Source organism: Enterobacter sp. SM3, from assembly GCF_009811935.2.
Classification (GTDB): domain Bacteria; phylum Pseudomonadota; class Gammaproteobacteria; order Enterobacterales; family Enterobacteriaceae; genus Enterobacter; species Enterobacter asburiae_D.
In genome coordinates this window covers 3,440,466-3,498,136 of sequence record NZ_CP099971.1, presented here as the reverse complement: position 1 = coordinate 3,498,136, position 57,671 = coordinate 3,440,466, and the positions used below count along the sequence as shown (strand labels likewise).

The following is a 57,671-nucleotide window of genomic DNA, read 5'->3' as shown; positions in this document are numbered from 1 at the left end:
GCCGCATGAATCATCGCGTCGATGATGCGGGAATCTTTTGCCACGCGGTAGATGTTGATTTTGATCGCCAGCACGCTCGGGTCGAACGAGGCCTGACGCAGCAGCTCCAGCACGTGCTCGAAGGTGTGGTACGGATAGTAGAGCAGCACATCGCGTTCGCGGATGGCGTCGAATCCGTTGCGGAATTTATCGAACCACAGATGGCGCAGGCGCGGCAGCGGCTTGTTCACCAGATTGGCTTTGCCGACGTTCGGGAAGCCAATAAAGTCTTTAAAGTTGTGGTAACGACCGCCCGGTACGATGGAGTCATAGCGCGAAATGGTCAGTTTCTCGCGCAGCATTTCCACCATGGCGTCCGGCATATCGCGCTGGTAAACAAAGCGCACCGGCTCGGCCGTCAGGCGCTGTTTCAGGCTGGAGGACATCAGCTCCATCAGGCTGGCTTCCATCTCGTGCACCAGGTCATATTCGGCGTCACGGGTCATCTTCATCGAGTAGGCGTTTAACGCATCGTAATCGAAGAAGCCTTTGAAGATGTCGTCCAGACAGTAGCGCAGGATGTTGTCCAGCAGGATCATCGGCTTGCGCCTGCGCGGGGTTTCCGGCGGCAGGTTCACAAAGCGCGGCACCTTGTCGGACGGGATCTCCAGCAGCGCGTAACGGATGGAATCACCGCGAATAATTTCTACCGCCAGGTAGGTGTAGTCATCCTTCAGGAACTGTACCAGATCGGTTTCGCGGTTGATCAGAATCGGGGTAATGTGCTGGCGCAGATAGTGTTTGAAGTAGTGGCGCAGCCAGTTTTGTTGGTTAACGGAAAGCTGGCGCTCGTTAATCAGGAAGATTTGATTGCGCGCCATCTCCAGCAGCAGTTCGTTATACAGGCCGTCAAATTCCTGATCGGCTTTCAGCACGCGGGACTGGATTTTGCCCAGCAGATGCCGCGAGTGCGAGTTTAAGCCCTGTTCTTCGCTGATGATGATGCGTCTTTTCAGCTCGGCAAAGCGAACCTTGTAGAACTCATCCAGGTTGTTGGAATAAATGCCCAAAAAACGCATGCGCTCGATCAGCGGGTTACTTTTGTCTGCCGCTTCCTGGAGTACACGTTCGTTAAATGCTAACCAGCTTAGCTCTTTCTCGATATATAACTTTTCCTGACCCATTACAGCTCACACTCCAGTTCAATCACAGGACGTGGTAAATCCGTCTCGTCCTTATTATGGCGAGCATTTCCACGATATGTCCAACAGTGCCAGAAAAGTATGACAGTTATTTTTTTTATTGGGGATTTTAGAAGGTTGGAGAAGGGGATATCGGGTAATGCAATGTACAGGTCGGGTAAGCGCAGCAGCGCCACCCGACATAGCAAACTACTCTTCCGCCGCATGACCCTGCGGGGGTAACTTCACGCCGTCCAGCCAGGCTGCGCCATCGCGCATCTCGAGACGCCCGTCGACAAACCAACTGACCACCAGCGGGTAAATGGCGTGTTCCTGGGTCTGCACGCGTTCGGTCACGTCGTCTTCGCTGTCGCCGTCAAAGACCGGGACTTTGGCCTGCAGGATCACCGGACCGCCGTCCAGCTCGTCGGTAACGAAATGCACGGAGGTGCCGTGCTCTTCATCGCCGTTTTCCAGAACCTGACGATGGGTGTGCAGGCCGGGATATTTCGGCAGCAGGGAAGGGTGAATATTCAGCAAACGTCCGGCGAAGTGTTCGACGAAGGCCGGGCTCAGAATACGCATATAGCCCGCCAGCACGACCACGTCCGGTGCGTAGGCGTCAATCTCATGCACCAGCTCGCGGTCAAAGGCTTCACGCCCGGCGAACTGGCTGGCTTCCAGCGCGTGCGCAGGAATGTTCGCTTCCCGCGCGCGCTCAAGGCCGAACGCGTCGGCCTTGTTGCTGAAAACTGCCCGAATGGTGCCATTGATTTTCTTCTGTTTGCAGGCGTCTATGATGGCCTGCAAATTGCTTCCGTTGCCGGAAATGAGCACCACGATGTTTTTCATTCAATGACCACACGCTGTTCGGAATCGGAAGCTTTAATCGTACCGATTTTCCACGCGTTTTCACCTTTTTCAGTCAGCAGCTTAACCGCTTTATCCGCTTCGCTTGCCGGCAGGGCGATAACCATGCCCACGCCGCAGTTAAAGGTGCGGTACATTTCGTGAGAGCTCACGTTGCCTGCGGACTGCAGCCAGTTGAAGACGGCCGGCCACTGCCATGAGGATTCGTCGATCACCGCCTGGGTGTTATCCGGCAGGACGCGCGGGATGTTTTCCCAGAAGCCGCCGCCGGTCAGGTGAGCGATAGCGTGAACGTCGACGTTCTCGATAAGCTCAAGCACGTTTTTCACGTAGATGCGGGTCGGCGCCAGCAGATGGTCAGCCAGCGGTTTACCGTCAAGCTCGGTCGTCAGCGGGTCGCAGCCGCTCACTTCGAGAATTTTACGCACCAGGGAGTAGCCGTTGGAGTGCGGGCCGCTGGAGGCCAGTGCGATCAGCACATCGCCATCGGCCACTTTGCTGCCGTCGATAATTTCTGATTTTTCTACTACGCCGACGCAGAAGCCCGCGACGTCATAATCTTCGCCGTGATACATGCCCGGCATTTCCGCGGTTTCACCACCGACCAGCGCACAGCCGGACTGCAGGCAGCCTTCGGCGATACCGCTAATCACGCTGGCAGCGGTATCCACGTCCAGTTTGCCGGTCGCGTAGTAATCGAGGAAGAACAGCGGCTCTGCGCCCTGAACCACCAGGTCATTCACGCACATCGCGACCAGATCGATACCGATCGTGTCGTGACGCTTTAAATCCATCGCCAGGCGCAGTTTAGTGCCTACACCGTCAGTACCCGAGACCAGAACAGGTTCACGATATTTTTGCGGCAGCGCGCACAGTGCGCCGAAGCCACCCAGACCACCCATCACTTCCGGGCGGCGGGTTTTTTTCACCACACCTTTGATTCGGTCAACCAGCGCATTACCTGCGTCAATATCAACACCGGCATCTTTGTAGCTGAGAGAAGTTTTGTTGGTCACGGCTTAAATCCCCACGCGATTGCATAGCTAGTAAGAAAAATCGGCGCAATTCTAACAGTCCAGGCAAACGTTTGCGAGCCTATTCTGGACGTGGGGATCTTTTTTTCTGTGTACCCCGGTAATGCAGCCAAACTTGACTCTGTTCACGAAAATGAAACCGGTTTCTGAGAACTGCTTGCAACGGTTATTCCCTTTGCACATCATCGAACTGAAACCGGTTTCTGTAATTGTTTTTGCAGAAAATAACGCAGAATGAGGGAAAGCGAATGTCAGGATTTAAAGCAGATTTTCTGTGGGGCGGAGCCGTTGCGGCGCATCAGCTGGAAGGCGGCTGGAAAGAGGGCGGCAAGGGCGTAAGCGTGGCCGATGTGATGACCGCGGGCGCGCACGGCGTGCCGCGTGAAATCACCAACGGCGTGCTGGAAGGGAAAAATTACCCTAACCACGAAGCCATCGATTTCTACCACCGCTATAAAGAAGACATCAAACTCTTTGCCGAGATGGGGTTTAAATGCTTCCGCACTTCTATTGCCTGGACGCGGATCTTCCCGAAAGGGGACGAGCTTGAGCCTAACGAGGCTGGCCTGAAATTCTATGACGATCTGTTCGACGAGTGTCTGAAGCACGGCATCGAACCGGTTATCACCCTGTCGCACTTTGAAATGCCTTTCCACCTGGTCACGGAATACGGCGGCTGGCGCAACCGTAAGCTGATCGACTTCTTCGTTCGTTTCGCAAAAGTGGTTTTCCAGCGCTACCAGCATAAGGTGAAGTACTGGATGACCTTCAACGAGATCAACAACCAGGCCAACTTCCACGAAGACTTTGCCCCGTTCACGAACTCGGGGCTGAAGTACGCGCCGGGTGAAGACCGTGAGCCGGTGATGTTCCAGGCGGCGCACTATGAGTTGGTGGCCAGCGCCCTGGCGGTGAAGGCGGGGCGGGAGATTAACCCGTCGCTGCAGATTGGCTGCATGATTGCCATGTGTCCTATCTATCCGCTGACCTGCGCGCCGGACGATATGATGATGGCGATGAACGCCATGCACCGCCGCTACTGGTTCACCGACGTGCACGTGCGCGGCAGATACCCGCAGCATCTGCTCAATTACTTCGAACGTCGCGGCTTCGCGCTGGATATTACCGAAGAAGATAAAGCGGCGCTGACGCAGGGCTGCGTAGACTACATCGGGTTCAGCTACTATATGTCCTTCGCCACCAAGGCGACGGCGGATAACCCGCAGCTGGACTACGACGAAAGCAAGAGCCTGGTCTCTAACCCTTACGTGCAAAAATCCGACTGGGGCTGGCAGATTGACCCGGTGGGGCTTCGCTACTCCCTCAACTGGTTCTGGGATCACTACCAGCTGCCGCTGTTTATCGTTGAGAACGGCTTTGGCGCGATCGACGTGCAGGAGAGCGACGGCACGGTGAACGACCAGTACCGCATTGACTACCTGGCCGCCCACATTCGCGAGATGAAAAAAGCGGTGGTGGAAGACGGCGTTGACCTGATGGGCTATACGCCGTGGGGCTGTATCGACCTGGTGTCTGCCGGTACGGGCGAAATGAAAAAACGCTACGGCTTTATCTTTGTCGATAAAGATAACGAAGGGAACGGCACGCTGAACCGCAGTAAGAAAAAGTCGTTCGACTGGTATAAGCAGGTGATTGCGAGCAACGGCGAGCAGCTATAATTGCCCGGTGGCGCTGCGCTTACCGGGCCTACGGGACGTGTAGGCCGGGTAAGCGTTAGCGCCACCCGGCAGAACCCCGCACCCAAGCCGGAGCCCAGCCTCCGGTTTTTTGTCTTTGCTTGATCCCTGTCAAGCAACATGGGTATGGCCTAATCCGAAAAAAGCGGTATAATCCCGCGATTTTTTTGCGGACGCCACCTCAGAGGAGAAAGAGAATGAAGATTGTGGAAGTGAAACACCCACTCGTTAAACACAAGTTGGGCCTGATGCGTGAGCATGACATCAGCACGAAGCGTTTTCGCGAACTGGCATCTGAAGTCGGCAGCCTGCTGACTTACGAAGCGACCTCTGATCTGGAAACAGAAAAAGTCACCATCGAAGGCTGGAACGGCCCGGTGCAGGTTGAGCAGATCAAAGGTAAGAAAATTACCGTGGTGCCAATCCTGCGTGCCGGTCTCGGCATGATGGAAGGCGTGCTGGAGCACGTGCCAAGCGCGCGTATCAGCGTGGTCGGGATCTACCGTAACGAAGAAACCCTTGAGCCGGTTCCTTACTTCCAGAAGCTGGTGTCTAACATCGACGAGCGCATGGCGCTGGTGGTTGACCCAATGCTCGCGACCGGTGGCTCAATGATCGCCACCATCGACCTGCTGAAAAACGCGGGCTGTAACAGCATTAAGGTGCTGGTACTGGTTGCCGCTCCGGAAGGGATCGCGGCGCTGGAAAAAGCGCACCCGGACGTTGAGCTGTACACCGCCTCTATCGACCAGGGCCTGAACGAGCACGGGTACATCATCCCGGGGCTCGGCGATGCCGGCGATAAGATCTTTGGGACGAAATAATCGAATAACGATAAATAAGCCGACTTTGATAGTCGGCTTTTTTTTGAATAAAACACCAACAATACTACACAGAGGAAAACACTATGACGCGCCGTGCTATCGGGGTGAGTGAAAGACCGCCGCTTTTACAGACTATCCCGCTTAGTTTGCAGCACCTGTTCGCCATGTTTGGCGCAACCGTGCTGGTGCCAATCCTGTTCCACATTAACCCGGCTACCGTGCTGCTGTTCAACGGCATTGGTACGCTGCTTTACCTCTTTATCTGTAAAGGCAAAATCCCGGCGTATCTCGGGTCGAGCTTCGCCTTTATCTCGCCGGTGTTACTGCTGCTGCCGCTGGGTTATGAAGTCGCGTTGGGCGGCTTTATCATGTGCGGTGTCCTGTTCTGCGTGGTGTCCTTCATTGTGAAGAAAGCCGGTACCGGCTGGCTGGACGTGATGTTCCCCCCTGCGGCGATGGGCGCAATCGTTGCCGTCATCGGTCTTGAACTGGCGGGCGTCGCGGCGAATATGGCCGGTCTGCTGCCTGCTGACGGCCAGTCACCGGATTCCAAAACCATTATCATCTCGCTGGTAACGCTGGGCGTGACGGTGTTTGGCTCCGTGCTGTTCCGCGGCTTTATGGCGATTATCCCGATCCTGATCGGCGTGCTGGCGGGCTATGCGCTCTCCTTCGCGATGGGCGTGGTGGATACTACTCCGATTGCCGAGGCGCACTGGTTCGCCCTGCCAACCTTCTATACGCCACGCTTCGAATGGTTTGCGATCTTCACCATTCTGCCTGCGGCGCTGGTGGTGATTGCGGAGCACGTCGGCCATCTGGTGGTGACGGCGAACATCGTTAAGCGCGATTTAATCCGCGACCCGGGCCTGCACCGCTCCATGTTTGCGAACGGTTTCTCCACCATCATCTCCGGTTTCTTCGGCTCTACGCCAAACACCACCTACGGCGAGAACATCGGCGTGATGGCGATTACCCGCGTCTACAGTACCTGGGTTATCGGCGGCGCGGCGATCATCGCTATTCTGCTCTCCTGCGTCGGCAAGCTGGCGGCAGCGATTCAGATCATTCCTGTACCGGTGATGGGCGGCGTTTCTCTGCTGCTGTACGGCGTGATCGGTGCCTCCGGTATTCGCGTGCTGATTGAATCCAAAGTGGATTACAGCAAAGCGCAAAACCTGATCCTGACCTCGGTGATCCTGATTATCGGCGTGAGCGGCGCGAAGGTGCACATTGGTGCAGCGGAGCTGAAGGGCATGGCGCTGGCGACCATCGTCGGCGTGGGCCTGAGCCTGATCTTCAAGCTGATCTCGGTTATCCGACCGGAAGAAGAAATTCTGGACGCGGACGATAGCGAAAAAGCGTCACACTGATCGTATTAACGGGCGAGGGATCGCCCGGTTCTCTCCTTGCAGGTTCCGTGTTAAACTCCATTCCGATTTTACGTAGGATCTCTGGTTGAGGTATTTCTGAACGGACCGGCACAGCTCTCTCTGCCACTCTATCTCCCTGACGACGAAACTTTCGCGAGTTTCTGGCCGGGTGATAACCCCTCTTTACTGGCTGCACTGCAAAACGTGCTGCGCCAGGATCACAGCGGATACATCTATATCTGGTCACGCGAAGGCGCGGGGCGCAGCCACCTGCTGCATGCCGCCTGCGCGGAGCTTTCGGCGCGCGGAGATGCGGTAGGCTATGTGCCGCTGGATAAACGTACCTGGTTCGTGCCTGAGGTGCTGGAGGGAATGGAACATCTTTCGCTGGTCTGCATCGATAATATCGAATGCGTGGCGGGGGATGAGCCGTGGGAAATGGCGATCTTTAACCTCTACAACCGCATTCTGGAATCGGGTAAAACCCGGCTGCTGATCACCGGCGATCGTCCGCCGAGACAGCTCAATCTGGGGCTGCCGGATCTGGCGTCTCGTCTGGACTGGGGACAAATCTACAAGCTTCAGCCGCTGTCGGATGAAGATAAGCTTCAGGCGTTACAGCTGCGCGCAAAGCAGCGCGGGTTTGAGCTGCCGGAGGACGTGGGGCGCTTCCTGCTTAAACGACTGGATCGTGAAATGCGCACGCTGTTTGACACGCTCGATCAGCTCGATCGCGCCTCGATTACCGCCCAGCGCAAGCTGACCATTCCGTTTGTGAAAGATATTCTCAAGCTTTGAGTTTGTTCGCCCGGTGGCGCTGCGCTTACCGGGCCTACAAAACCCGCCGCACTTTGTAGGCCGGGTAAGGCGCAGCCGCCACCCGGCTAAAGATCCCCCATTAGATGCTCAACCAAAAGCGGAATCGGTCTTCCCGACGCCACGCTACGTCCGTTTTCTCGCCACAGCGCCGTACCGCTAATGTCCAGATGGGCCCACGGAATGGTTGTCGGGCAGAAGTGATGCAGCAGCCACGCCGCCGAGGCGCTGATCGCCGCATTGTTGGTCGGCGTGTTGCACAGATCGGCAATCGCGCTGTCGGTCTGCTTTTTCAGCCGCGCATCCAGCGGCAGGGACCACACTTCATCGCCGCTCTGCTTACCCGCCAGCGTTAGCGCCGCGCGCAGCGGTTCATCCTGTGTCATCAGCCCGCTCAGCTCATACCCCAGCGCCTTCACGACCGCACCGGTTAAGGTCGCCATATCAATAATATAGCGCGCCTGCGGATGGCGCTGGCTGGCCCAGGCGATGGCGTCCGCCAGCACCAGTCGGCCTTCGGCATCGGTGTTGTTGATTTCAACGGTGGTCCCGTTGCAGGCCGTTGCTACCGTGCCGGGCTGCATAGCGTCAGGGCCGATGGTGTTTTCTGCCAGCGCCAGCACGCCCATGATGCGAACGGGAAGCCCCAGCTCTGCGACGGTCAGCATCAGGCCCAGCACGTTAGCCGCGCCGCACATGTCGTATTTCATGGTGTACATGCCCGCGCCTTCCTTCAGCCACAGGCCGCCGGTATCGAAGGTAATGCCTTTACCCACATAGCAGCGCACCGGGCCGTCGCTGGCACCGTCATAATGAATCGCCAGCAGACGTGGGGGACAGGTCGCCCCTTTGCCGACGGCGTGCAGCAGCCCCAGACCCTGCTCAACGATCTGCTTTTCATCCAGTGCTTCACACCGCAGGGCGGGGAAGGCGGCACACAGTTTTTGCGCCTCTTCCACCACAAACTGCGGCGTGCAGCGGTCGGACGGGATATCCGCCAGACGTCGCGCCGCGACCATGCCGCAGGCGATGGCCTGCTGCTGGCGGAAAATAACCGCCAGTCGGTCCTGCTGTTCGGGTAAACAGAGCGCGGTGATGCGCTCAAGACGAACGCTGTCACTGGTTTTCTTCAACTGCAAATCGCTTAGCCTGTGCGCCTGATTAAAGAGAAAACGCAGCACCTGCGCCAGGACCACATCGTCGATATTAGTAACGTCCAGTATCAGCTCGGGGCTGACGGGCGAGGCCAGCAGCGGGCGCAGCGCCGCCAGTAATCCTTCGGTCAGGCTATCCTGCCAGAGCGCATCGGGCAGCAGGGTGATCCGGGCAAACGGGGCGCAGCCAAAGCGGGCATCCGCGATGCCGTCAGACTCGCGCATTTCCGCGACCAGCGCCGTTTCGGGCAAATGCGTACAGGAGGTGGAGGCAATCAAATGGCTTTGCGGAGCCGCGTCAGAAAGCGTTGTAATAAACTGATACGTAATCATCATGACTCCTCAATCGGCGCGCGGATCCGCGCGGCATAGGCCTGCATCCACGCATTGTCTACCGCGTGATAATGCGTTTTCTCCCGCAGGCGTTCGGTACGAAAAACGGTGAGGGGCTGGCGAGCCGTCGCTACCACGAACGAGAAGGTTTTGATGTTGGTGGCGGCACCAAATTCACCCCTGTTGTTCATGCACACCACGGAGAGATCGCCCACGCGGCCAAAGCGCGACATCAGCTTGTCCTCCAGTTCGAATACCACCGAATCCGCCGCCTGCTGCGGGGTCATACCCTGCGCCATGCGGCGGACGATTTCGTAGCTGGTGCAGCCTTTCATCAGATCTTCACCGACGCCCGTGGCGGTGGCGGCGCCGGTTTCGCTGTCACAGTAAAAGCCGGAGCCAATAATGGGTGAATCCCCGAGTCGACCGCGCTTTTTCATGAACAGGCCGCTGGTGGAGGTGGCGACGCTCATCGAGCCCTGCTTATCGAGGCCGATAATGCCGACGGTGTCATGTCCATCGTAAGGGCTTAAACCTTTATCCAGCGTTTCGCGGCAGCGCTTGCGGTAGTGCTGCATCGCGCGGTCAGTGATCATGGTTTTGTCGGCAAAGCCCTGGCTCAGCGCCCATTCCCGCGCGCCCTGGCCGACCAGCAGGCTGTTGTAGCGCTGGCGGCTTAACGCATGCGCCACGCGCACCGGGTTGGCGATATCCACCAGGTTGCCCACGGCACCAAACGCCAGCGTATCGCCGTCCATGTAGGCGGCGTCCAGCTCCACCTCGCCATTTTCGGTGGGCAGTCCGCCGTAGCCGACGGATTTATAAAACGGAAAGTCTTCGACGGCGGCGACGGCATCCACCACCGCAGCGGAGACCGGTTTCCCCGCAGCCAGCGCGGACGCAGACTCCGTAACGCCTTCAAGCGCCATTCTCCAGGTCGCGATAATTCCCCACATGCTTTACTCCTGTTTTGCAAGGGTGGTGTCGGTTTGCGTAACGGTGGCCATTTCCGCCGCGCGGTACTGTTTGTCCACTATACGCATGAAAGGCAGGTACAGCATGGCGCCAATCAGCACGTTAATAAGCTGCATCACGCTGCCGCTCAGGTGCCCGGTGACGATAAAACCGCTGATCACCGGCGGCAGCGTCCAGGGAATAAACACCCCGGTGGTGACGGCAACCGCGCCAATCTTCATCGCCGCATACTGCACGGTGACCAGCACCAGCGGCACCAGGTTGAACGGGATAAGCATGATCGGGTTCATGATCACCGGCAGGCCAAACAGGATCGGTTCGTTGATGTTAAACACCGACGCCCCGGCGCCGAGGCGCGCCACTTCACGCATGTTTTTGCTGCGGGCGAAAATCAGCATCGCAATCACCAGCGACAGCGTGGCCCCCGCGCCGCCCATCCAGATCATGTCAAAAAACTGTTCGGTGATAATGTGCGGCGGCGTCGTGCCTTCCTGAATCGCGGCGATGTTGTCGGTCTGGTTCTCCATCCACAGCGGGCGAATGATGCCGTTAATCATCGAGCCGGAGTTAATGCCCACGGACCACAGAATGGTGATGCTGAACACCGTCATCAGCGCGCCAAAGTAGGAGGTGCCGTAGTGGCGCACCGGCGTGGCAACCACTTCGTAAATAAACTGGTGGATGGTGTTGTAGTGGGTGTTTTCAAACACGATGCGGATACCCAGCACCAGAATCATCACCAGCAGGGCCGGGATCAGCGCGGCGAACGACTCCTGCACCGCCGGAGGCACGCCGTCCGGCATTTTTATCACCAGTTTTTTGCGCTTCAGCCAGCAGAACAGCTCCGTCCACAGCAGGGAACCAATCATCGCCACGAACAGCCCTTTGCTGCCAATCCACTCCACCGGAATGACGGTAATGCCGCCGTTTTCCGCCACTTTGATAAAGGGCGTCAGGATGAGAAAGGCGACCAGCGCCAGGATGCCGCAGGAGATGCGATCCTCACCGTAGTGTTCCGCGAGGCGGAAGGCGACCAGGAAGCTGATGAACAGCGACATGGTGGAGAACACCGCGTTGAACGGGATTTCGATAATGGCGCTCCAGCTCTCACCAAAGGCCTGAGACATAAACTGCTGATAGGCTTGATTCGGGAACGACGAGATCACCAGCAGAATAGAGCCGACGATGATAAACGGCATGAAGGAGACGTAGGCGCCGCGAATGGCCCCGAGATGACGCTGCTGGGCCGTTTTGGCCGCCAGCGGCATCAGTTTTGCTTCGAGAAATCCCAGAACATTGTTCATTGTGAACTCCGTACAAGATTGAGGGGTGTTGTTTGTGTTATGTCTGGGGATTATCAGTGAAGCGTGGCGAGCGAAAGGTGAAATCGGTCACAAAGCAATCGCTGACGTAGTATAAATCTCATAAGATTGGTTCTGAGGATCCTGCGATGGAAATTAAACTGCATGCTAATGCCACCACCACACCGCGCATCCGTCGCTATCTTCAGCAGTCAAATAAAAGCGACAGAGAGCTGGCCACGGAGCTGGGTATTTCGGTCACTACCGTCAGGCGCTGGCGCAACCGCGAGCAGGTTTCGGATAACCATACGACGCCAAAAATGATACACAAAGCATTGAGACAGGAGCAGGTTGCGCTGGTCAATTCCCTGCGGGATATCACGGGTGCCCCGCTGGATGAACTGCTGCAGATGGTCAATAACGGACTCGGGATCGCCGTCTCCCGCGCGACCCTGAACCGCTACCTCAAACCGGCTTCGGTAAAGCAGAAGGGCGCGACGTTGCAGGGGAAAAAGGCGCTGAAGGCAGGCATCGTGCCGCAAAAACTCCTGTTACATCATCAGCCTCTGTCTCTGCATATGGACGATGGCGGGGAACAGCATCTGCTCTGGGCGCGTGAACCCGTGAGCGGCTGGTGCTACGCCCGGCTGTACGCGGGCATTTCTCCGCCGCTGCTGGCACACTGGGCGAACGACGCGCTGGAAGCCTGTCCGGCGGATATTCAATCTGTTGAGACTTTTGGTTTAGAGGTGAAGCTAAAGGAGCGCAATGCCACCGTAACGGTGCATCCGCAGCAGTACCGCGCCGTTCAGGTTGCTCTGCCGCTATGTGAAATCATCCCACGCCTGAACAGTGAACCGGCAGGCGAGCTGTTGATCCAGCTGTGCGAATTTTACAATCGGGGAAAAACGCAGAAAAAGCTGGGAGAGAGTACGCCGCAGGCCTTTCTGGAAGCGCTGCGGCATAAGGACTAGAGGATCTCGAGCACGTCTTCCGGCGGACGTCCAATGCGCGCCTGGCCGTTCGCCACCACAATCGGGCGCTCAATCAGCTTTGGATTTTCAACCATCGCCTGGATCAGCTCAGCCTCGGTGAGGCTGCTGTCATCCAGGCTAAGCGACTTATACAGATCTTCTTTCTGGCGCATCAGCTCTCTTGCACTGCCCATTCCCAGCATGTGCAGCAGCTGGCGGAGGGTTTGCGCATCGGGTGGGGTGTCAAGGTACAGCACCACCTCCGGCTCAACGCCGTTAGACTTTAGCAGGCTCAGGGTATCGCGGCTCTTGGAGCAGCGAGGGTTGTGATAGATTTTTACGGCGTCGGTCATGACGTGAATTCTCCTTTATTACATCTTCTCGTAAGGCTTAAAGCGCTGCTGCAGGGCGCGCAGCTGATCGATACGCGCGTCGTAACGGGCCTGCTGGAGGCTGCCGAGTTTGACCTGCGAGCTGGCGCTGCTGAGCGTGGAAATCGCCTGATCGAGACGGCCCACCAGGGCAAAACCTTCGGCACGCGCCGCCAGCTCCTGATCGCGGTTGCCAAGCTGGGCTTCCGCCTGAGCGAGCAGATCCCAGCCGTTTTGATCGTCTTTATTATTAAAGGTGTAGCGGTTCAGAATGGTCGCCGCTTCGCCAGGCTGACCGCCCTGTAAGTAAGCGTTCGCCAGGTTAAGCTGCAGCACCGGGTTGGTACGGACGTCTTTCGCCCCTTTCAGACGGTTGATCGCATCGGCCGTTTTCTTCTGCCCCAGATCGATATCCGTCGACAGATCGAGGTACCACGGGTTGTTCGGATCGGCCGCGAGAAGCGGCTGCAGCGCTTTACGCGCTTCGTCGTATTTGCTGGCTTCCATCGCCTGGAGCGCCTGACCATACTGCGCGGCATTTTTCTCACGCACGTTGCCTTTCGCCAGGGAATCCAGCAGGTCGCTGGTGAGCTGGTTACGCCCGGAATTGTACATCCCCAGGGTTCTCACCTTCGCCATGTAGAAATCCTGTGAAGACTGGACCACGACCGGACGCATCTGGTTGGCACGGTTACGCGCGTCCGACAGACGGCTTTCAGGTAACGGGTGCGTCAGCAGGATTTCCGGCGGACGGGAAGAGTAACGCGCCTGATCGAGCAGTTTTTCGAGGAAGCTCGGCATGGCCTGCGGGTCAAAGCCCGAGCGCTGCAGCACCTGAATCCCGATGCGGTCTGCTTCCTGTTCGTTTTGCTGGGTAAAGCTGATCATCCCCTGGCGCGTTCCCGCCAGCGTACCGGTCAGGGCTGCCATCCCGGCCTGCGGGCTGGCCATCGCCAGCAGAATAGAGCCCAGCGCGCCCACCCAGGTGAGGGGGGCGTTACGTTTCTGATCTTCCATGGCACGCGCCAGGTGGCGCTGGGTGACGTGCGAAATTTCGTGCGCCATCACCGAGGCCAGCTGGCTTTCGTTGTCAGAGTAACGGAATAACGCCGAATGCAGCACCACGTTACCGCCAAAGAAGGCGAAGGCGTTGATTTCGTCATTATTGATTAAATAGAAATGGAAGGGCGTTTTCACCGAGTCGGCGTGCGAAACCAGACGCATCCCCAGCCCGTTAATGTACTGTACCAGCAAAGGGTCGTTAATCAGCGGGGCGCTGCCGCGCAGCTGGCGAACATAGTAATCCCCCATTTGCATCTCTTGCCCAATAGAGAGCGTGCTTCCTGCTGTGGTGCCCATGTCCGGCAATGAATCGGACGAGTCAGCAAAAGCGGGTAACACCTGACCGACCGTCACCGCGGCAATCAGTGTTGCAACCAGTGTTTTTCTCAACTGCCTGAACATAACCACTGTCCTGTATGTTGGATGTGCTAATTTGACCGATGAACCGGCTTATCGTTCATCTCTGCTGCCCTGCGAGTGTAGCCGTGTTACCGCATGAAGAAAATCCCATTCATCAGGCTTTTGCGGATTGCGATCGGGATACAAAAAGCGAAAGTCTTTTTTGTGACAGTTAGATACAATTCACCGTCTCACTCCCGCCATTCGATTCAGGGAAGGGTTGTATGCTCGAAATGTTAATGCAGTGGTACCGGCGTCGGTTCAGCGACCCGGAAGCCATTGCTTTGTTGGTTATTCTGGTTGCCGGGTTCGGTATTCTGTTCTTCTTCAGCGGCCTGCTCGCGCCCCTGCTGGTGGCGATCGTGCTGGCGTACCTGCTGGAGTGGCCAACGGTGCGCCTGGAACACATCGGCTGTTCCCGACGCTGGGCGACCAGCATCGTCCTGGTGCTGTTTGTCGGCATCCTGCTGTTAATGGCCTTTGTGGTGATGCCCGTGGCCTGGCAGCAGGGGATCTACCTTATCCGCGATATGCCCGGCATGCTGAACAAGCTTTCTGATTTTGCCGCCACGCTGCCGCGCCGTTACCCGGCCCTGATGGATGCCGGGATTATCGACGCGATGGCCGAAAATATGCGCGCTCGCATCATGACGATGGGCGATTCGGTGGTGAAGTACTCCCTGGCCTCGCTGGTCGGGCTGCTGACGCTGGCGGTTTACCTTGTCCTCGTGCCGCTGATGGTCTTCTTCCTGGTGAAAGATAAAGACCAGATGCTCAACGCCGTGCGCCGTATTCTGCCGCGCAACCGCGGGCTGGCTGGGCAGGTCTGGGAAGAGATGAACCAGCAGATCACCAACTACATTCGCGGCAAGGTGCTGGAGATGATTGTCGTGGGGGTCGCCACCTGGATTGGCTTCCTGATTTTCGGCCTGAACTACTCGCTGCTGCTGGCGGTACTGGTGGGGCTGTCGGTCCTGATTCCGTACATCGGCGCGTTTGTGGTGACCATTCCGGTTGTTGGGGTCGCGCTGTTCCAGTTTGGGCTGGGGACAGAGTTCTGGAGCTGCTTCGCGGTGTACCTGATTATTCAGGGGCTGGACGGTAACCTGCTGGTACCGGTGCTGTTCTCCGAAGCGGTGAACCTGCATCCGCTGGTGATTATCTTGTCCGTGGTGATTTTCGGCGGGCTGTGGGGATTCTGGGGCGTGTTCTTTGCGATTCCGCTGGCGACGCTGATTAAAGCCGTGGTCCACGCGTGGCCGGATGTTCCTGCGGTGGAAGAGAAATAGGTTTTGTGCGGGCTGATGCCCTCACCGCGACCCTCTCCCACGGGGAGAGGGGGAAAACACTAAAAACGGCAACCAGGTTGCCGTTTTGCATTTATCTTGTAGGTCGGGTAAGGCGAAGCCGCCACCCGACACTCACTTTCAGGCACTTTGTTTCAGCCAGTTCAACACCACGTCGTGGTGGTTGCTGGTTTTGAAGTCGTCAAACACATGTTCAACTTTACCGTCAGCGTCAATCAGGAAGCTGATGCGGTGAATGCCGTCGTAGGTTTTACCCATAAACGTCTTCTCGCCCCAGACGCCGAACTGCTCGCACACCTGATGGTCTTCATCAGAAAGCAGCGTGAAGTTCAGCAGCTCTTTTTCAGCAAATCGCGACAGCTTTTCTGGTTTATCCGTGCTGATACCCAGCACTTCCACGCCGACTTTTTTCAACTCGTCCATGTTGTCGCGTAAGCCGCAGGCCTGTACGGTGCAGCCGGGGGTCATGGCTTTCGGGTAGAAATAGACCAGAACACGCTGTCCCTGGAAGTCGGTCAAATTTACTTGCTCGCCGTCTTGATCCGGTAAGCTAAATTTCGGTGCGATGTCACCGGCTTTCAGTGGGTTCATTACTCAACTCCATCCTGTTCGTGCTGCGAATAATTGACGACGCTTATACTGCCCTGCGCGTTTAATTCTGTACAGAGGGCTTTGAACGCTTGCTCGATATTTGACGCATCCTGCGAGGCAGGGCTGTGCGCGGTAATTTGAATAAACAGCACTGGAAGACCCTGGTCATCGCTTGTCTGCGTACGGGAAACCAGTTCGGCAATATTCATCTGATGACTGTCAAACAGCGCCGTGAAACGCTCAATCAGATGTGGAGAATCAGGTACTTCAACCTGCACCCAGACGGTAGAAGGCAATGCCGGACGCGGACGCGCGGTGGTGCGCTTCATGACAATCAGCAAATCCAGTTCGGCCCCCTTCAGTGGCAGGGTCGATTCAATCAACGTAATGGCATTCCATGTCCCGGAAAGCAACATAATAAATGTGAACTCTTCGCCAAGCATGGCCAGACGGCTGTCTTCGATATTACAGCCGCAGCTGCTTACGTGGCGGGTGATGGTGTTCACGATACCCGGCCTGTCGGCACCCAGCGCAGTGATAACCAGGTAATGTTGTGATGAGGTTGTCAAACCTGTTCTTCCTTTGCATGGTTAAGTCTTCCTAAGGAAAGCATAAAAAAAACATGCATACAACCGCCTGAGAGCCTCAGGTCGCTTGCTTTTATTACAGTTCCAAACGTAACATTGAGGCTCTTGTTCGCACAGAGGATGGCTCATGTTCACGGGAAGTATTGTCGCGCTTGTTACACCGATGGATGAAAAAGGTAATGTCTGCCGGTCAAGCATGAAGAAGCTCATTGATTACCATGTCGCCAACGGAACCTCGGCGATCGTTTCGGTAGGGACTACCGGTGAATCCGCAACGCTGAGCCACGACGAGCACGGCGATGTGGTGATGCTGACCCTGGAACTGGCTGACGGACGTATTCCGGTCATCGCGGGGACAGGGGCGAATGCAACCGCAGAAGCTATCAGCCTGACCAAACGTTTTAACGACAGCGGCATCGTTGGCTGTCTGACGGTGACCCCTTATTACAACCGTCCTACTCAGGAAGGTTTGTTCCAGCACTTCAAAGCCATCGCTGAACATACTGACTTGCCACAAATTCTGTATAATGTGCCGTCCCGTACCGGTTGCGATATGCTGCCGGAAACCGTTGGTCGTCTCTCGGAAGTAAAAAATATTATCGGTATTAAAGAGGCGACAGGGAACTTAAGCCGCGTTCATCAGATCAAAGAGCTGGTTTCAGACGACTTTATCCTGTTGAGCGGTGATGATGCGACCGCGCTGGACTTTATGCAGCTCGGTGGCCATGGCGTGATCTCCGTAACGACAAACGTTGCGGCGCGCGATATGGCAGAAATGTGCAAACTGGCCGCAGCCGGTCACTTTGATGAAGCGCGTGTCATTAACCAGCGTCTGATGCCGCTGCACAATAAATTATTTGTCGAACCCAATCCGATCCCAGTGAAATGGGCATGTAAGGAGTTGGGACTTGTAGCATCCGACACGCTGCGTCTGCCAATGACACCGATTACCGACCACGGTCGTGACATCGTCAGGGCGGCGCTGAAGCATGCCGGTTTGCTGTAGAGTTTAGGGAGATTTGATGGCTTATTCAGTACAGAAGTCGCGCCTGGCGAAGGTTGCGAGTGTTTCGCTTGTTATGCTGCTCGCTGCCTGTAGTTCAGATTCGCGCTACAAGCGCCAGGTGAGCGGTGATGAATCCTATCTGGATGCGACCCCGCTTGCTGAACTTCACGCACCGGCTGGTATGATCCTGCCGATTCAGAACGGCGATTATAATATTCCCGTGACCAACGGCAGCGGCCTGGTCGGTAAAGCGCTTGATATTCGTCCACCAGCACAGCCTCTGGCGCTGGTCAACGGGGCGCGTACCCAGTTCACCGGTGATACGGCGTCTCTGATGGTTGAGAGCGCGCGCGGTAGCACCCTGTGGCCGCAGGTTGTCAGCGTCATTCAGTCGAAGAACTACACCATCGATAAACGCGATGACGCCAGCCAGACGTTAACCACCGACTGGATCGAATGGAACCGTCTGGATGAAGATCAGCAGTACCGCGGTCGCTATCAAGTCTCCGTAAAACCACAGGGTTACCAGCAGGCGGTTAACGTTAAGCTGTTGAACCTGGAGCAGGCGGGCAAACCGGTTGCGGATGCCTCGTCCCTACAGCGTTACAGCACCGAAATGCTGAACGTGATTGCCGCAGGTCTGGATAAAACCGCTACCGATGCCGCCAACGCCGCGCAGAGCCGCAGCGGCGCGTCCTTTGATGTGCAAAGCGGCGCGGATGATACCGGCCTGCCAATGCTGGTGGTTCGTGCACCGTTTAACCAGACCTGGCAGCGTCTGCCAGCGACGCTGGAAAAAGTGGGCATGAAAGTGACCGACAGCACGCGTTCAACCGGCAGCATGACGGCAACGTATAAGCCGCTCTCCGACAGCGCATGGCAGGAACTGGGCGCGAAAGATCCTCAGCTTGCCTCCGGTGACTACAAGATTCAGGTAGGCGACCTTGATAACCGCAGCAGTCTGCAGTTTATCGATCCGAAAGGTCACACGCTGACCCAGTCGCAGAACGATGCGCTGGTCGCTGTCTTCCAGGCAGCATTCAGCAAATAAATACGAGGGCTGGTGAATCCAGCCCTTTTTATTTTAGTGCCACGCAAACGTGTGCGTGGCATAATATCCCCAGTTTTGAACACAAATCATCACACCAGGAGTAATGAAGATGCAGAAGCAAGCTGAGTTGTATCGTGGCAAAGCGAAGACCGTATACAGCACGGAAAACCCGGATCTGTTGGTGCTCGAGTTCCGCAATGATACGTCAGCAGGGGATGGCGCACGCATTGAGCAGTTCGATCGTAAAGGCATGGTGAACAACAAGTTCAACCACTTCATTATGACCAAACTGGCCGAAGCGGGTATCCCGACCCAGATGGAAGCGTTGCTGTCCGATACGGAATGTCTGGTGAAAAAACTGGATATGGTTCCGGTTGAGTGCGTTATTCGTAACCGTGCGGCGGGCTCCCTGGTGAAGCGTCTCGGCATTGAAGAAGGTATCGAACTGAATCCACCGCTGTTCGACCTATTCCTGAAAAACGATGCCATGCACGACCCGATGGTCAACGAATCCTACTGCGAAACCTTCGGCTGGGTGAGCAAAGAGAACCTGGCGCGTATGCAGGAGCTGACCTATAAAGCCAACGACGTGCTGAAAAAGCTGTTTGATGACGCGGGCCTGATCCTCGTCGATTTCAAGCTGGAGTTTGGTCTGTTCAAAGGCGAAGTGGTGCTGGGCGATGAGTTCTCACCGGACGGTAGCCGCCTGTGGGATAAAGAAACCCTGGATAAAATGGACAAAGACCGTTTCCGTCAGAGCCTGGGTGGCCTGATTGAAGCGTACGAAGCGGTTGCTCACCGTTTAGGCGTTAAGCTCGACTAACTCCCTCACTTGCCAAAGGATGTTCCCATCCTTTGGCGTCTTACCCTTGTTTCCTATGGTAATCTTGCCGTTAACCGCCTACGATCATAGCTATTATAAATGGAATAGTTCGAGGTGGTTATGCGCTGGCAAGGGCGTCGTGAAAGTGACAATGTAGAAGACAGACGCAGTGATGGTGGCGGCGGTCCTTCAATGGGTGGGCCAGGCTTCCGGTTACCCAGCGGCAAGGGCGGCATCATCCTGCTGATTGTGGTTTTAGTCGCGGGCTACTACGGCGTTGACCTCACCGGGTTGATGACCGGTCAGCCGCTGCAGCAGCAGGAGCATTCTCAGCGCTCCATCAGCCCGAATGAAGATGAAGCGGCCAAATTTACCTCCGTTATTCTCGCCACAACAGAAGACACCTGGGGTCAGCTGTTCGAGAAGATGGGGCGTACCTACCAGCAGCCGAAGCTGGTGATGTACCGGGGGGCAACCCGCACCGGATGCGGTACCGGGCAATCTGTGATGGGGCCGTTCTACTGTCCGGCAGACGGCACCGTCTATATCGATCTCTCTTTTTACGATGACATGAAACGCAAGCTTGGCGCTGACGGTGATTTTGCCCAAGGCTACGTGATCGCGCATGAAGTCGGCCATCACGTGCAAAAGCTGCTGGGGATTGAGCCAAAAGTGCGCCAGCTTCAGCAAAATGCGTCTCAGGCGGAAGTGAACCGCCTTTCCGTTAAAATGGAGCTGCAGGCAGACTGCTTCGCGGGCGTCTGGGGCCACAGCATGCAGCAGCAGGGCGTGCTGGAATCCGGCGATCTTGAGGAGGCGTTAAATGCCGCTCAGGCTATCGGTGACGACCGTCTTCAGCAGCAGAGCCAGGGGCGCGTCGTGCCGGACAGCTTCACTCACGGTACCTCACAGCAGCGCTATAGCTGGTTTAAACGCGGCTTCGACAGCGGCGATCCGGCGCAGTGTAATACCTTCGGCAAAGCGATGTAATGCTGGAGTTTGAACAGCTGACAGGCGAGCTTGAGCGCACCGGCCATCGTCGGCTGGTGGTGCTCAGCGGCGAGGCGCAGTGGACGTTAAGCCAGGCGGTCGCCCTGCGTGACGCCTTACCCGGAGACTGGGTAAGGCTTGACGAACATCCTTCAAAAGCCATCAGCGGCCTGCTGGGACGCGAGTTCCGGCATGCCGTTTTTGACGCCAGCGCCGGGTTTGATGTCGCCGCGTTTGCCGCCCTGAGCGGAACGCTGAGCGCCGGAAGCCTTCTGGTGCTGCGGGTTCCGCCGCTCGACGCGTGGGCCGAGTTGCCAGACAGCGATTCACTGCGCTGGAGCGACGGCGCCGAAGCGATAGCCACTCCGCATTTTGTACACCATTTCTGCCGGACGATTGCCGCCGACCCCGACGCGATTGTCTGGCATCAGGGCCGCGCGTTATCCCTTCCGCCTTTACCCGACGCGCCTGACTGGCAGCCTGCCAGCGGCGCACCGCAGCGCGAGCAGGCTGAGATCCTGGATGTGCTGCAGGGGATGGCGGAGGGCATCGTGGCAGTCACCGCCGCGCGCGGGCGCGGAAAATCAGCCCTGGCGGGCATGCTGCTGAACCGCATTGCGGGCAGCGCCGTGGTCACCGCGCCGTCGAAGGGGGCGACGGATATCATCGCCCGCTTTGCCGGAGAGCGTTTTCATTTTATGGCCCCGGACGCGCTGCTTGCCTCTTCACACCGGGCTGACTGGCTGATTGTCGATGAAGCCGCTGCGATCCCCGGCCCGCTGCTGGAAAAGTTAGCTGTCCGTTTCCCTCGCGTGCTGTTGACCACCACGGTGCAGGGATATGAAGGGACGGGCCGGGGATTCTTGCTTAAATTCTGCGGTCGGTTTGCCGGGCTGCAGCGCTACAGTTTATCGACACCGGTGCGCTGGGCGGCGGGCTGCCCGCTTGAGCGGGTTGTCGCCAGCGCGCTGCTGTTTGACGATACGCTGATCGACCGCCGCCCGGAAGGAGAGGTGCGTTTAATCTCCCTGACCCCGGAGGCCTGGGAACGCCGTCCGGCGCTTGCAGCGAGCGTATACGAGCTCCTCTGTGCGGCGCATTATCGCACCTCACCGCTCGATTTACGCCGCATGATGGACGCGCCCGGGCAGCGGTTTGCCGTTGCCGAAACGAATCCGGATATCGCCGGGGCGCTCTGGCTGGTAGAGGAGGGCGGGCTATCCCCTGAGCTTAGCCGCGCCGTGTGGGCAGGGTACCGGCGTCCGCGCGGTAACCTGGTGGCGCAGTCTCTGGCGGCGCACGGCGGCTCTCCGCTGGCGGCGACGCTCAGAGGACGACGGGTGACCCGCATTGCCGTACATCCTCACCGTCAGCGGGAAGGGATTGGCAAGGCGCTTGTTCGCAGCGCCAGCGGCGAAGATTATCTGTCGGTGAGCTTTGGTTATACCGATGAGCTGTGGCGTTTCTGGCAGCAGTGCGGGTTTGTGCTGGTGCGGATGGGCAGCCATCGTGAAGCCAGCAGCGGCTGCTACACCGCGATGGCCTTGCTGCCGCAGAGTCAGGCAGGGCGTCAGCTGTGCGAGCAGGCGCAGCAGCGCCTGAAGCGCGATGCGCGGGTGTTATCGGCCTGGAACGGTGAAAAGATCCCCGTGGAGGATGGCTGGGAAGCTACCCTTAATAATGACGACTGGCTGGAGCTGGCGGGGTTTGCTTTCGCGCATCGGGCGTTTTCAACCTCGGTTGCCGCACTGACGCGGCTGTTGTTAACCGTGGACATGCCGCTTCCGGCCCTGCGTGGGAAAATGGCAGGGAAAACGGAAAACGTCGGGCGAAAAGCGTTGCTGGCAACGTTGCGCAGTGAAACCGCGCAAGCGATTGAACGTCTTGACTATCCGCGCAGCCAGCAGCTGAAAGAAGATATTTTGCAATGGCAATTTTTTCAATGACTTCTTCAGTAAAGTGGCATGGTCATTCACGTCGCGAGGCGTAGAATCCAGGTCATCTATTAAGGAGACCACCATGAAACACGACCATTTTGTTGTTCAAAGCCCTGACAAACCGGCTAAACAGTTACTGCTTCTGTTTCATGGCGTTGGCGATAATGCCGTCAATATGGGGCAGATTGGCAGCTGGTTTGCGCCCGTTTTCCCCGAAGCGCTGATTGTCAGCATCGGTGGCGTAGAGCCATGTGGTCCGAATGGGCGCCAGTGGTTCTCTGTTCAGGGCGTGACGGAAGAGAATCGTCAGGCTCGCATCGACGCCATCATGCCGACCTTTATCGATATCGTCCGCTACTGGCAGCAGCAGAGCGGCGTGGGTGCCGACGCGACCGCGCTGATTGGCTTCTCGCAGGGGTCAATCATGTCGCTGGAAAGCGTAAAAGCGCAGCCGGGTCTGGTTTCACGCGTCATCGCGTTTAACGGCCGTTTTGCGACGCTACCGACCAGCGCGACCACGCAGACCACCATCCACCTGATCCACGGTGGTGAAGACCGGGTGATTGAGCTCTCGCATGCGGTTGCCGCCCAGGAAGCGCTGATTCGCGAAGGTGGGGATGTGACGCTGGATATCGTTGACGAGCTGGGCCACGCGATTGACGACCGTAGCATGCAGTTCGCGCTCGATCGTTTGCGCTATACCGTACCGAAGCACTACTTTGATGAAGCGCTCAGCGGCGGTAAGCCGAATAACGATGATATTGTAGAGTTTATGTGAGGTTTTTCCCCCTCACCCCCAGCCCCTCTCCCCAAAGGGGCGAGGGGGGTTTTGTTCCCTCTCCCCTATGGGGAGAGGGTTAGGGTGAGGGGACGTAACGATTACTTCTTCTGGTCCTTATTCGGCCAGTCGTCGTCATCGTCCCACTTGTCGTTAAAATCACGGTGCGGGGGAAGATCCGGTTTGTTGGCGAGAAATTTTTTATGGTCAACGCGCTTAAGATCTTTAATCACGTTAAGCAATACGCCAACCAGAAAAACTAACACCAGAATCCACCAGTACTTTGAAAGCCAATCCATTCGCTATTCCTCTCTGAGCGTTCGTCAGGCGACGAGTTGCTCCATAATACGTTGATACATACGGGCCAGCAGTTGCAAATCTGCCGCATTGACACACTCATTGATTTTATGAATGGTTGCGTTCACTGGACCCAGTTCGACAACCTGGGCGCCCATTCGGGCGATAAAGCGTCCGTCTGAGGTGCCACCCGTTGTCAGCAGCTGTGGCTTAATTTCATTATAGTGCTCGATGGCGTTCACCACCGCATCCACCAGTTTACCGCGCTGCGTCAGGAACGGCTGGCCGGAAAGCCACCACTCTACGGTGTAACGCAGCTGATATTTTTCCAGCAGGGCGACAATGCGCGCCTTGATCATCTCATCGGTCAGTTCGGTGCTGAAGCGGAAGTTAAACTGGACGAAGTAGTCGCCTGGGATCACGTTGTTGCTGCCGGTCCCGGCCTTGACGTTCGCAATCTGCATGCTGGTTGGCGGGAAGAATTCGTTGCCTTTATCCCACTCGATGCCCACCAGTTCGCTCAGCATTGGCGCAGCGCGATGAACCGGGTTATCGGCCAGATGCGGGTAAGCAACGTGCCCCTGAACGCCGTGAATGGTCAGGTTACAGGTCAGCGAGCCACGGCGCCCGTTTTTGACGACATCACCCACCACTTCGGTACTGGACGGCTCACCGACCAGACAGTAGTCGAGACGCTCGTTACGCGCCATCAGCGCTTCAACGACCTTCACGGTACCGTTATGGGCACTGGCTTCTTCGTCGGAGGTGATTAAAAACGCCAGACGGTTTTTGTGGTTTGGATGCTGAGCCACAAAGCGCTCTGCCGCCACGACCATCGCCGCCAGGGAGCCTTTCATGTCTGCCGCGCCGCGACCAAACAGCATGCCATCGCGGATGGTCGGTTCAAACGGCGGGTTAATCCAGCGATCCGCGTCACCGGCGGGAACGACGTCAGTATGCCCGGCAAAGGCCAGCGTTTCACCCTGGCCGCGCCACGCCCAGAAGTTCTGGGTATCGCCAAAATCCATGCGTTCAACGGTGAAACCGATGGCACGCAGGCGCTCAATCATAAGTGCCTGACAACCTGCGTCGTCCGGGCTAAGGGAAGGACGGCGAATAAGCTGCTGAGTCAGCTCAATGACCGGGCATGACATAAACTACACCTCAACGAAAAAAGTCGGAATAAAGGGTTTCACTGAAACCCAGCAGCATAGGCTGCCCTGGCGCGCAGAGCAATGGGCGTTTGATAATTGCCGGCATCTCGAGCATCAGTTTTGCCGCGCTGTCGGCGTTGTTGATGCTGGCGCGCAGAGATTCGTCGAGTTTACGCCAGGTGGTGCCGCGGGTATTCAGCAGGGCTTCCCACCCCAGTTCGCCGATCGCGCTATGCAGAAATTCTGCATCAAGCCCGTCTGCACGGTAATCGTGGAAGCGGTACTCCACGCCGTTTGCTTCCAGCCAGCGGCGGGCTTTTTTGATGGTGTCGCAATTTTTAATGCCGTACATCACAACCATGGTGAATCCTTTTGACCTAATGATGATTAAATGTTCAGTAAATTCGAAGATATATCCTTAAGTGGAATATAACACATTCAGGAATCGTCTGGATTTACACTTCTTTTTAATTCAACTCACATCTGTACGCTGAATATTCTTTCATCATTTAAGCATAGATGTCCATACGGTTTAAATTTTGAATAAACTCAGCGGGTAAAATAAAACTCACCCGTCCGTAGGGTTATTTCAAAATATTGCTAGCCGTCACAAAAAATTGAGTCCTCTCCGTTCATATTTATCATAAATCCCCGCAGGACGTGGGGTACAATCACAGCAATTGGTTAAATAGTCTTCACAATGATGGTCCGTTTTTGTAGAATGCGCATAATAATAAGAGAGGTTGTTATGATTGAACGTGAACTGGGGAACTGGAAAGATTTTATCGAAGGCATGCTTCGTAAATGACATTCAGTAAGAATTGCAAGAGCACTAAAATAAGTAAAATAACCATAGTGTGAATTAATCACACAATAAAAAGGCGGCCGATAAAGCCGCCTTTTTTTATTTCAACCACTTACTCAGCACGTTCCTTTAACGGGAAGCGACGACGCACCAGCACAAAGAACAACGGTACGAAGTAAATGGCCAGAACGGTGGCCGAAATCATGCCGCCCATCACCCCCGTTCCGACGGCATGCTGGCTGCTGGAGCCTGCACCCGTGCTGGTTGCCATCGGCAGTACGCCAAAGACAAACGCCAGCGACGTCATCAGGATGGGACGTAAGCGCTGACGGCAGGCGTGCAGCGTGGCGGCCATCAGCTCGTGGCCTTTGGCATTCATCTCGTTGGCAAACTCAACGATCAGAATGGCGTTTTTCGCCGACAGGCCGATAACGGTAAGTAGCCCGACCTGGAAGTACACGTCGTTCTCCAGGCCGCGCATCCAGGTCGCCAGCAGCGCGCCGATGACGCCCAGCGGAACCACCAGCATCACCGAGAACGGCACCGACCAGCTTTCATACAGCGCGGCGAGACACAGGAACACCACCAGCAACGACAGCGCGTACAGGGCAGGCGCCTGCGCGCCGGAGAGGCGTTCCTGGTAAGACATCGCCGTCCACTCCAGGCCAAAACCGGTCGGTAGCTCCTGCACCAGTTTTTCCATGATATCCATTGCCGTACCGGTACTGACCCCCGGCGCGGCTTCACCCACAATTTCCAGCGCGGAATAGCCGTTATAGCGTTCCAGGCGCGGCGATCCGCTTTCCCAGCGCGAGGTGGCAAAGGCGGAGAACGGCACCATGCCGCCCGCGTTGTTACGTACGTACCAGCGGTTGATATCGTCCGGTAGCATGCGGTATTTGGCGGCGGACTGAACGTACACTTTCTTCACGCGGCCGCGATCCATAAAGTCGTTCACGTAGCTGGAGCCCCACGCGGTTTGCAGCGTGTCGTTAATATCATCGATGGAGACGCCAAGCGCCTGCGCCTTACGCTGATCGATATCCACCTGCAGCTGCGGGCTGTCGTCCAGGCCGTTGTGGCGAACGCGGGTCAGCTGGGGATCTTTACCTGCCAGATCGAGCAGCTTGTCGCGGGCGGCCATGAGCGCGTCGTGGCCCGCGCCCGCGTGATCCTGCAGCTCCATATCAAACCCTGCCGAACTGCCGAGGCCGCTGATGGCCGGAGGGCTGCTGGCAAACACCCGCGCCTCTTTAATGTGGCTGAAGGCTTTAGTCGCGCGCTCAATAATGGCAAACGAGGAGCCTGTCTCGCTGTCGCGCTGGTCCCAGTCCTTCAGGCGCACGAACATTCGCGCCACGTTCTGCCCGTTACCGCCCGGGCCAGAGCCGACGGTGGAGAAGACCGATACAACGTTATCTTTCTCTTTGGTATGGAAATAGTCCTCAACCTTTTGCACCACCTTTAGCGTCTGCTGCTGCGTTGAGCCGCTCGGCAGCTGAACGGAGGTGATAAACATGCCGCGATCCTCCAGCGGCAGGAAGGAGGTCGGCAGACGCAGGAACAGGAACACCATGCCGCCCAGCAGCAGAACGTAGACCACCATCCAGCGCACGCTGCGGTGCAGGATCTTGCCCACGCCCGCCTCGTAGCGCGCGGCGTTGCGGTTGAACATGCGGTTGAACCAGCCAAAAAAGCCTTTCTGACCGTGATGCTCGCCCTTGTGTAAAGGTTTAAGAAGAGTGGCGCACAGCGCCGGCGTCAGGATCAGCGCCACCAGCACCGAAAGCACCATCGCAGAGACGATGGTAATCGAAAACTGACGGTAAATCGCGCCGGTGGTGCCGCCAAAGAAGGCCATCGGAATAAACACCGCCGAGAGCACCATCGCGATGCCGACCAGCGCGCCCTGAATTTGCCCCATCGATTTTCGCGTGGCCTCGCGCGGCGATAGTCCTTCTTCGCTCATGATGCGCTCGACGTTTTCCACCACCACGATGGCATCATCCACCAGCAGGCCGATGGCCAGCACCATCGCGAACATCGTCAGGGTGTTGATGCTGTACCCGAACGCGTAAAGCACCGCAAACGTCCCCAGCAGCACCACCGGAACGGCAATGGTGGGGATCAGCGTCGCGCGGAAGTTTTGCAGGAACAGGTACATCACCAGGAACACCAGCGCGATGGCTTCCAGCAGGGTCTTCACCACGTCCTCAATCGACGCTTTAACGAAGGAGGTGGTTTCATAGGCGACTTTGTACTCCAGCCCGTGCGGGAAATACTGTGAAAGCTCGTCCAGACGGTCCAGCACCAGTTTCGCCGTGGCCATTTCGTTCGCGCCGGAGGCAAGCTTAATCCCCAGGCCGGAGGCCTGATTACCGTTGAAGCGGCTCAGGTAGTCGTATTTCTCCGCGCCCATTTCCACCGTGGCGACGTCGCCCAGGCGCACTTCCGACCCGTCCTGATTTACCCTCAGGGTAATATTTCTGAACTGCTCGGGCGTCTGGAGCAGGGACTGTGAGTTGATGGTGGCGTTCAGGGCCTGATTATCAACGGACGGCGTACCGCCGAGCTGGCCCACGGCAATCTGGGCGTTCTGCGATTCGATAGCGTCGGTGACGTCTTTGGCCGTCATCTGCACGCTGTTCAGCTTGTTAGGGTCCAGCCAGATGCGCATGGAATACTGTGAACCGTAGGCGTCGATATCCCCCACGCCGTTAATACGGCTGAGTGGATCCTGAATATTACTCGCCACGTAGTCTGCAATGTCCTGCTTATCCATCGAGCCATCTGTCGAGACAAACGCGATGGTCAAAATGTTGGTATCACCGGTTTTACGCACGGTCACACCCTGATTCTGCACCGCCTGGGGCAGCTTGCGCATGGCCGACTGCAGCTGGTTTTGTACCTGCTGCACCGCTTCGTCCGGGTCGGTACCCGCCTTAAAGCTCAGGGTCACCGTCGCCTGGCCCGTGGCGCTACTTTGCGAGGACATGTACATCAGGTTATCCAGACCCGTCATGTTCTGCTCGATAACCTGCGTCACGGTGTTTTCCAGCGTTTGTGCGGAAGCGCCGGGATAGTTTGCGGTGACGCGCACGTTAGGCGGTGCCAGATCGGGGTATTGCTCAACAGGAAGTGAAGTAATCGCCAGGACACCTGTCAGACACAACAGGATGGCAAGCACCCAGGCAAAAATGGGGCGATCGATGAAAAAATTCGCCATGAAAGTGTGACCTCGTTTTGCTGCACGTCATTATTGTTTATTGCCCGCATAACTTTAGCGGTAAGGGCCAGGTCAAACGTGGAGAAATAAAGGAGATAATGTAAATTATCATGCGCTTTTCCCTGCGCTTCCCTCTTTACCGTTATTTACCCGTTAACGGCGCGGGCACCGGGAACGTCACGCTGACCAGCGTGCCGCCGTTTTGCGGCTGCGAGAAGTGCAGCATTCCGCCGAGCCGTTGCGCGCGTTCGCGCATAATGTTCAGGCCGTAATGTCCCGGCGGCTCGCTGGCTTCGCCGATCCCGATGCCGTTGTCACGAATGCTGACGCTGTGCGTACCGTCCACCGCGGTCACGCAGCTTACGGTGATCTCGCTGGCCTGCGCGTGCTTAATGGCGTTCAGCACGGCCTCACGCACGATCTGCAGTAGATGCACCTGCTTTTGCGCGTCCAGCGCCAGCGAGGAAAGGCGGCAGTCAAGATGCAGCTTCGCCTGCGTCTGGCTCTGCAGGACGTCAAGCGACTCCTGCAGCGCCGCGGGTAAATTCGCGTGGTTCAGCGTCAGGCGGAAGGTGGTGAGCAGCTCTCGAAGCTGCTGCCAGGCATTGTTCAGCTCGCGGGAGAAGTCGGAGATGATGGTCTGCGCCGGAGTATTGTCCTCCGGCACGGCGCGTTTGAGCAGGGCAAGCTGAATGCGCAGATACGACAACACCTGCGCCAGCGAATCGTGCAGCTCGCGGGCGATGGTGGCGCGCTCTTCCATCAGCAGCAGCTGTTGGTAATGCTTTTGTGCCTGGTTAAAGTACAGCCCGCGCCCGAGCATGGTCGCCACGCTTCTCATCAGCGGAAGGGGGACGCTGTCCGTCTCGCTTTGCCAGCGCAGCTCGCCGTAAAGGGTGTCCTGCATCAGTACCGGCAGGTTTTGCAGAGGAGTGCCCTCAGATTCCGTCCCTTCACACAGCCGCCAGTCGTCGCTGGTGCGCAGTTCCAGATAATTCATCTGCGTATAGTCATGGACAATCTGCAGGATATGCCGGAAGCAGTGGCTGTCTATCTGGCCGGTATTCAGCGCCTGAGAGCACTTGAACAGCATGTCGAGCTGCTGGTGGGCTTCATGCAAATGCCGCGTCTTTTCCGCAACCGAGGCCTCAAGCGAACGGTAAAGCGTAGCGAGCTCGGCGGACATGTGGTTGAAGGCGCGGGAGAGTTGCCCCAGCTCGTTCGGCAGGGCTGTATCCGGCGCCGGGGTCGCAAATTCCCCTCGCTCAACCCGTTCACTGGCCGCCACCAGATTGTTCAGCGGCAGCACCACCTGGCGACGGATGCGTCGCAGGGTAAACAGCGTCAGGAGCAGGATCCCGAGAGCGCCCGCCAGCGAGAGCAGGGTCACCGTCTGAATTTTATGTTCGGTGTAGTGCTGAAGGGCGAGCACAAAGGCATCAATGCGGCCAACAAAATCCTCAATGTGGGTTTGATACCACGCGCTGTCGCCGCGGGCGATGTGCGTATCCATCTCCAGCCAGGCCACGTGCAGCTGCTGGTAGCGCGCTTTAACATTGTCCGGGACGTACCAGCGGTTCAGCTTCTGCAGTGCAGGCGCGCTCAGCGTCTGTTGCCAGCTGTTGCGATGCGCCGCAAGGGAAGGGCTGTTGCGCTGCATCTCATAGCCCAGACGATAGCTCTGCATGCGCAGCGAACCCGCGATATTGATAGCTTCGGCGTCACGCTGGCTGCTGGCAAGCGTCAGCAGCGCGACGGTGCTGGTCAGCACGGATAAGACAATGATCGAAAAGAAAGCCCAGGCAAGGCTTCCGGAAACGGGTCGTTTAACGGTCACAAAACGGCTCTCTGAATAAAATTGATCTGCCACAGGTTCACTGTAAATAATTCGGCGTTCCGGGCATTTGAACATTGCCCGATCGCGCCGTGATGCGTAAATACCATACTCTTATAAAGAGAAAGGTTATTGAACCAAAAACAGGTGTGGTTATGAATCGTTTTATTATGGCTAACGGCCAGCAGTGCATCGGGTGTCGCGCCTGCGAAGTGGCCTGCGTGATGGCGCACAACGATGAGCAGCACGTCCTGAGCGAGCGCCATTTTCATCCCCGTATTACGGTCCTGAGATCCGGCGACAAGCGACGTCCCGTCACCTGCCATCACTGTGAAAATGCACCCTGCGCGCAAAGCTGCCCGAACGGCGCCATCAGTAAATGCGATGACAGCGTACAGGTGAATCAACAAAAATGCATCGGCTGTAAGGCCTGCGTGGTGGCCTGCCCGTTTGGCACGATGGAGATTATCGTCACCCCGCTCGACAACAGCAGCGTGAAGGCCACGGCGAACAAATGCGATCTCTGTCTGACGCGGTCACGCGGCCCGGCCTGTATTGAAAATTGCCCGGCAGATGTCCTCTCCCTGGCAACGCCTGCTGTCCTTGATACTCTGGCGAAATCGCGCCGACAGCGCACGGCCTGCCTGGAGGCACAGCCCTGGCATGCGGAGGTCGTCGGAGAAGATGCTCCGCGCACCAAACTGCAGCAGATGCAGGCGACGGCGCCACGCGGCGAGCCCGACAAACTCGCTGCCGCAGAGCGCGTGGGCCATTTTAACGAAATTTACCTGCCGTTCCGGGACGGGCAGGCCGCCCGCGAGGCGTCGCGCTGCCTGAAATGCGGCGAGCACAGCATTTGCGAATGGACCTGCCCGCTGCATAACCACATCCCGCAGTGGATTGAGCGCCTCAACGCGGGGGATATCACCGGCGCGGTCGAGCTTTCTCATCAGACCAACTGTTTACCTGAAATTACCGGCCGCGTCTGCCCGCAGGAGCGATTATGCGAAGGTGCCTGCACAATTCGTGAAGAGGCGGGATCCGTGACCATCGGCAACATCGAGCGCTATATCTCCGATCGGGCGCTGGCGATGGGCTGGCGGCCGGATATGTCCGCCGTCACGCCGTCGGGTAAACGCGTCGCGATCGTCGGCGCGGGGCCCGCCGGGCTGGCATGCGCCGACGTGCTGGCGCGCAGCGGCGTGAGCGTGACGGTCTATGACCGGCATCCGGAAATTGGTGGATTGCTGACCTTTGGCATCCCGGCATTCAAGCTGGACAAATCGCTGCTCGCGCGGCGCAGAGAGATATTTACCGCGATGGGGATCCGCTTCGAGCTGAACTGCGAGGTGGGCCAGGACGTGTCGATGTCGCAGTTAAAGCACGATTACGACGCCCTGTTTATTGGCGTGGGAACCTACCGCTCGATGAAGGCAGGTATCCCGCATGAAGACGCGCCGGGGGTCTATGACGCGCTGCCTTTCCTGGTGGGCAACACGCGCCATGTTATGGGGCTGGAGGCGACGGCCAGCGAGCCGTTCATCGACACCCAGGGTTTAAACGTGGTGGTGCTTGGCGGGGGCGATACCGCGATGGACTGCGTCCGCACCGCGTTACGCCACGGCGCGGCGAAGGTGACCTGCGCCTATCGTCGGGATGAGGCCAACATGCCGGGCTCGAAGAAAGAGGTGAAGAACGCCAGAGAAGAGGGCGCGGCGTTTGAATTTAACGTCCAGCCGGTTGAGCTGACGCTGGATCCGAACGGTAAGGTCAACGGTATTCGGATGCTGCGTACCGAGCTCGGAGAGCCGGATGCGCAGGGACGGCGTCGGCCCGTTCCGGTAGCGGGCAGCGAGTTCGTGATGGCCGCGGATGCGGTCATCATGGCGTTTGGTTTTAACCCGCACGCGATGCCGTGGCTGCAGGCGCAGGGCGTCGAAACGGATGACTGGGGGCGGATCGTTGCCTCCGTCGATAGCCGTTACCGTTACCAGACGACCAACCCACAGATCTTCGCCGGGGGCGATGCGGTACGCGGTGCGGATCTGGTGGTGACCGCCATGGCGGAAGGGCGTCATGCGGCGCAAGGGATACTCGACTGGCTTGGGGTTAACGCGCCAGAACATCATTAAACCGGCGGGCGACAAAGCGGGATTCACGGCGTAGTATAGGACGACTCATTGTGTTGTGGAGCCTGTATGACCCTGAAAATTGACGTTATCAAAGACAAAATTCTCTCTGAAAACTACTTTGTCCTGCGTAACATCACCTATGACCTTACGCGTAACAACGGTGAAGTGATCCGCCACAAACGCGAGGTCTACGACCGCGGCAACGGAGCAACCATTTTGCTCTATAACCGTGAAAAGCAGAGCGTGGTGCTGATCCGTCAGTTCAGGGTGGCGACATGGGTCAATGGCAACCCCGACGGACGTCTGATTGAAACCTGCGCGGGCCTGCTCGATGATGATGAACCGGAAGTCTGTATCCGCAAAGAGGCCGTAGAAGAAACCGGCTTCGAAGTGGGCGAGGTCAAAAAGGTCTTTGAGCTGTTTATGTCACCAGGCGGCGTGACGGAGCTCGTCCATTTCTTCATTGCGGAGTACAGCGACGCGCAGCGCACTCACCGGGGCGGTGGCGTTGAGGATGAAGATATCGAAGTGCTGGAGCTTCCTTTTTCCCGGGCGCTGGAGATGATGCGTTCAGGGGAAATCAGGGATGGTAAAGCAGTGATATTACTGCAGTATTTACAGACGACCGGGTTAATGAACTCTGCTTTCGAACGAATGTAGGGTGTTTTTCGGGTATATCTGATAAATCCGATTGAGCAACCCCGGCGGGAACACGAAGATACTGCCCAGTTACGCGTTTTCGTTCCGGGATTGTGTCATTCATGCGCTACAGCGTCTTTCTATTTTACCTGTTTTGTGTGCTCCTCGCGCCGCAGGTGCGGGCTGCACCTGCCCAGCAAGCCTTCTCTGACTGGCAGGTGACCTGCAATAACCAGAACTTTTGCCTTGCGCGCAACACGGGTGAACACCGTGGTCTGGTCATGACGCTCACCCGAAGCGCCGGGGCGAAAACGGATGCCACGCTGCGTATCGATCTCGGCGGTCTTGATACGCCCTCGGTCAAAGAGCCAGAGATTGCCCCCCGGCTGCTGCTGGATAACGTTCCCCTGAAGCTGGACAAACAGCGCTGGCAGCTCACGCCCTGGCATCTGAAAACGGACGATGCGGCCACCATCACCGCCTTTCTGAAAAACATCCAGGAAGGGAAGGCGCTGACCCTTCGCGGCGGTAAGCAGGTTATTTCACTGAGCGGTCTGAAAGCCGCGCTGCTGTTCATTGATGCGCAGCAAAAGCGCGTCGGCAGCGAAACCGCGTGGATCAAGAAAGGTGACGATCCGCCGTTAAGCGTTCCGCCTGCACCCGCCTTAAAAAAGGTGGCGGTCGTCAACCCGACTCCGACGCCACTCTCCCACGCCGAACTGAACGACCTGCTGGACTATGGTACCGGACGGATGAACAGCAGCCAGTGCTCTCTGGATCCTAACCGCCGGGAAGTGCGCGTCACCGCGTTAACCGATGACAAAGCGCTGCTGATCGTCAGCTGCGAGGCGGGGGCCTATAACACGGTAGATCTGGCGTGGCTGGTATCACGTAAAAAACCGTTTACCGCCCGCAGCGTCAGGCTGCGTCTGCCGTTTACGCCGTCAAGCAACGGGAGTGAAATGGAGTTGATGAACGCCAGCTTCGATGAGAAGACGCGCGAGCTGACCACGCTCGCGCTGGGGCGCGGTATGGGTGATTGCGGGATCCAGACGCGCTGGCGTTTCGACGGCCAGCGTTTCCGCCTGGTGCGCTACGCCGAGGAGCCCAGCTGCGACAGCTGGAACGGGCCAGATGCCTGGCCCACGCTGTGGATCACGCGGTAGTTTTGCCGGGTGGCGGCTTCGCCTTACCCGGCCTACGAATCTTGCGGTCTGTGACAATGTGCCGGGGGGGGCTTGGCCTTTCCCGGCCTACGAATCTTGCGGCCTGTGACAATGTGCCGGGGGGGCTTGGCCTTTCCCGGCCTGCCAATCCTGCGGCCTGTGACAATGTGCCGGGTGGCGGCTTCGCCTTACCCGGCCTACGAATCCTGCGGTCTGTGACAATGTGCCGGGTGGCGGCTTCGCCTTACCCGGCCTACGAATCCTGCGGCCTGTGACAATATGCCGGGTGGCGGCTTCGCCTTACCCGGCCTACGAATCCTGCGGTCTGTGACAATGTGTCGGGTGGCGGCTTCGCCTTTCCCGGCCTGCCAATCCTGCGGCCTGTGACAATGTGCCGGGTGGCGGCTTTGCCTTTCCCGGCCTGCCAATCCTGCGGTCTGTGACAATGTGTCGGGTGGCGGCTTGGCCTTACCCGGCCTACGAATCCTGCGGTCTGCAAAAGCTCGAACCGTAGGCCGGGTAAGCGATAGCGCCACCCGGCAAAGCAGACAGCTCCTCGTTACTGTTTACGGAAGAAGTCGTTGTACAGCATGTAAAGATGTGCCGCGCTCCACGAGAAATTAGGCGCGCCTTGCTGTGCCCCGGTCAGCGGATTGTAGTTTTCCTGAATCGGACCGTCGGACGTTAATCCCTTTGCGTGCTTAAAGAAGCTTTCTGCCAGCGTTTGTGCCTGTTCCCGGTAGCCGTAGCGTTCCATCCCTTTCAGGCCAAACCAGAACTGGTCGACCCAGACCCGGCCGCGCCAGTAGATATCCGGACCAAATGCCGGGTTGGTTAGCGCGGCAGTCCCGAGCGGCACGTACGTGTTGAACTCTTTCGGATCCAGCATCACCTTCACCACGGCATCAGCATGCTCCTGCGTGGCCGCACCGTTAAACAGCGGCGACCAGCCTTCCGGTCCTTTACCTCGCTCGACGATAGGCTTGCCCGCACAGCCGTTCGCCAGCGGTTTATCCTCGATACGGATGTCATAATAAAAGCCGCTCTTTGCGTCGAACATGCAGGTATTGATGTAGCTCGCGAGCCTATCTGCCAGCTGACGGTAGCGGCTGGCCTCCTGCTCTTTACCCAGCAGGCTCGCCATCTGTGCCAGATAGTGATTGTCGCTGTACATATAGCTCGCCTGGTCGACGGACTCCTGCAGCAGCGAGTAGCCCAGCAGCCTGCCCTCTTTGTCGCGGTTTTCGGCAAACTTCACCGTCCAGTCGCTGCGTTTACCGCCGTTTGCGATGTATTTATCCAACTGGGATTGATCGATAAAACCGAAGACGGCGGCGTCATCGCGCCCTGATTCCCACGAGGCCGCAACCTGCGCCGGGATCTCCAGACTGTCGTAATGGCCCTTGTCGATGACTCTGGCATAATTCTTCAGTCCGGAGAGGGATGCTTCTTTATCGCCTCTTTTCACCGTGAAGAGCATGTCGCCGCTGGCGGTATTATGGGCCTTGTCGCGCGTCGCGCCGTACTCCGGTACGCCGTTGCCGTTGTGGTCGCGGTTGCGCAGCCACCAGTCGTGATAGGCCACCAGCTTAGGATACATTTCCGCCAGCCAGGCCTTATCCTGCGTGGTGTTGTACACCTCCATCACCGACCACGCCGCCAGGCTCGGTTTGGTATTACGCTCGTTCCAGTTGCCGCCGTCGCCGCCGCGTTCCGGGCTCAGGTTCCAGGCGATGAGGTCCGGCACAAAGCCGGCATCCTGCGGGCGTACCGGATCGTCGGGTTTGATTTGCCAGGAAAAGACCGCACGAATGTTCTCTTTGGCGATTTCCGGGTTGAAATGCGACATGGCAAACGCCTGTTTCCAGGTATCCCACGGCCAGGTCTGGTTGCCGGAGAACCAACGTCCGGTGACGGATGGCGTCACCGTGTTATAGCGCACCGCGCCGCCCGGCGAGCGCCAGTTGCCGTTCAGCGTTTCGATGGCCTTCACCGCCACGCGGGTTTGCTCTGGGGTTGCATCAGGGTTGGTTAACCCTTTCTGCAAATAGCCTTCCCAGCGCTGCTGCGAGGCCGTCATATAAGCGGCCGGGCGCGCCAGAATATCGCGGATCTGCACCTGCTCGCGCTTTACCTCATCGGCATTCAGCAGATGGGAGTAGGTGGTATACAGCGTGGTGCTGCCGGTAATGTGCGCCCGGCTGGTAAAGCGGTGCCCGTCAACGGTGGTGTCAACGGGGAGGGATTTATGCACCTGATATTCGGAGCTGCCGGAGGTCAGCAGATCCCAGGTGGAGCGCACTTTGCCAAAGGTCACCTTCAGGCCGTCGCGCGCGGGGACCAGCCTGCGCTGGTAATCCGGATATGCGCCGTCGATGGTCTTATCCGACAGCGGTTTGCCCTCTTTAGCCTCCAGCTTTTCCAGCAGTTCGCCGTCCCACACCAGGTCGAGCGGTGCCTTGCTGATGATGCGGGTTTCCAGCAGCGAGGTGCGCGAGGTGGCAAAGCGCAGCGTCATCACGATCTGCACATCTTTCGCGCTCAGCTTCTGCACCAGCGCGCCGGGCAGGCTGTAAGCCTCAAGGGTAAAATCGACTTTTTTGCCGTTCTGATACACGCTCAGGCGATCGAAATTGGTCGCCATAAAGTTAATGTACTCTTCGGTGAGCAGCGCTACGCCGGGAAATCCTCCCTGGGTCTGCGGCCCGTCCGGCAGCAAATGCCCATGCCAGGCACCCAAATCGAAAAAGGGATTGAAACGCTGGTGGTCGTCAGCGTCGAAATCGTGCATGTATTGCGGTGCACCGGCGCGGTTGATGACGTTTTTAAAATCAGCTGGGGTGGTGGCGTGAGCCGAAAAGCTGAGCGCCAGCGCGCAGGCCAGCGGTGTAAGGCTGAGTTTCATGATGGAAGATCCTTTTACCAGTAGAAATATTGCATCAGGAAGACCTGGTCGCTCGGGTCGCCGGAGGCATTTTTCATGTAGAAGCGGCTGTCGGCCGCGGTAGCAAAGCGCCCACCGCCGTACTCGTACCAGATACCGAACTGCATAAACGAGGTCGTTTCATCGGCGGCATTGTCCGGGCGATGCTTTGCATAGCTGTAAGCGGTGGAGAGATAGACGCCTTTTAACGCTTCAATCATGGCGCTGACCATATACCCGGTCTCTGTGCCGGAGACGTCCCTGCCGCTGGCGCGTCCGGTGTGATGCCAGGCGCGCGCCGCCAGGTTGGGCGACAGAATGCCGGTCAGGAAGAGTTGACCGGTCCCGTCGGTGACCTCCAGGCCGTTCATCCAGGTGACGTCTTTGACGATGTCATACTGGATATAGCCGTTGGCCATCGCCGGATAGGTATACTTATCGTCATAGCGATCGTATTTGCCAAAATGCAGCCAGGCTTTGCTCTCGTTATGGTGCCCCGCAGGCGTGGCGGTGACGCTGTAGCGCAGGTTACCGGAGCGGTTCTGTACCTTGAGCGCGTACATAATGTCGCGGGTGTTGGGGATCACATATCCCAGATCGGGCGTGAAATCCCCCCACCACTGCAGGTCATCGAGGGAGGAGTCCTGACGCAGGCTGAGCATGATTTCGGTGTTGCCGTCAGTTTTGTAGCCGCCGTAAAAGCGGTTAAGCCCACCTTCGAACCCGCCCCAGCTGTGGTCGGGCACCCAGGCGTTCCCCTGATGGTCAGCCTGTACGGTCCAGCCCTCACCGTAAATCAGGCCGAACCAGTGCCCGTGCTTCATTTCCAGACCGCCCTCAATATAGGTGCCGTCACTGTATTTATGCTTATTCTGGCCCTCTAAATCCATATATCCGCCAATCCCCAGCTCGCCATAAAAACGAAATGATGGAGAGGTCATTTCCGGCGTTTTGGTATCGTCGTGCTCTGCTGGCCGTGCCTCTTCTGCGGCAAATGACGGGCAGCAGAAGGAGAGGGCAGCGAGTGCCCCAATCGTTTTCTCTTTAATTTTCATGCACTCATCCCAATGAGAAAATATCCATGCCTTAAGTGTTAATTAATATTTGAGGCAGGTGACGCTTCTATTTGTTGTTGTTCTTTTGATAATCCCCTGACGTATTTGCTGTATTTCCACCAGGCAAATCCGAGGAATAACACAATGCCACCGACGTTATAGAAAATAATCGTTAGAATATTGGCACCGGTGGGGAAGGTTGAGGCCACAAAGCCGATGGCAAAAATCACAATCAGCATCGACACCACCACCATCCCCGTAGTGCGTGAGCCCATTTTGAAATCACGCGGGAGATAGTCGAGCTTACGGCGCAGATTCAGGTAAGCCAGCATGATGAACAGCGGCGGTAACATTGACGCGGCCGCGGTCATGTTGATGACGGTATTCATCAGCTCCTGCGCGGTGTTCGATCCCATGGTTGGGATAATCATTAACGGGATGACGATCAAATACTGGATCCACGCCGCGCGCGCCGGGACGCCGTTCTCGTTCAGCGCCACGGTTTTTGCTCCAAAGATGCCGCTCGGGATTTCAGAGAAGAAGATTTTGACCGGGGTCGCCGTCCACATCAGCAGGGAACCGAACATCGCGGTAAAGGAGACCAGGCCGACAAAGCGGTTCATCAGCACTTCCGGCAGGCCAAACCATACCGCCAGGCCGTGGAACACCTGTACCGAACCACCGGTGAATTTCAGTTCCTTGCTGCTGATGAAGACGTTAATCAGCACCGAGGAGATGGAATAGAGCACGCCGATGAAAATCCCCGCCAGAATGATCACCCTGACGAAGGATTTTGACCCGCCCTTCACGTCGTTAACGTATACCGCAACGGACTCGGCGCCCCCGGCGGCCATAAATATCCAGGTGGTGATGCCAAGAAACGCCCAGTTAAAGTTCGGGATCATCGCGTCAACGGTAATCGGGTCGGCTGGCTGCACGCCGCCCATCAGCGCCGCACCGGCCAGCAGAATATAGGAGAGGGTCAGCAGCAGCATCAGCGTTGAGGTCACAGACGTGATCGGCCCCAGCATTTTCGCCCCGTTGGTGGACACCCAGGTTGAGAAAGCGAACAGCACCATGCTCAGTACCGTGGTGGCAAATGGCGTAAGAATGTACTCATAGCCCAAAAACGCGTAAGAGGCGTAGGCGATGACGCGGGGTAATAACGAGGTAAAGAAGAACAGGTTTACGAACCAGTAGGTGTAGGCGGTAATAAACGCCCAGCGCCCGCCCAGCGAGCTTTTCACCCAGGCGTACACCCCGGCTTCGGAGTTTTTATTCAGGGAGACAAACTCCGCGATGATTAAGCAGAAAGGAATGAAGTAGAACAGGGTGGCTAAAAAGAACATCGGCGCCGAGGCGAGGCCCAGCTCGATATTGTTGTTGATAACGTTGTTAAAACTGAATACGGCGGCAAACGTCAGCGACAGCAGGCCGAATTTGCCGATGGTATTACGCTTGGTAGTTTCAGACATAACATATCTCCGGGTACGAGGAGGGCGGTGCTTCATTGGCACCGCTGGATTTTTATTTGTTATGGAAATAGCCGTCTTCGATGGTCACATAGAGGACGACTTTTTTAGCAGGCGTTTCGCTGATAAAGCGATACGCCTCGTGGTTTTCACAAATCACGATCTGTCCCTCGCGCACCTGTTCAGTTTGACCCACGCCTTTCAGGTATTCGCGGTCGGTTTCATCCCGGTAGCACTCCACAAGCTGAAGGGCGTCTTTTGCGGCGTACTCAATTTTCTGCGCGCCCTGCAGGTAGTAATGCACCTCGAAATAGCGGCGATGGCCGACGAACAGCGCGTCGGTGCTGGCATCATGGGTCACGCGATAGGCCAGAGAGTCGCCAATCGAGTGGGCAACGCCGGGCTGGATGTGGTCGATATTGTTAATGGCCTCCGTGCAGCGCTGCCATTTACGGCCCGTGCGATAACGCTGCTGGAACTGTTCCAGGCTGTCGAGAACGATCATTTGTCTGCCTCGCTGTGCGAATTCATGGAGAAGAAACCGGTGCCGAACCGATGGTGTAACAGTGCCTGCGCGGCGGTTTGTCCGCCTTCCAGCGGGAGCAGGGTGAAGCCGTAGCGGAACGGCCTGAACCAGACGCGCCAGGTGTCCAGCACTTCGCTTCCCCAGGAGTTGGAGCCTAAGCCCAGTACCTGATGGTCGAGATTGAGGGTGATGTCATCGCTGCGGCGCAGTTCGTTGCAGTGCTGCGCGGCGTGGATGTTCTCTGCCGTGTAGTGCCAGGCGCTGAAATGGATGGGCTGTTCAGGCACCACCAGAAGACCGCTGCCGTGACGGTTGGCGAGCGTTGCCCAGCGCACCTGCTGGCGGTTGCCGTTGTTCTGCGGGAACGGGTAGTTTTCGAACATCTCGTCCACCGCGGTGTGCCACAGGTCTATGGTGCTGGCCTGCTGGCTGTCCGGGTAGTTCTCTCCGGGGCCGCGTCCGTAGTAGCTCACCTGGTCGAATTCGCCGTTGATGCCGAGGGTAAAGCCGATGCATGGGATAAAGTGCGGGTAATCACCGTAGCGTTCGCCGCTCAGCTCAACGTTAATTTGCCCGTCGGCGGCAATGCGCCAGCGGTAGGTGCAGCGCATACCAAAATCAAACACCGGCGGAGCAATCAGCGTGCGGGTTGTAATGACGATCGCATCGTCCTGCTGCTCGATCTCAAAACCGCGCAGATGCTCCTGCATAATCTGCAGGTGGTTGGGTTGCCATAGCCCCTCATACTCCTGCTTGTGGTTATCAATCATCGGCTTGAAGAAATTAATCTTCGGTTCGCGGGTAATCTTATCTACACCGTCAACCTGCCAGGCGCTGAGTTTTCCCGTCATTTTTGAGACGCTTGCGCGGAAATTATGTCCGGTCACGGTACAGTTCAGGCGGTCCTCTTCCAGCAGCAGCGGCGTGGCGTTGGCGTTAATAAACGGCGTAGCGCGAGCCGTGCGCGCTTTAAGCGGGAACTGATACACCGCAATCTCGTGTCCCGCCTCGCTATAGCGGGTGCGGCTGTTTTTGCTGATGCGCACGGTCAGGAACGCTTCGCGCTCGTCGAGTTCGGGCAGGTTCAGGCTCACGCTGCGGGTGCTGTTGGGGGCCAGCCCGGTCATTGTCAGCGGCTGGCTGTACAGGGTTTCACCTTCGGCACGCACCTCAACGAGCAGGGTGTAATCGTCCAGGCTGGTGAACCAGAAGCGATTTTCAACGTGCAGCTCGCCGTTCTGCCAGCGCAGCTTGACCGGGGCAATCACCTGCTTATATTCGCGCAGGCCCGGACCCGGCGTTTGGTCGGAGTAGATCAGCCCGTCGAGGCAGAAGTTGTAGTTGTTCGGATAATCACCAAAGTCGCCGCCGAAGGCGTAAAACGTATTGCCGCTGGCATCTGCCGCCTGAATACCGTGGTCGCACCATTCCCAGACGTAGTGGCCCTGAATGCAGTCGTGGCGATCGAAGACGTTTTGATACTCGCTCAGACCGCCGGGGCCGTTGCCCATCGCGTGGGCGTATTCGCAGATAATCCGCGGTTTGGCGTGGGGATACTCGCCGAACAGGTTCATCAGCGGCACGCGGGTGTACATGGTAGAGATGATATCCACCACCTCGGCGTCGCGATCTTCTTCGTAATGCAGCAGGCGCGTGTCGTCCAGCGCCTTTGCGGCCCGCGCCATGGCGCGGATATTGCAGCCGTAGCCGGACTCGTTGCCAAGCGACCAGATGATGATTGAAGGATGGTTTTTCTGCGCGTGGATATGGCGCTCGATGCGCTCAACGTAAACATGTTCCCACGCCGGATCGTCCGTGATGCGGCTCAGGTCGCCGACGTTGGCAAAGCCGTGAGATTCCACATCCGTCTCCGCCATCACGAACAGGCCGTAGATGTCGCACAGCTCGTAGAAGCGCGGATCGTTGGGGTAGTGGGCGGTGCGCACCGAATTGATGTTGTGTTGCTTCATCAGGATCAGGTCGCGCTCGACCCGATCCATGCCCACGGCGCGGCCTTTCTGGTGATCGTTGTCGTGACGGTTTACGCCGTGCAGCTTCAGGTAGCGATTGTTGATGTAGAACAGACCATCGCGCACCTTGATGTCGCGAAAACCGATACGCTGCGGGATAACCTCCAGCGTCTGCCCGTTCGCATCTTTTAGCGTTACTACCAGATGGTAGAGATAGGGGGATTCCGCAGACCACTGCTGAGGCTGTTTGACCTCAATGCTAAAGGCGGTTTCCGCGCTGCGGGTCACGGTCAGGCTGTCGGTTGTGCCCTGATGGATCGCTGCTTCGCCATCATACAGGGCATACTCCAGCGATACGGCTGATGCGTGCGGGGCCAGGTTTTCCAGCTCAAGCTGACAGAAGAGGGTGGCGTTTTTGTAAGCTTCGTCAAAGGTGGTTTTGATCGTGACGTCGCGCACGTGAGTGGGATTTTTGCCGATCAGATAGACGTCGCGGAAAATACCGGCCGTCCACCACATGTCCTGATCCTCAATGTAGGTAGAATCCGCCCACTGCATTACCCGCACGCAGAGCAGGTTTTGCCCGCCATGCACCGCGTGGCTGATATCAAACTCGGCGGTCAGTCGGCTGCCTTTGCTAAAGCCAATGTAGTGACCATTCACATAGACTTCGAAATAGGTTTCGACGCCGTCAAACTTGATGAGGGTCTGCTTACCCTGCCAGCCGTTCGATAGCGTAAAGTAGCGCTGATACGCCCCGGTTGGGTTATCTGTGGGCACCCGGGGGACGTCGACCGGGAAGGGAAAGCCTTCGTCGGTGTACTGCAGCTGACCGTGGCCTTCCATCTGCCACATGGCGGGTACGGTTATGTCGCCCCAGTCGGCCATGTACTCAGAGGTGAAGTTTTCCGGCACCAGCAGCGGATGGGTGAAAAAACGAAAATTCCACTGGCCGCTGAGTGATAAAAAGCGGCTGCTGGCCTCGCGGGCAAAGGAGCGAGCCTGCGCGACGGTGTCATATGAGAAGAAGTACGCACGCGGCGGGAGCCGGTTCTCATGCGTGAGTTGAATATTTTCCCAGCGATTCATGCGATCTCCCTGTAGGGGTAAAACATCATTGCTGAGGATTTTAGTAAATATTTTACTAAATAAAATCAGTAAAATTGATTTGCTTTAACTCGATCACGAAATAAAAAAAAAGCCGGGCATGCCCGGCAGCGTGTCAAACGAGGGGATTAGCGGGTGGTGCCGCGCAGTTTCAGCACGCTCGGGACGAAGACCTGCAGCGGCAGCGCCCGGCCGTCGCGGGATTTTTCCAGCAGCAGGTTAACCCCCTGGCTGCCCATCATTTCAGAGTGGATGCGTACGGTAGAGAGCGGCGGGAAGGTGAAGCGGGCGGTCGGGATATCGTTCACGCTAATGAGCGAAATGTCCTCCGGGATCGCCAGCCCTTTTTCATGGATAGCGCGCAAGACGCCGATGGCTATCGAATCTGAGGCCACAAACAGGGCGGTTGGCCAGCTTGTCTGTGCGAGCATGGTTTTTGCCAGTTCGTATCCGGATGAGCTGGCAAAACCGCCGCGCCAGATATCCTGTTCTGACACCACTCCTTTCAAACGGCCATACTCGACAAAAGCGGCTTCGCGGATATCGGCTTTGCCGGGGTCGTCTTCCCCGCCGATAAAGCCAATGCGCTTAACGCCCTGATCGATAAAGAAATCAACGATCTGCTTGCTGATGCGCGAGAGGTCAATGTCGACGGAATCGAACGCGCTGCCGGGCTCGTGAAAATCGATAAAGCAGACGTTGTCCGTCAGGGCCATTGCGCTACGACGAGTGGCTGATGAAGGTTTGCCCACAATCAGTACGCCGGTCAGTTTTTTACTCTCCGGCAGGGTGGCATTGGCGTAACAGTTGCTTAGCTCCACGCCCAGTTTTTCACACTGCGTCTCAATGCCGTGGCGGATGGCAAGGTAGTAAGGGTCGTTAATCTCCAGCTCTTGCTGGTAGCTGTAGAGTGCCAGAATGTGTTGCTGACCCACCGCGGCAGACTGCATTTTGCGAGACGTTGTGCTCTTATATTCCAGCTTTTCCGCAATCTCCAGAATGCGGTGTTTGGTCTCTTCTTTTACGTTCAACGTTGGGTCATCGTTTAAAACCCGGGATACCGTCGCCAGCGAAACGCCAGCCTCCGTCGCGATGTCTTTGAGCGTAGCCATGTTTGTCCTTATTCCCCACGTGATAACCCATTGTAAAGGATGGGCCAGGACATGCATCAGTTTTTACTAAATATCCTGCCCATTGCGTCCAGCAAATAGTGTGCTAGTATTTAGTAAAATTTTACTAAGGATAGAGCATGGACACGATAGCTTACGATGACTTTGCAAAGCTGGAGATCCGCGTGGGGACGATCGTGGACGTTAAGCGCCACGCTAACGCAGATAAACTCTATATCGCGCAGATTGATGTGGGCGGAAAAACGCTGCAAACCGTCACCAGCCTGGTGCCGTATTACCGGGAAGAGGAGTTGATGGGAAAAACGGTGGTGGTGCTGTGCAATCTGGCGAAAGCCAAAATGCGCGGCGAAACGTCTGAATGCATGTTGCTCTGCGCGGAAACCGATGACGGCAGCGAAAGCGTGCTGTTAACGCCGGAGCGCGCGATGGCGGCGGGTGTACGGGTGGTATAAAAAAGGGTGGCAAAGCCACCCGATTTTTGTAGGCCCGGTAAGCGACAGCGCCACCGGGCGCGCAGGCCGCACTAAATTACGCTCAGCGCCTTCTCCACCACGTTCTCAACGGTAAAGCCGAAGTACGGGAACAGCTTATCGGCAGGGGCGGACTCACCGTAGCCCCGCATGCCGACAATCGCCCCTTTGAGCCCGACATACTTGTACCAGTAGTCGGCAATACCGGCTTCCACCGCCACGCGAGCCGCGACGCTGGACGGCAGGACCGATTCCCGGTACGCCTCGTCCTGGGCGTCAAAAATATCCGTAGAAGGCAGGGACACCACGCGCACCGCGTGTCCTTCGGCGGTCAGTTTCTCCGCCGCTTTCACCGTGATTTCTACCTCGGAACCGGTGGCAATCAGGATCACGTCCGGCTTGCCGCCGCTGTCCTTCAGAATGTAGCCGCCGCGGGCGATGTTTTTCACCTGCTCCGGGGTACGCTCAATCTGCGCCAGGTTCTGGCGTGACAGAATTAATGCCGTTGGGCCATTGTGGCGTTCCACCGCCAGCTTCCAGCCCACCGCCGCTTCGACCTGATCGCACGGACGCCAGGTGCTGAAGTTGGGCGTCAGGCGCAGGCTCGCCAGCTGTTCAACCGCCTGGTGCGTGGGCCCGTCTTCCCCCAGCCCGATGGAGTCATGGGTATAAACCATGATTTGCCGCGCCTTCATCAGCGCCGCCATGCGCGCCGCGTTACGGGCGTACTCGACAAACATCAGGAAGGTGGCGGTGTACGGCACAAACCCGCCGTGATGGGCGATGCCGTTGGCAATGGCGGTCATCCCGAACTCGCGCACGCCGTAGTGGATGTAGTTCCCGGCGATGTCCTCTTTGAGCGATTTTGAACCGGACCAGATCGTCAGGTTGCTTGGCGCCAGGTCCGCCGAGCCGCCGAGCAGTTCGGGGAGGATAGGGCCGATTGCGTTCAGCGTATTTTGCGACGCCTTACGGGTGGCGATTTTCGCCGGGTTGGACTGCAGGTTTTCAATCAGCGCCTGGGTTTTATCGTCCCAGTCTTCCGGCAGACCGCCGCTCATGCGGCGGGAAAACTCGACCGCCAGCTCCGGATGCGCTTTTTTGTAGGCGGCAAATTTATCGTTCCAGGCGTGCTGGGCTTTCTCACCGTCTTCACGGGCATCCCAGGCTCTGTAGATCTCTTTCGGGATCTCAAACGGCGGGTATTTCCAGCCCAGCTTCTGCCGGGTCAGCGCCACTTCCTCGTCACCCAGCGCCGCGCCGTGCGCCTCTTCTTTGCCCGCCTTGTTCGGCGAGCCGAAGCCGATCACCGTGCGGCAGATAATCAGGGACGGTTTGTCCTTCACGCTCTGCGCTTCCTGAATCGCTTTTTTCACCGCCTCAGGGTCATGGCCGTCGATCTCGTGCACCACGTGCCAGTGGTAGGCTTCAAAGCGTTTTGCCGTGTCGTCGGTAAACCAGCCTTCGGTCTCCCCGTCGATGGAGATACCGTTGTGATCGTAGAAGCCGATCAGCTTGCCAAGCCCCAGCGTGCCCGCCAGGGAGCAGACCTCGTGGGAGATCCCCTCCATCAGGCAGCCGTCGCCCATAAACACGTAGGTGTAATGGTCGACAATCTCATGGTCCGGCTGGTTAAACTGCGCCGCCAGCGTGCGTTCGGCAATCGCCAGCCCAACCGCATTGGCCAGCCCCTGACCGAGCGGCCCGGTGGTGGTTTCCACCCCGGGCGTATAGCCAATCTCCGGGTGACCCGGCGTTTTGGAGTGCAGCTGGCGGAAGTTTTTCAGCTCTTCAAGCGGCAGGTCGTAGCCGGACAGGTGCAGCAGGCTGTAGAGCAGCATTGAGGCGTGACCGTTGGAGAGAATAAAGCGGTCACGATCGTACCAGGTGGGGTCATTCGGGTTGTGCTTCAGAAAATCGTTCCACAGCACTTCGGCAATATCAGCCATGCCCATTGGCGCGCCGGGGTGGCCGGAATTGGCTTTCTGCACGGCATCCATGCTGAGGGCGCGAATGGCATTGGCTAGCTCTTTACGGGACATAGTTCACTCCGTGGCAAGGTTAAAGTTTGGCGGCGAGAAGATCTTCAAGTTTGCGCTGGTCGACGGCGAACAGACGGATACCTTCCGCCAGTTTTTCCACGGCCATGGCGTCCTGGTTGTGCTCCCAGCGGAACTCCGCTTCGGTCATGGTTTTCGGTTTTGGCAGAACGGTGGAGGTCGGCACCAGCTTGCGGATCACCGTTTCTTCTTTGTCCTGTAGTTCCTGGAGCAGGTTAGGGGAGATGGTCAGGCGGTCGCAGCCTGCCAGGGCGAGGATCTGCTCGGTACGGCGGAAGCTGGCCCCCATCACGATGGTTTCGTAGCGGTGCTGTTTGTAGTAGTCGTAGATATTACGGACCGATTTCACACCCGGATCCTCATCCACCACGTACGGATCCATCGGCTGTTTCGCCTGATACCAGTCGTAGATGCGCCCGACAAACGGCGAAACGAGGAACACGCCCGCTTCAGCGCAGGCGCGCGCCTGGGCAAACGAGAACAGCAGCGTCAGGTTGCAGTGGATGCCCTCTTTTTCCAGTACCTCTGCCGCGCGGATGCCTTCCCAGGTGGAGGCGAGCTTGATCAGGATGCGTGATTTATCGATCCCCTGCTCCTCGTAGAGTTCCACCAGACGACGCGCCTTATTAATGCTCTTTTCTTTATCGAACGAGAGGCGGGCGTCGACTTCGGTTGAGACGCGTCCCGGGATGCTTTTAAGAATTTCCGCACCAAAATTAACCGCCAGCTTGTCGCTGGCTTCGGCGACCTGCTGCTCCTGCGTTTTCCCGCGCTGTTTACCGTAGGCAATGGCGTCATCAATCAGATGACTAAAATGGGCAAGCCCTGCCGCTTTGAGCAGCAGCGAAGGGTTGGTGGTCGCATCCTCCGGCTGATAGTGGCGAATCGACTCGATATCGCCACTGTCTGCAACCACGGTGGTGAATTTTTTGATGCCGTCTAGCTGGTTCATAAATGATTACTCCTTGGAAATAAAAGAGTTAGATGAGTGCGTTAGTTCACACTTCTGGAAAAATCATGATGGACTTAACAAAAAAGCATAGCAGACGGGGGAGGCATTGCTTTTGAGACGGGTAACATGGCTGTTATAAATTGATAACAATTTTTAATGTGTGATGGTGAGAGTTTGGCAGCCTTCAAAGTTTATGCGCTGTCCTGCGGCGATACTATCTGACCGATACGTAAAAGGAATAACAAGATGGACGATCAGTTAAAACAGAGTGCCCTCGATTTTCACGAGTTTCCTGTCCCGGGGAAAATCCAGGTCTCCCCAACCAAGCCGCTGGCAACCCAGCGCGATCTGGCGCTAGCCTACTCGCCGGGCGTCGCTGCCCCGTGTCTGGAAATCGAAAAAGACCCGCTGGCGGCCTATAAATACACCGCGCGCGGCAACCTTGTCGCCGTGATCTCTAACGGCACGGCGGTGCTGGGGCTGGGCAACATCGGTGCGCTGGCCGGTAAGCCGGTGATGGAAGGGAAGGGGGTCCTGTTCAAGAAATTCGCCGGTATCGACGTGTTCGATATCGAGGTGGACGAACTCGATCCTGACAAATTCATCAACGTGGTGGCCGCGCTGGAGCCGACCTTCGGCGGGATTAACCTGGAAGACATCAAAGCGCCGGAATGTTTCTATATCGAGCAGAAGCTGCGCGAGCGTATGAACATTCCCGTGTTCCATGATGACCAGCACGGCACCGCGATTATCAGCACCGCCGCGATTCTGAACGGCCTGCGCGTGGTCGAGAAAAATCTCTCCGACGTGCGCATGGTGGTCTCCGGCGCAGGCGCCGCGGCCATTGCCTGTATGAACCTGCTGGTGGCGCTGGGTATGCAGAAACACAACATTGTGGTCTGCGACTCCAAAGGCGTTATCTATAAAGACCGCGAGCCGAACATGGCGGAAACCAAAGCGGCGTATGCGGTGGACGACGACGGTAAACGCACCCTGGACGACGTGATCGACGGCGCGGATATCTTCCTCGGCTGCTCGGGTCCGAAAGTGCTGACCCAGGAGATGGTGAAGAAGATGGCGCGCGCGCCGATGATCCTGGCCCTGGCGAACCCTGAGCCGGAAATCCTGCCGCCGCTGGCGAAAGCGGTGCGTGAAGACGCCATTATCTGTACCGGTCGTTCCGACTACCCGAACCAGGTCAACAACGTGCTCTGCTTCCCGTTCATCTTCCGCGGCGCGCTGGACGTCGGCGCAACGGCGATCAACGAAGAGATGAAGCTTGCCGCCGTTCACGCCATCGCGGAGCTGGCCCACGCCGAGCAGAGCGAAGTGGTCGCGTCTGCGTACGGCGATCAGGATCTGAGCTTCGGACCGGACTACATCATTCCAAAACCGTTCGACCCGCGTCTGATTGTCAAAATTGCCCCAGCGGTGGCCAAAGCGGCGATGGACTCCGGCGTGGCGACGCGTCCGATTCAGGATTTCGACGCTTACGTCGATAAGCTCACCGAGTTTGTCTATAAAACGAACCTGTTCATGAAGCCGATCTTCTCCCAGGCGCGCGCCGACGCGAAGCGCGTGGTGCTGGCGGAAGGGGAAGAGGCGCGCGTGCTGCACGCCACTCAGGAGCTGATCACCTTAGGCCTGGCGAAACCGATCCTGATTGGTCGTCCGAGCGTGATTGAGATGCGCATCCAGAAGCTGGGCCTGCAGATCAAGCCGGGCGTCGACTTCGAGATCGTTAACAACGAATCCGATCCGCGCTTCAAAGAGTACTGGAGCGAATACTACGCGATCATGAAGCGTCGCGGGATTACCCAGGAGCAGGCGCAGAAAGCGGTCATCAGCAACACCACGGTGATCGGCGCGATCATGGTGCATCGTGGCGAGGCGGATGCGCTGATCTGCGGCACCATCGGCGATTACCACGAGCACTTTAGCGTGGTGCAGGAGATCTTCGGCTATCGCGACGGCGTCCATACCGCCGGGGCGATGAACGCGCTGCTGTTGCCGAGCGGCAACACCTTTATTGCTGACACCTACGTTAACGACGATCCGACCCCGGACGAGCTGGCGGAGATCACCGTGATGGCCGCCGAGACCGTGCGTCGCTTTGGCATCGAGCCGAAGGTGGCGCTGCTGTCGCACTCTAACTTTGGTTCGTCTAAATCCGCGGCGGCGTGCAAAATGCGCCAGACGCTGGAGCTGGTGCGCGAGCGTGCGCCGGAGCTGATGATTGACGGGGAGATGCACGGCGATGCCGCGCTGGTGGAGAGCATCCGTAACGAACGTATGCCGGACAGCCCGCTGAAGGGATCGGCCAACATACTGATTATGCCGAACGTGGAAGCGGCGCGTATCAGCTATAACCTGCTGCGCGTCTCCAGCTCTGAAGGGGTGACCGTAGGACCGGTACTGATGGGCGTGGCGAAACCGGTACATGTGTTAACGCCGATTGCCTCCGTGCGTCGTATCGTGAACATGGTGGCGCTGGCGGTGGTTGAGGCGCAAACGCAGCCTCTGTAATTAACCCGACCCCTCACCCTAACCCTCTCCCCATAGGGGAGAGGGGACTGCTCCGGGCCGTCTTTTCACCCTCGCCCCTTTGGGGAGAGGGCCGGGGTGAGGGGTAAGGGTTACACCCAGTCCCGAACCTGAATAAACTCACGCAAGGCAGCCTCCGGGCTGCCTTCTTTTGGTTCGTAGCAGTACTCCCAGCGCACCAGCGGCGGCATCGACATCAGAATCGACTCCGTGCGCCCGCCGGTCTGCAGGCCGAACAGCGTCCCGCGATCCCACACCAGGTTGAACTCCACGTAGCGCCCGCGGCGGTAAAGCTGGAACTCACGTTCGCGCACGCCGTAGTCGGTGTTTTTACGGCATTCGACGATGGGCAGATACGCGTCGGTATAGCCTTCGCCTACCGCGCGCATAAAGCTGAACGCGGTATCAAAATCAGGCGCGTTGAGATCGTCAAAGAACAGCCCGCCGATGCCGCGCTGCTCGTCGCGGTGCTTCAGGTAAAAGTAGTCGTCGCACCACTTTTTAAATTTCGGGTAGACCTCTTCGCCAAACGGCAGGCAAAGGTCACGCGCGGTGGTGTGCCAGTGCACGGCATCTTCTTCGAAGCCGTAGTAGGGCGTTAAATCGAAACCGCCGCCGAACCACCAGACCGGATCGGCGCCCGGTTTTTCCGCAATGAAAAAGCGCACGTTGGCGTGGCTGGTGGGCACGAACGGGTTGTGCGGATGCACCACCAGCGAGACGCCCATCGCCTCGAAGCTGCGGCCCGCCAGCTCAGGACGATGCGCCGTCGCAGACGCGGGCATGGCGTCGCCGTGAACGTGGGAAAAATTCACGCCAGCCTGTTCAAAGATGCCGCCGTTTCGCAGCACGCGGCTGCGCCCGCCGCCCCCGGCCTCGCGCTGCCAGTTATCTTCCTGAAATTCTCCGCCGTCTGCGGCGGCCAGTTTCTGGCAGATCTCATCCTGCAGCTGCAGCAGGAAGGTTTTTACCAGTTGAGCATCGGGTTTCATCAACGTTTCCTGGAGTGTGCTTTTTGGTTATCGAACCAGTTGAAGTAGCTGATAATGCCGGAGGCGATGGCGTTGGCGATCTTCTGGCGAAACGCTGTGGTGCCGAGGAGTCGCTCTTCTTCCGGGTTGGTAATGAAGGAGGTTTCCACCAGCACGGACGGAATCGAAGGCGATTTCAGGACCACGAACGCCGCCTGCTCGGTGCCTTTGCTGTGCAGACGATGCACCGGCTTAATCTTCTTCAGAATATGCGAGCCGAGCGTCAGGCTGTTTTTGATCGTATCCGTCTGCACGAGGTCGAACAGCACCTGCTGTAGCAGGTGATCTTTGTCGGTGGCTTTCTTCCCGGCGACTTCATCCGCCCGGTTTTCGCGGTCGGAGAGGTATTTCGCCATGGCGCTACTGGCGCCACGGTTGGAAAGCGCAAACACTGAGGCACCGGCCGCAGAAGGGTTGGTAAAGCCGTCGGCGTGGATCGACATAAACAGATCCGCGCCGTGCTGGTGGGCGATCTCAACGCGGTCATACAGCGGAATGAAGGTATCGCCAGAGCGCGTCAGACGGGCGTCAATGCCGTTACTGCGTAAAATTGCGCGCACATTTTTTGCAATTGCCAGCACGACGTGTTTTTCTTTCGACCCGTTTTTGCCGATGGCGCCGGTATCAATACCGCCGTGGCCCGGGTCGAGCATCACCAGACGCTTCGCGCCCGGCTTTTTGGTTTTCGGTTTGCTGTGTCCGTTACTGGTTTTGAGCGTGCTCTCGTCTTTCGCCTGAGCCTGCTTTGCGATGCCCGTTAACGTTAAGGCCGCCAGCCCCGCTTTGAGAACCTGACGACGCGATGTGAGTGCTTTTAATGGTTTGAATGTGCTCATGCGGCCTGAATACTAAAAAAAGGGGTCCTGGTGTTATATCGTATCGTGTTTCCCGTTACGACAGTCCATATTGAGAATTGTTTTACTTTTCATTTCAATACGTGACAAAGTGACATTATGCCAAATTTTGGCGAGATTTTCCCCGGTTATTGGCTAAAGGCGCGCTTCGCGCCATAATCACTGTTTTTAAACCCGAAAAGGCGGTTAATACCATGGAGATACGCGTTTTTCGCCAGGAAGATTTCGAAGAGGTGATCACCCTTTGGGAGCGCTGCGATCTGCTGCGTCCGTGGAACGATCCGGAAATGGATATCGAACGTAAGGTCAATCACGACGTCAGTCTGTTTCTGGTCGCGGAAGTCAACGGTGAGGTTGTGGGGACGGTAATGGGCGGGTACGACGGCCACCGCGGCTCGGCCTATTATCTGGGCGTCCACCCGGAATACCGTGGCCGCGGCATTGCCAATGCGCTGCTGAACCGGCTCGAGAAGAAGCTGATCGCCCGCGGATGCCCAAAAATCCAGATCATGGTGCGGGAAGATAACGACGTGGTGCTGGGCATGTATGAGCGTCTGGGCTATGAACACGCTGACGTGCTGAGTTTAGGAAAGCGTCTGATCGAAGATGAAGAGTACTGAAATCCATCCGGCAGACTATGACGCGCAGGGCCGCGTCAGGCTGCCCTTTTTATTCTGGTGCGTTCTGCTGCTGCAGGCCCGGACCTGGGTGCTGTTTGTGATGGCCGCCGCGTCGCGCGGGCAGGGCGACACGCTGCTGAATCTCTTTTATCCCGATCACGACGCCTTCTGGCTCGGCTTGCTGCCCGGCTTACCGGCGGTGGTCGCTTTTTTATGCAGCGGACGACGGCAGGCGATCCCACGCTTTTGGCGCGCGCTTCGCTGGCTGCTGATCCTCGCCCAGGTTGCGCTGCTCTTCTGGCAGCCGGTACTCTGGTGGTACGGTGAACCGCTGACGGGCACCGGCGTTGTGCTGGTGGTTGCCGATATTGTGGCCCTGCTGTGGCTGCTGACCAACCCGCGTCTTCGCGCCTGTTTTGCGCATCAGGATGATTAATTCGGCACTTTTTGCCGATGTTGCACTCCAACAAGCGTTGATTTAACAAGAAAGGACGTTTCAATGAAATCGCTGCGTTTACTTTTATGCGCTCTCCCGCTGGCCTTGACCGGCTGTTCGACGCTCTCCTCCATTAACTGGTCCGCTGCATATCCGTGGAACTGGTTTGGCTCATCAACGGAAGTGACCGAGCAGGGCGTGGGGAAAATTACCGCCGCGACGGCGCTGGATCAGGATGCCATTCAGGATGCCATCGGCAGTGATTATCGCCTGCGCAGCGGCATGAAAACGGAGAATGGCAATATTGTTCGCTATTACGAAGCGCTGAAGGGCGACAAGCTGGCGCTGGTGATCAACGGTGACAAAGGCACGGTAAACCGAATTGCCGTGATGGATGAAGATATTCCGACGGCGAGCGGTGTGAAGGTGGGTACGCCGTTTAGCGAACTTTATAAGCAGGCTTTTGGCAACTGCACCAGCGCGCCGTCTGACGACAAGGTCGCGGTGGAATGTAAGGCTGAAGGCAGCCAGCACATCAGCTATGTTTTCACCGGAACCTGGAGCGGCCCGGAAGGACTGATGCCGTCTGACGACACGCTCAAGAACTGGAAAGTGAGCAAAATACTCTGGAAGCAGTAATTTGCGCCTGAGCAATCCGCCTCGCTGAAATCCGGGTATAATACCCGCCATCAATGCCACGCTGACGTGGCATCTTTATTTCAGGAGGAGCGATGTCTCAGGTTCAGAGTGGCATTTTGCCAGAACATTGCCGCGCGGCGATTTGGATTGAAGCCAATGTTAAAGGGGACGTGGATGCCCTGCGCGCGGCCAGCAAAGTTTTCGTTGATAAACTGGCCACCTTCCAGGCCAAATTCCCGGAAGCTCACCTCGGCGCCGTTGTTGCCTTTGGCAATAACGTCTGGCGTCAACTGAGCGGTGGCGAAGGGGCGGAAGAGCTGAAAGACTTCATCCCTTACGGCAAAGGTCTGGCTCCGGCGACGCAGTACGACGTGCTGATCCATATTCTCTCCCTGCGTCACGACGTGAACTTTTCCGTTGCCCAGGCGGCGGTAGCGGCCTTTGGCGACAGCATTGAGGTGCAGGAAGAGGTTCACGGTTTCCGCTGGGTGGAAGAGCGCGATCTGAGCGGCTTCGTCGACGGGACGGAAAACCCGGCGGGTGAAGAGGTTCGTCGCGACGTGGCGGTGATTAAAGACGGCGTGGACGCGGGCGGCAGCTACGTGTTCGTGCAGCGCTGGGAGCACAACCTCAAGCAGCTTAACCGTATGAGCGTGCACGACCAGGAGATGATGATTGGTCGTACTAAAGAAGCCAATGAAGAGATCGACGGCGACGACCGTCCCGTTACCTCTCACCTGACCCGCGTTGACCTGAAAGAAGACGGCAAAGGGCTGAAGATTGTTCGCCAGAGCCTGCCGTACGGTACCGCAAGCGGCACGCACGGCCTTTACTTCTGCGCCTACTGCGCGCGCCTGTATAACATCGAGCAGCAGCTGCTGAGCATGTTTGGCGATACCGACGGCAAGCGCGACGCCATGCTGCGCTTCACCAAACCGGTGACCGGCGGCTACTACTTTGCGCCGTCCGTTGAGCGTCTGCTGGCGCTGTAATGGCCTTTCTCCCTCTCCCTGTGGGAGAGGGCCGGGGTGAGGGTATCAGGCCGCACCCCTTATTCCCTTTTCTGCTTCTAAATCACCAAACGGTATATAAAACCGTTACTCCTTTCATCCCCGTTATAAATATTATGACTATAAGATAGTCATCACATTTATAAGGGTGCGCAATGGCCGTTACTGTACTGAAAAAAGGAACTCTGGCGCTGGCAGGTTTACTGCTGGTGGCACAGGCGCAGGCGACTGAACTGTTAAACAGTTCGTATGACGTCTCCCGCGAGCTGTTTGCCGCCCTTAATCCACCGTTCGAACAGCAGTGGGCGAAAGACAATAACGGAGACAAGCTGACCATCAAACAGTCCCACGCCGGGTCGTCCAAGCAGGCGCTGGCGATTTTGCAGGGCCTGAAGGCGGATGTGGTGACCTACAACCAGGTGACTGACGTGCAGATCCTGCACGACAAAGGCAAGCTGATCCCGGCGGACTGGCAGAGCCGACTGCCGAACAACAGCTCGCCGTTCTATTCCACCATGGGCTTCCTGGTGCGTAAGGGCAACCCGAAGAATATCCACGACTGGAGCGACCTGGTGCGTTCCGACGTGAAGCTGATTTTCCCGAACCCAAAAACTTCCGGTAACGCGCGTTATACCTATTTAGCCGCGTGGGGCGCGGCGGACAAGGCTGACGGTAACGATAAGGCCAAAACCGAGCAGTTCATGACCCAGTTCCTGAAAAACGTCGAAGTGTTTGATACCGGCGGCCGCGGGGCGACCACGACCTTCGCAGAACGCGGTCTCGGCGATGTACTCATCAGCTTTGAATCGGAAGTGAATAACATCCGTAAACAGTACGAAGCGCAGGGCTTCGAGGTCGTTATCCCGAAAACCAACATCCTGGCCGAGTTCCCGGTGGCGTGGGTGGATAAAAACGTGCAGGCAAACGGTACCGAGAAAGCGGCAAAAGCCTATCTCAACTACCTGTACAGCCCGCAGGCGCAGACCATCATTACCGATTACTACTACCGCGTGAACAACCCGGACGTGATGAACAAACTGAAAGACAAATTCCCGCAGACCGATTTGTTCCGCGTGGAAGATCATTTCGGCTCCTGGCCTGATGTGATGAAAACGCATTTTGCCAGCGGCGGTGAGTTAGACAAATTGCTGGCGGCGGGGCATAAGTGATGTTTGCAGTTTCGACAAAACGCGTGCTGCCGGGCTTTACCTTAAGCCTCGGGACCAGCCTGCTGTTCGTCTGCCTGATCCTGCTGTTGCCGCTCAGCGCGCTGGTGATGCAGCTTGCTCAGATGAGCTGGGCGCAGTACTGGGACGTGGTCACCAACCCGCAGGTGGTGGCGGCCTATAAGGTGACGCTGCTGTCGGCGTTTGTTGCCTCTATTTTTAACGGCGTGTTTGGCCTGCTGATGGCGTGGATCTTAACCCGCTACCGCTTCCCGGGCCGCACGCTGCTTGACGCCCTGATGGATCTGCCGTTTGCGCTGCCGACGGCGGTGGCGGGCTTAACCCTCGCGTCGCTCTTCTCCGTGAACGGGCTGTACGGCGAGTGGCTGGCGAAATTTGACATCAAAGTGACCTACACCTGGCTCGGTATCGCGGTGGCGATGGCCTTTACCAGCATCCCGTTTGTGGTCCGTACCGTGCAGCCGGTGCTGGAAGAGTTGGGCCCGGAATACGAAGAAGCGGCGGAAACGCTGGGTGCCACGCGCTGGCAGAGCTTCCGCAAGGTGGTTCTGCCGGAGCTGTCTCCAGCGCTGATGGCGGGTGTCGCGCTGTCGTTTACCCGCAGCCTCGGTGAGTTCGGCGCGGTGATTTTTATCGCCGGGAACATCGCCTGGAAAACAGAAGTCACCTCGCTGATGATTTTCATCCGTTTGCAGGAGTTTGATTATCCGGCGGCGAGCGCAATTGCCTCGGTGATCCTGGCGGCCTCGCTGCTGCTGCTGTACTCGATTAACACTCTGCAAAGTCGCTTTGGTCGACGTGTGGTAGGTCACTGATGGCGGAAGTTACGCAATTGAAGCGATACGATGCACCCCGCATTAACTGGGGCAAATGGTTTCTGATTGGGGCGGGCGTGCTGGTTTCCGCCCTCATTCTCGTCGTGCCGACGGTTTATATCTTCGTTCAGGCGTTCAGCAAGGGCCTGATGCCCGCGCTGGAAAATCTGGCGAACCCGGATATGCTGCATGCCATCTGGCTGA

General features: G+C 57.4%; 50 protein-coding genes (2 of these 50 cut by a window edge). 25 read left to right on the top strand and 25 right to left on the bottom strand.

Going from position 1 to position 57,671, the window contains the following annotated elements:
- From ppk1 to purM, 3 genes are all read right to left on the bottom strand, one after another.
- Window positions 1–1,163: the 5' portion of a polyphosphate kinase 1 gene (gene ppk1, locus GVO84_RS16360; protein WP_121425174.1), read on the bottom strand. The gene continues 898 nt to the left of window position 1, outside the view; the window shows 1,163 of its 2,061 coding nt (coding positions 1–1,163); the start codon lies at window positions 1,161–1,163; its stop codon lies off the left edge, out of view.
- Between the two features lie 207 nt (window positions 1,164–1,370).
- Window positions 1,371–2,012: a phosphoribosylglycinamide formyltransferase gene (gene purN / locus GVO84_RS16355; protein WP_023332998.1), complete on the bottom strand. Its 642-nt coding sequence runs from the start codon at window positions 2,010–2,012 to the stop codon at window positions 1,371–1,373.
- On the bottom strand, window positions 2,009–3,046 hold the full coding sequence (purM, locus tag GVO84_RS16350) for a phosphoribosylformylglycinamidine cyclo-ligase (protein ID WP_159514668.1): 1,038 nt from the start codon (window positions 3,044–3,046) through the stop codon (window positions 2,009–2,011). Before purM ends, purN begins: the two co-directional genes overlap by 4 nt.
- Window positions 3,047–3,312: 266 nt before the next feature.
- Between purM and GVO84_RS16345 the strand changes: the two genes are divergently transcribed.
- The 4 genes from GVO84_RS16345 (at window position 3,313) to GVO84_RS16330 (ending at window position 7,756) form a co-directional block, all read left to right on the top strand.
- Entirely contained in the window at window positions 3,313–4,743 is a 1,431-nt protein-coding gene (locus GVO84_RS16345; protein WP_159514667.1) for a 6-phospho-beta-glucosidase, read from the top strand.
- Window positions 4,744–4,958: 215 nt separating this feature from the next.
- Entirely contained in the window at window positions 4,959–5,585 is a 627-nt protein-coding gene (gene upp / locus GVO84_RS16340; RefSeq protein WP_023308769.1) for a uracil phosphoribosyltransferase, read from the top strand.
- Between the two features lie 83 nt (window positions 5,586–5,668).
- Window positions 5,669–6,958 (top strand): uracil permease, encoded by a 1,290-nt coding sequence (gene uraA / locus GVO84_RS16335; RefSeq protein WP_047173904.1) that lies wholly within the window; start codon window positions 5,669–5,671, stop codon window positions 6,956–6,958.
- Window positions 6,959–7,054: 96 nt separating this feature from the next.
- Window positions 7,055–7,756, top strand: coding sequence for a DnaA inactivator Hda (locus GVO84_RS16330; protein ID WP_211438414.1), 702 nt, complete (start codon window positions 7,055–7,057; stop codon window positions 7,754–7,756).
- A gap of 86 nt (window positions 7,757–7,842) precedes the next feature.
- Here the strand turns inward: GVO84_RS16330 and GVO84_RS16325 are convergent, their stop codons facing one another.
- Genes GVO84_RS16325 through celB form a run of 3 tightly spaced genes read right to left on the bottom strand, consistent with a single transcriptional unit; the run spans window position 7,843 to window position 11,540 of the window.
- Complete coding sequence (locus GVO84_RS16325) at window positions 7,843–9,261, bottom strand: leucyl aminopeptidase family protein (protein WP_159515657.1); 1,419 nt, start codon at window positions 9,259–9,261, stop codon at window positions 7,843–7,845.
- On the bottom strand, window positions 9,261–10,217 hold the full coding sequence (locus GVO84_RS16320; RefSeq protein ID WP_159514666.1) for a N(4)-(beta-N-acetylglucosaminyl)-L-asparaginase: 957 nt from the start codon (window positions 10,215–10,217) through the stop codon (window positions 9,261–9,263). Before GVO84_RS16320 ends, GVO84_RS16325 begins: the two co-directional genes overlap by 1 nt.
- Window positions 10,218–10,220: 3 nt before the next feature.
- Complete coding sequence (gene celB, locus GVO84_RS16315) at window positions 10,221–11,540, bottom strand: PTS cellobiose transporter subunit IIC (protein ID WP_159514665.1); 1,320 nt, start codon at window positions 11,538–11,540, stop codon at window positions 10,221–10,223.
- A gap of 146 nt (window positions 11,541–11,686) precedes the next feature.
- Between celB and GVO84_RS16310 the strand changes: the two genes are divergently transcribed.
- On the top strand, window positions 11,687–12,511 hold the full coding sequence (locus GVO84_RS16310; protein WP_159514664.1) for a helix-turn-helix domain-containing protein: 825 nt from the start codon (window positions 11,687–11,689) through the stop codon (window positions 12,509–12,511).
- On the opposite strand, the gene arsC is transcribed toward GVO84_RS16310, so the two are convergent.
- Together arsC and bepA are read right to left on the bottom strand one after the other, a co-directional pair.
- Window positions 12,508–12,864: an arsenate reductase (glutaredoxin) gene (gene arsC, locus GVO84_RS16305; protein WP_159514663.1), complete on the bottom strand. Its 357-nt coding sequence runs from the start codon at window positions 12,862–12,864 to the stop codon at window positions 12,508–12,510. The two genes, GVO84_RS16310 and arsC, sit on opposite strands and share 4 nt — an antisense overlap.
- 18 nt (window positions 12,865–12,882) lie before the next feature.
- Window positions 12,883–14,346, bottom strand: a complete 1,464-nt coding sequence (bepA, locus tag GVO84_RS16300; protein WP_029739967.1) for a beta-barrel assembly-enhancing protease — start codon at window positions 14,344–14,346, stop codon at window positions 12,883–12,885.
- Between the two features lie 221 nt (window positions 14,347–14,567).
- On the opposite strand from bepA, the gene GVO84_RS16295 reads away from it, so the two are divergent.
- Window positions 14,568–15,632, top strand: a complete 1,065-nt coding sequence (locus tag GVO84_RS16295) for an AI-2E family transporter (protein WP_061714661.1) — start codon at window positions 14,568–14,570, stop codon at window positions 15,630–15,632.
- 138 nt (window positions 15,633–15,770) lie between these two features.
- Here the strand turns inward: GVO84_RS16295 and bcp are convergent, their stop codons facing one another.
- Together bcp and GVO84_RS16285 are read right to left on the bottom strand one after the other, a co-directional pair.
- Window positions 15,771–16,241, bottom strand: a complete 471-nt coding sequence (gene bcp / locus GVO84_RS16290; RefSeq protein ID WP_014171119.1) for a thioredoxin-dependent thiol peroxidase — start codon at window positions 16,239–16,241, stop codon at window positions 15,771–15,773.
- A complete protein-coding gene (locus GVO84_RS16285; protein WP_029739969.1) occupies window positions 16,241–16,810 on the bottom strand; it encodes a glycine cleavage system transcriptional repressor in 570 nt (189 codons plus the stop codon). The genes bcp and GVO84_RS16285 overlap by 1 nt, the downstream gene beginning before the upstream one ends.
- Before the next feature lie 145 nt (window positions 16,811–16,955).
- Between GVO84_RS16285 and dapA the strand changes: the two genes are divergently transcribed.
- From dapA to ypfH, 6 genes are all read left to right on the top strand, one after another.
- Window positions 16,956–17,834 (top strand): 4-hydroxy-tetrahydrodipicolinate synthase, encoded by an 879-nt coding sequence (dapA, locus tag GVO84_RS16280; protein ID WP_121425182.1) that lies wholly within the window; start codon window positions 16,956–16,958, stop codon window positions 17,832–17,834.
- A gap of 16 nt (window positions 17,835–17,850) precedes the next feature.
- On the top strand, window positions 17,851–18,885 hold the full coding sequence (gene bamC, locus GVO84_RS16275) for an outer membrane protein assembly factor BamC (RefSeq protein ID WP_159514662.1): 1,035 nt from the start codon (window positions 17,851–17,853) through the stop codon (window positions 18,883–18,885).
- Window positions 18,886–18,994: 109 nt separating this feature from the next.
- Complete coding sequence (gene purC / locus GVO84_RS16270; RefSeq protein WP_023332985.1) at window positions 18,995–19,708, top strand: phosphoribosylaminoimidazolesuccinocarboxamide synthase; 714 nt, start codon at window positions 18,995–18,997, stop codon at window positions 19,706–19,708.
- 120 nt (window positions 19,709–19,828) lie between these two features.
- Window positions 19,829–20,698 (top strand): KPN_02809 family neutral zinc metallopeptidase, encoded by an 870-nt coding sequence (gene ypfJ / locus GVO84_RS16265; RefSeq protein ID WP_032659348.1) that lies wholly within the window; start codon window positions 19,829–19,831, stop codon window positions 20,696–20,698.
- Complete coding sequence (locus GVO84_RS16260) at window positions 20,698–22,644, top strand: tRNA(Met) cytidine acetyltransferase TmcA (protein ID WP_159514661.1); 1,947 nt, start codon at window positions 20,698–20,700, stop codon at window positions 22,642–22,644. Before ypfJ ends, GVO84_RS16260 begins: the two co-directional genes overlap by 1 nt.
- Window positions 22,645–22,717: 73 nt before the next feature.
- Complete coding sequence (ypfH, locus tag GVO84_RS16255) at window positions 22,718–23,413, top strand: esterase (protein ID WP_159514660.1); 696 nt, start codon at window positions 22,718–22,720, stop codon at window positions 23,411–23,413.
- 101 nt (window positions 23,414–23,514) lie between these two features.
- Here ypfH and GVO84_RS16250 read toward each other — a convergent pair whose 3' ends face one another.
- The 3 genes from GVO84_RS16250 to GVO84_RS16240 are packed head-to-tail and all read right to left on the bottom strand — an operon-like array spanning window position 23,515 to window position 25,225.
- Window positions 23,515–23,712 carry a hypothetical protein gene (locus GVO84_RS16250; protein WP_023308751.1) on the bottom strand — a complete coding sequence of 66 codons (198 nt, stop codon included), beginning with the start codon at window positions 23,710–23,712 and terminating at the stop codon, window positions 23,515–23,517.
- Between the two features lie 24 nt (window positions 23,713–23,736).
- On the bottom strand, window positions 23,737–24,864 hold the full coding sequence (dapE, locus tag GVO84_RS16245) for a succinyl-diaminopimelate desuccinylase (protein ID WP_121425186.1): 1,128 nt from the start codon (window positions 24,862–24,864) through the stop codon (window positions 23,737–23,739).
- Between the two features lie 10 nt (window positions 24,865–24,874).
- Window positions 24,875–25,225: an ArsC family reductase gene (locus tag GVO84_RS16240; RefSeq protein ID WP_023332980.1), complete on the bottom strand. Its 351-nt coding sequence runs from the start codon at window positions 25,223–25,225 to the stop codon at window positions 24,875–24,877.
- A gap of 387 nt (window positions 25,226–25,612) precedes the next feature.
- Here GVO84_RS16240 and ypfM point away from each other — a divergent pair, with 387 nt between their 5' ends.
- Window positions 25,613–25,672 (top strand): protein YpfM, encoded by a 60-nt coding sequence (gene ypfM, locus GVO84_RS16235; RefSeq protein ID WP_015572204.1) that lies wholly within the window; start codon window positions 25,613–25,615, stop codon window positions 25,670–25,672.
- 109 nt (window positions 25,673–25,781) lie between these two features.
- On the opposite strand, the gene acrD is transcribed toward ypfM, so the two are convergent.
- Both acrD and narQ read right to left on the bottom strand, forming a co-directional pair.
- A complete protein-coding gene (acrD, locus tag GVO84_RS16230; protein ID WP_159514659.1) occupies window positions 25,782–28,895 on the bottom strand; it encodes a multidrug efflux RND transporter permease AcrD in 3,114 nt (1,037 codons plus the stop codon).
- Window positions 28,896–29,037: 142 nt separating this feature from the next.
- Window positions 29,038–30,732, bottom strand: a complete 1,695-nt coding sequence (gene narQ, locus GVO84_RS16225) for a nitrate/nitrite two-component system sensor histidine kinase NarQ (RefSeq protein WP_159514658.1) — start codon at window positions 30,730–30,732, stop codon at window positions 29,038–29,040.
- 152 nt (window positions 30,733–30,884) lie between these two features.
- Here narQ and aegA point away from each other — a divergent pair, with 152 nt between their 5' ends.
- From aegA to GVO84_RS16210, 3 genes are all read left to right on the top strand, one after another.
- Window positions 30,885–32,861, top strand: coding sequence for a formate-dependent uric acid utilization protein AegA (gene aegA / locus GVO84_RS16220; RefSeq protein ID WP_159514657.1), 1,977 nt, complete (start codon window positions 30,885–30,887; stop codon window positions 32,859–32,861).
- A 66-nt stretch (window positions 32,862–32,927) separates the two neighbouring features.
- A complete protein-coding gene (gene nudK, locus GVO84_RS16215; RefSeq protein WP_121425190.1) occupies window positions 32,928–33,521 on the top strand; it encodes a GDP-mannose pyrophosphatase NudK in 594 nt (197 codons plus the stop codon).
- 101 nt (window positions 33,522–33,622) lie between these two features.
- Window positions 33,623–34,666 (top strand): DUF1176 domain-containing protein, encoded by a 1,044-nt coding sequence (locus GVO84_RS16210; RefSeq protein WP_121425192.1) that lies wholly within the window; start codon window positions 33,623–33,625, stop codon window positions 34,664–34,666.
- A 559-nt stretch (window positions 34,667–35,225) separates the two neighbouring features.
- On the opposite strand, the gene ygjK is transcribed toward GVO84_RS16210, so the two are convergent.
- From ygjK to ebgR, 6 genes are all read right to left on the bottom strand, one after another.
- Entirely contained in the window at window positions 35,226–37,571 is a 2,346-nt protein-coding gene (gene ygjK / locus GVO84_RS16205; protein WP_159514656.1) for an alpha-glucosidase, read from the bottom strand.
- Window positions 37,572–37,585: 14 nt separating this feature from the next.
- Window positions 37,586–38,644: a protein YgjJ gene (gene ygjJ / locus GVO84_RS16200; RefSeq protein ID WP_159514655.1), complete on the bottom strand. Its 1,059-nt coding sequence runs from the start codon at window positions 38,642–38,644 to the stop codon at window positions 37,586–37,588.
- Between the two features lie 38 nt (window positions 38,645–38,682).
- A complete protein-coding gene (locus GVO84_RS16195) occupies window positions 38,683–40,119 on the bottom strand; it encodes an amino acid permease (protein ID WP_159514654.1) in 1,437 nt (478 codons plus the stop codon).
- Window positions 40,120–40,171: 52 nt separating this feature from the next.
- Window positions 40,172–40,621 (bottom strand): beta-galactosidase subunit beta, encoded by a 450-nt coding sequence (locus GVO84_RS16190; RefSeq protein ID WP_159514653.1) that lies wholly within the window; start codon window positions 40,619–40,621, stop codon window positions 40,172–40,174.
- Window positions 40,618–43,701: a beta-galactosidase subunit alpha gene (gene ebgA, locus GVO84_RS16185; RefSeq protein WP_159514652.1), complete on the bottom strand. Its 3,084-nt coding sequence runs from the start codon at window positions 43,699–43,701 to the stop codon at window positions 40,618–40,620. Before ebgA ends, GVO84_RS16190 begins: the two co-directional genes overlap by 4 nt.
- A gap of 146 nt (window positions 43,702–43,847) precedes the next feature.
- Window positions 43,848–44,831 (bottom strand): transcriptional regulator EbgR, encoded by a 984-nt coding sequence (gene ebgR / locus GVO84_RS16180; protein ID WP_159514651.1) that lies wholly within the window; start codon window positions 44,829–44,831, stop codon window positions 43,848–43,850.
- 137 nt (window positions 44,832–44,968) lie between these two features.
- On the opposite strand from ebgR, the gene GVO84_RS16175 reads away from it, so the two are divergent.
- Window positions 44,969–45,301, top strand: coding sequence for a tRNA-binding protein (locus GVO84_RS16175; protein ID WP_159514650.1), 333 nt, complete (start codon window positions 44,969–44,971; stop codon window positions 45,299–45,301).
- Between the two features lie 71 nt (window positions 45,302–45,372).
- Here the strand turns inward: GVO84_RS16175 and tkt are convergent, their stop codons facing one another.
- Window positions 45,373–47,361: a transketolase gene (gene tkt / locus GVO84_RS16170; protein ID WP_159514649.1), complete on the bottom strand. Its 1,989-nt coding sequence runs from the start codon at window positions 47,359–47,361 to the stop codon at window positions 45,373–45,375.
- A gap of 19 nt (window positions 47,362–47,380) precedes the next feature.
- Window positions 47,381–48,331, bottom strand: coding sequence for a transaldolase (gene tal / locus GVO84_RS16165; protein ID WP_159514648.1), 951 nt, complete (start codon window positions 48,329–48,331; stop codon window positions 47,381–47,383).
- A gap of 246 nt (window positions 48,332–48,577) precedes the next feature.
- Between tal and maeB the strand changes: the two genes are divergently transcribed.
- Entirely contained in the window at window positions 48,578–50,857 is a 2,280-nt protein-coding gene (maeB, locus tag GVO84_RS16160) for an NADP-dependent oxaloacetate-decarboxylating malate dehydrogenase (RefSeq protein WP_121425205.1), read from the top strand.
- Window positions 50,858–50,967: 110 nt separating this feature from the next.
- On the opposite strand, the gene hemF is transcribed toward maeB, so the two are convergent.
- Both hemF and amiA read right to left on the bottom strand, forming a co-directional pair.
- Window positions 50,968–51,867 (bottom strand): oxygen-dependent coproporphyrinogen oxidase, encoded by a 900-nt coding sequence (hemF, locus tag GVO84_RS16155; protein ID WP_159514647.1) that lies wholly within the window; start codon window positions 51,865–51,867, stop codon window positions 50,968–50,970.
- Window positions 51,867–52,742, bottom strand: coding sequence for an N-acetylmuramoyl-L-alanine amidase AmiA (gene amiA / locus GVO84_RS16150; RefSeq protein ID WP_023308739.1), 876 nt, complete (start codon window positions 52,740–52,742; stop codon window positions 51,867–51,869). The genes hemF and amiA overlap by 1 nt, the downstream gene beginning before the upstream one ends.
- Before the next feature lie 212 nt (window positions 52,743–52,954).
- Here amiA and GVO84_RS16145 point away from each other — a divergent pair, with 212 nt between their 5' ends.
- From GVO84_RS16145 to cysW, 7 genes are all read left to right on the top strand, one after another.
- Window positions 52,955–53,380, top strand: a complete 426-nt coding sequence (locus GVO84_RS16145; RefSeq protein ID WP_032643505.1) for a GNAT family acetyltransferase — start codon at window positions 52,955–52,957, stop codon at window positions 53,378–53,380.
- Window positions 53,367–53,816 carry a DUF2919 domain-containing protein gene (locus GVO84_RS16140; protein WP_159514646.1) on the top strand — a complete coding sequence of 150 codons (450 nt, stop codon included), beginning with the start codon at window positions 53,367–53,369 and terminating at the stop codon, window positions 53,814–53,816. The genes GVO84_RS16145 and GVO84_RS16140 overlap by 14 nt, the downstream gene beginning before the upstream one ends.
- Before the next feature lie 63 nt (window positions 53,817–53,879).
- A complete protein-coding gene (locus GVO84_RS16135) occupies window positions 53,880–54,455 on the top strand; it encodes an RpoE-regulated lipoprotein (protein WP_121425209.1) in 576 nt (191 codons plus the stop codon).
- A gap of 92 nt (window positions 54,456–54,547) precedes the next feature.
- Window positions 54,548–55,447, top strand: a complete 900-nt coding sequence (locus GVO84_RS16130; RefSeq protein ID WP_159514645.1) for a Dyp-type peroxidase — start codon at window positions 54,548–54,550, stop codon at window positions 55,445–55,447.
- Window positions 55,448–55,620: 173 nt separating this feature from the next.
- The gene (locus GVO84_RS16125) at window positions 55,621–56,634 is read left to right on the top strand and encodes a sulfate ABC transporter substrate-binding protein (protein ID WP_023308734.1); all 1,014 of its coding nucleotides are present in this window, start codon (window positions 55,621–55,623) and stop codon (window positions 56,632–56,634) included.
- Window positions 56,634–57,467 (top strand): sulfate/thiosulfate ABC transporter permease CysT, encoded by an 834-nt coding sequence (gene cysT / locus GVO84_RS16120; protein ID WP_004123378.1) that lies wholly within the window; start codon window positions 56,634–56,636, stop codon window positions 57,465–57,467. The genes GVO84_RS16125 and cysT overlap by 1 nt, the downstream gene beginning before the upstream one ends.
- Window positions 57,467–57,671: the 5' end (the start) of a sulfate/thiosulfate ABC transporter permease CysW gene (gene cysW / locus GVO84_RS16115; RefSeq protein ID WP_023308733.1), read on the top strand. 671 nt of this gene lie beyond the right edge of the window; 205 of the gene's 876 nt are visible here — the first part of the coding sequence; its start codon is at window positions 57,467–57,469; its stop codon lies off the right edge, out of view. The genes cysT and cysW overlap by 1 nt, the downstream gene beginning before the upstream one ends.

Bases quoted from the DNA above. Each gene is read 5' to 3' on its own strand.
- GVO84_RS16325 (WP_159515657.1), bottom strand. From the start codon at position 9,261: ATGATTACGTATCAGTTTATTACAACGCTTTCTGACGCGGCTCCGCAA.
- upp (WP_023308769.1), top strand. From the start codon at position 4,959: ATGAAGATTGTGGAAGTGAAACACCCACTCGTTAAACACAAGTTGGGC.
- GVO84_RS16130 (WP_159514645.1), top strand. From the start codon at position 54,548: ATGTCTCAGGTTCAGAGTGGCATTTTGCCAGAACATTGCCGCGCGGCG.
- ygjK (WP_159514656.1), bottom strand. From the start codon at position 37,571: ATGAAACTCAGCCTTACACCGCTGGCCTGCGCGCTGGCGCTCAGCTTT.
- GVO84_RS16175 (WP_159514650.1), top strand. From the start codon at position 44,969: ATGGACACGATAGCTTACGATGACTTTGCAAAGCTGGAGATCCGCGTG.
- cysT (WP_004123378.1), top strand. From the start codon at position 56,634: ATGTTTGCAGTTTCGACAAAACGCGTGCTGCCGGGCTTTACCTTAAGC.
- GVO84_RS16250 (WP_023308751.1), bottom strand. From the start codon at position 23,712: ATGGATTGGCTTTCAAAGTACTGGTGGATTCTGGTGTTAGTTTTTCTG.
- aegA (WP_159514657.1), top strand. From the start codon at position 30,885: ATGAATCGTTTTATTATGGCTAACGGCCAGCAGTGCATCGGGTGTCGC.
- GVO84_RS16190 (WP_159514653.1), bottom strand. From the start codon at position 40,621: ATGATCGTTCTCGACAGCCTGGAACAGTTCCAGCAGCGTTATCGCACG.
- bcp (WP_014171119.1), bottom strand. From the start codon at position 16,241: ATGAACCCACTGAAAGCCGGTGACATCGCACCGAAATTTAGCTTACCG.
- purC (WP_023332985.1), top strand. From the start codon at position 18,995: ATGCAGAAGCAAGCTGAGTTGTATCGTGGCAAAGCGAAGACCGTATAC.
- tal (WP_159514648.1), bottom strand. From the start codon at position 48,331: ATGAACCAGCTAGACGGCATCAAAAAATTCACCACCGTGGTTGCAGAC.
- nudK (WP_121425190.1), top strand. From the start codon at position 32,928: ATGACCCTGAAAATTGACGTTATCAAAGACAAAATTCTCTCTGAAAAC.
- GVO84_RS16140 (WP_159514646.1), top strand. From the start codon at position 53,367: ATGAAGAGTACTGAAATCCATCCGGCAGACTATGACGCGCAGGGCCGC.
- GVO84_RS16310 (WP_159514664.1), top strand. From the start codon at position 11,687: ATGGAAATTAAACTGCATGCTAATGCCACCACCACACCGCGCATCCGT.
- celB (WP_159514665.1), bottom strand. From the start codon at position 11,540: ATGAACAATGTTCTGGGATTTCTCGAAGCAAAACTGATGCCGCTGGCG.
- amiA (WP_023308739.1), bottom strand. From the start codon at position 52,742: ATGAGCACATTCAAACCATTAAAAGCACTCACATCGCGTCGTCAGGTT.
- GVO84_RS16210 (WP_121425192.1), top strand. From the start codon at position 33,623: ATGCGCTACAGCGTCTTTCTATTTTACCTGTTTTGTGTGCTCCTCGCG.
- GVO84_RS16320 (WP_159514666.1), bottom strand. From the start codon at position 10,217: ATGTGGGGAATTATCGCGACCTGGAGAATGGCGCTTGAAGGCGTTACG.
- ebgR (WP_159514651.1), bottom strand. From the start codon at position 44,831: ATGGCTACGCTCAAAGACATCGCGACGGAGGCTGGCGTTTCGCTGGCG.
- acrD (WP_159514659.1), bottom strand. From the start codon at position 28,895: ATGGCGAATTTTTTCATCGATCGCCCCATTTTTGCCTGGGTGCTTGCC.
- uraA (WP_047173904.1), top strand. From the start codon at position 5,669: ATGACGCGCCGTGCTATCGGGGTGAGTGAAAGACCGCCGCTTTTACAG.
- GVO84_RS16260 (WP_159514661.1), top strand. From the start codon at position 20,698: ATGCTGGAGTTTGAACAGCTGACAGGCGAGCTTGAGCGCACCGGCCAT.
- hemF (WP_159514647.1), bottom strand. From the start codon at position 51,867: ATGAAACCCGATGCTCAACTGGTAAAAACCTTCCTGCTGCAGCTGCAG.
- GVO84_RS16295 (WP_061714661.1), top strand. From the start codon at position 14,568: ATGCTCGAAATGTTAATGCAGTGGTACCGGCGTCGGTTCAGCGACCCG.
- arsC (WP_159514663.1), bottom strand. From the start codon at position 12,864: ATGACCGACGCCGTAAAAATCTATCACAACCCTCGCTGCTCCAAGAGC.
- GVO84_RS16240 (WP_023332980.1), bottom strand. From the start codon at position 25,225: ATGGTTGTGATGTACGGCATTAAAAATTGCGACACCATCAAAAAAGCC.
- ypfJ (WP_032659348.1), top strand. From the start codon at position 19,829: ATGCGCTGGCAAGGGCGTCGTGAAAGTGACAATGTAGAAGACAGACGC.
- ypfH (WP_159514660.1), top strand. From the start codon at position 22,718: ATGAAACACGACCATTTTGTTGTTCAAAGCCCTGACAAACCGGCTAAA.
- GVO84_RS16195 (WP_159514654.1), bottom strand. From the start codon at position 40,119: ATGTCTGAAACTACCAAGCGTAATACCATCGGCAAATTCGGCCTGCTG.
- purN (WP_023332998.1), bottom strand. From the start codon at position 2,012: ATGAAAAACATCGTGGTGCTCATTTCCGGCAACGGAAGCAATTTGCAG.
- ygjJ (WP_159514655.1), bottom strand. From the start codon at position 38,644: ATGAAAATTAAAGAGAAAACGATTGGGGCACTCGCTGCCCTCTCCTTC.
- GVO84_RS16345 (WP_159514667.1), top strand. From the start codon at position 3,313: ATGTCAGGATTTAAAGCAGATTTTCTGTGGGGCGGAGCCGTTGCGGCG.
- dapA (WP_121425182.1), top strand. From the start codon at position 16,956: ATGTTCACGGGAAGTATTGTCGCGCTTGTTACACCGATGGATGAAAAA.
- GVO84_RS16135 (WP_121425209.1), top strand. From the start codon at position 53,880: ATGAAATCGCTGCGTTTACTTTTATGCGCTCTCCCGCTGGCCTTGACC.
- ebgA (WP_159514652.1), bottom strand. From the start codon at position 43,701: ATGAATCGCTGGGAAAATATTCAACTCACGCATGAGAACCGGCTCCCG.
- tkt (WP_159514649.1), bottom strand. From the start codon at position 47,361: ATGTCCCGTAAAGAGCTAGCCAATGCCATTCGCGCCCTCAGCATGGAT.
- bamC (WP_159514662.1), top strand. From the start codon at position 17,851: ATGGCTTATTCAGTACAGAAGTCGCGCCTGGCGAAGGTTGCGAGTGTT.
- dapE (WP_121425186.1), bottom strand. From the start codon at position 24,864: ATGTCATGCCCGGTCATTGAGCTGACTCAGCAGCTTATTCGCCGTCCT.
- GVO84_RS16125 (WP_023308734.1), top strand. From the start codon at position 55,621: ATGGCCGTTACTGTACTGAAAAAAGGAACTCTGGCGCTGGCAGGTTTA.
- bepA (WP_029739967.1), bottom strand. From the start codon at position 14,346: ATGTTCAGGCAGTTGAGAAAAACACTGGTTGCAACACTGATTGCCGCG.
- maeB (WP_121425205.1), top strand. From the start codon at position 48,578: ATGGACGATCAGTTAAAACAGAGTGCCCTCGATTTTCACGAGTTTCCT.
- GVO84_RS16145 (WP_032643505.1), top strand. From the start codon at position 52,955: ATGGAGATACGCGTTTTTCGCCAGGAAGATTTCGAAGAGGTGATCACC.